A 57,671-nucleotide genomic window follows, 5' to 3' on the forward strand; every position below is an offset into this window, starting at 1 on the left:
ACGGGAACGAATGCGACAACCTGCACGCCTGGAGCGTGGAATTTACACCGGATGTTGGAATCCGTTGAAGCTTTTCCAATGAATATCGGATTTCTCGGCAAAGGCAACAGTTCCTTCCCGGAGCCGCTTGCGGAACAGCTTGAAGCCGGAGCCATCGGCCTGAAGCTCCATGAAGACTGGGGTACGACACCTGCATCAATCGACATGTGTCTGACGGTGGCGGAGCAGTACGACGTACAGGTAGCCATTCATACCGATACGTTGAACGAAGCCGGTTTCGTGGAGGATACGCTCGCCGCCATTAAAGGCCGCACCATTCATACGTACCATACCGAAGGCGCGGGCGGAGGTCATGCCCCCGACATTATTAAGGTGGCGGCCGAGCCTAACGTAATTCCGTCATCCACGAATCCCACGCGTCCCTTCACTGTAAATACGATTGAAGAGCATCTCGATATGTTGATGGTCTGTCATCACTTGGACAGCACCATCCCTGAGGATGTAGCATTCGCAGATTCACGGATTCGACCGGAAACAATCGCAGCCGAAGACATCCTCCATGATCTGGGCGTATTCAGTATCATATCTTCGGATTCACAGGCCATGGGGCGTGTTGGCGAAGTCATTACGCGGACATGGCAAACGGCGGACAAGATGCGAAAGCAGCGGGGCGTTCTGACGGAGTCTGACGAAATGACGAATTTGCCGGAGCATGACAATTTCAGAATCAAGCGCTACGTGGCCAAATATACGATCAATCCGGCGATCGCGCACGGAATTTCCCACATCGTAGGTTCCGTGGAACAAGGCAAGTGGGCCGATCTTGTTATCTGGCAACCGGCATTTTTCGGTGTGAAACCGGAAATTATTCTTAAAGGCGGTATGATTGCCTATGCGCAGATGGGCGATCCCAATGCGTCGATTCCCACACCACAACCGGTTTACGGCCGCCCCATGTTCGGAGCTTTCGGGAAGGCGGTACAGCGCACCTCCATTACGTTCATTTCCAAGTATGCATACGACAACGGAGTCCATGAAGAATTGGGCCTCCAGAAGCGCATTGAGTATGTTAAAGGCTGCCGGTCTGTCGGGAAGAAAGACATGATTCATAACAACGGGACCCCTACCATTGAGGTGAACCCGGAGACGTACGAAGTCCGTGTGGACGGAGAACCCGTTACATGCGAACCTGCTGAAGTCCTGCCCATGGCTCAGCGTTATTATTTATTCTGATCCGTGTCATCCGAAGGAGGAGTTCCAAATGCACAGCGGCTCAAGATTGTTATCGTATGTTCAGTTATTGGATTCGGCCCTTCCCATCGGAGGTTTCTCGCACTCATTCGGGCTGGAAACCTATGTTCAGAATGGTCAAATTCAGAATATGCAACAACTAGAGGAATTCATCCGATCCCAGATTCACAGCAATCTGGTCCGTCTGGACGGGATGGTGATGAAAGGAATTTATACCGCAATCGTTCAGGATGATCTGTGGAAGCTGTGTCTTCTGGATAAAATCATCCACATTCAGCGCACCCCCCGGGAGTCCAGGGAGGGCATGCATAAGATGGGCAAGCGTCTGTTGAAGCTCGCCCGCACCCTGTACCCATGGATGGACTTCAAGCCGCTGGAGAAGTCGTTCGCTCAATACGGCGGCTACGGCAGCCTGCCCACCATCCATGCCTGGATTTCTTATCATCTGGAAGTAGACGCGGATGAAGCGGTTAAAGGCTATTTATACTCCAGTGTTGTAACCATGGTTAACAGCGCTTTACGGTTAATGTCCATCGGACAGACCGACGGCCAGGTGCTTATTCAGAAACTGATATCCGTCATTGATTCCGAATGGGAAGCGGCCTGCAAAGAACCTGTAGACCATCTGCATTCCTTCTCCCTTGCTCATGAAATTCATTCCATGAATCATGAGACGCTGTATTCCCGGTTATTCATGTCCTAATTGCAAGCCGTACCCACTCACATTACATGATCAGGAGGAATTTACAATGTGCCAAGGCGCCAATCATTCACACGAACAATGGGTCTCTCCGACCGTTACTCATGACCGTCCCATCCGAATTGGTATCGGGGGTCCTGTCGGTTCAGGCAAGACCGCGTTGGTTGAAAATTTAAGCAAGCGTATGCGTGATCACTACAGCATCGGTGTGATCACGAACGATATCTATACTAAGGAAGATGCCGAGATTTTAATTCGCGCGGCGGCGCTGCCAACAGAGCGCATTATCGGCGTTGAAACCGGCGGATGTCCGCATACGGCGATTCGCGAGGATGCTTCCATGAACTTTGAAGCCGTGGAAGAATTGGAATCCCGTATTGATGATCTGCAAATCATCTTCATCGAGAGCGGCGGCGATAACCTTGCGGCGGCATTCTCCCCGGAGCTGGTTGATCGTTTCATCTACATTATCGACGTAGCTCAGGGCGAGAAGATTCCCCGCAAAGGCGGTCCCGGCATTATGCGTTCCGACCTGCTGATCATCAACAAGATTGACCTGGCTCCGCATGTCGGGGCTTCCCTGGAAGTGATGAAGAACGACACGGAGCGCATGCGGGGTAACCGGCCGTATGTATTCTCGAACCTGATGTCAGGCGAAGGACTGGACACGATTCTGCACTGGATCGAACACCAGTTGGACGCATCTCCAAGTCATGAGCATAAAGCAACCTCCCACCAGCACGGGTAGACACGCTTTGCTCCGCGGCCGGTTCACGCTCCGCGGCGGCAAGACCGTGCTGACCGAGCGCTTTCATCAAGCGCCGCTGAAGATTTCCAAGACGTTCGAGCTCTCCCCCGGAGGAGAGCTCTTGGTCTATATGATGGATGCGTCACCGGGCATTCTCGACGGGGACCGCTACGAAATTCAGATGCACTTGGGCGAAGGCACGCAAGTATACCTGACGAACCAGTCCTATACGAAGGTGCACCCGACGCCCAAGGAATCGTCTGCAATGGTGCAGACGTTCACGCTAGAACGAGGATCCATGCTTGAATACTTTCCTGAGCCGCTCATCCCCTATGCGGACAGCAAGTTCCGCTCCGATACCGTCTTTCACCTAAGCGAGGATGCGGTCGTGATGTACGGGGATATTGTGACCCCCGGCCGTATCCATCACGGGGAACAATTTCTTTATGAGCGCCTGGACAGTCATATGGAAGCTTACCGCGACGGGAAGTTAATCGCTTGGGATCATTTTCATCTGAAACCGCGAGACCACCGATTCCGCACCCTGGGCGCGTTGGAGCATTACACGCACGCAGGGGCGCTATGGATCTTCGCTCCTGGCGTTAATGAGGAAATCCTTCGTGAGCTTAGAGCCCATTTCCCCGCGGAAGGTTTGTTGATCGGCGCAAGCTTAACCGCTGAACAAGGTTTGCTAGTCCGCATGCTGGGCACACAAGTATGGAAGCTTCAGGAGACCATGCAAACGCTCGCAGGGCTTTGCCGAAAGCTGCTGCTCGATAAAGAACCTCACCGAATAAGAAGATAAATGTATTTGTTGCAGCCGGGACGATTGCCGTTCCGGTTTTTCATTTTGCACAGTCAGAAAAAGGAAATCTCCCGAAGAATGTCGAATAGGTTGGTCTTAAGACCTTAAAGGGAGGTTACAACTATGATGAAAGACCTATTTACCAACTTCTCCATCCTCATTTCCCTGATGTTTCTCAGCTCTCAGTTATTTCACTGGAAACCTGTAGAAAAACTCTCATCCCTGCACAAAAAAATCATTGCGGGCGTTATGGCCGGCGTGCTTGGGAATGTGCTCATGCAGAATACGATTCAAATTCAGGAAGGTGTATTCGTGGACATGCGAATCATACCGATTGCTATTATAGCGTTACACGGCGGGATCGTATCCGGATTTATCGGCTGCTTCCTGATTTCCCTTGGCAGGCTGGCGCTCTTCGATATGAATTCGGCTGCCGTCATCGCCGTGATACACATCTTTCTTCTTATGCTCATCGGAACCCGTCTGGCTAAACTGCGCGCGCATGATTGGCTTAAGTTTTTTTATCTCATGCTGACTTGGGCCGTAACCGGATTTATCTCACTTAGTCTGGCTACACAGAATGTACCTAAAGTATTGAGCTTTTTCGGGCCCTATGTTGCGGCGGTGGCAGGCAGCGCGTTTATGTCCTATTACCTGGTAAGATTTTTGTATCAATCGCACATGGCCATCGAGCGTTTCCGCGAGCATGCTACCCGGGATTTTCTCACGGGGCTCAACAATGTGCGGATGTTCGACGACATGTTTAACAGCTCCATTAACTGGGCTGAACGCAGAGGCGAGAAGCTTTCATTATTATTGCTCGACATCGATTATTTCAAAAAAATCAACGATAATTTCGGTCATATTACCGGGGATGAAGTTCTGCACCAGCTGGGACATTTGTTACCGGGCGTCGCCCGCCCTTTTGACACGATTTCCAGAAACGGCGGCGAGGAATTCACAGTGCTGTTGCCTGATTGTCCTCACGTACAAGCCATTGAAGTGGGGGAACGCATTCGCAAAGCGGTAGAAAACCATATCTTCAAAATCGAGCTCACCGGAGAACAGATTCATGTGACGGTGTCGGTTGGCGTATCGACCTACAAAGATACGGTGTTTCAGCCGGAGATGGTGTATAAGGAAGCGGATGAGGCATTGTATTTGGCCAAAAAAAGCGGACGCAACCGAGTATGTTCTCTGCGCTATCACGGTTTGAGTCCCAATACAATATGAAGAAAGGACGCCGACGGCGTCCTTTCTTTGTATTGCATTGAAGTATGAGTTTTCCTTGTATATCTTAATCCGCTGCAATCCATTCCAGGTCATGCTTGTTCATCAGATCCGCCCATTCCCGGGGAACCGGTTGTTCGCAAATAATTCTGTCGATTTCGTTCAGATCCGCAATTTTGTACAGGGTGCTGTTGCCAATCTTGGAACTGTCCGTAAGCACAATGCTTTCCTTGCTGTTCTGCATAAATTTTCGTGCCAGCATCGCGCGATCGGCGTCATAGCTCGTAATTCCCTGAACCGGCAGCATCCCGTCAATGGAAATAAACGCTTTGTTTACATAGAAGTTCTGCATGATTTGCTCTGCGATCGAGCCGGAAATCCGGTAATGCCTGGAATCCACTCGGCCGCCAACGAAGAAGATATCTCCCGCGAAAATCTCCTTGTTCTGATAATCGATTAACAGATTTAAGCCGGGAATGGAGTTGGTGATGATCGTCAGATTTTTTTTGTAAATGAGATAGGGAATCATCTGCAGCGAGGTCGATCCGTCGTCAATAACGATGACATCATGATCCTGAACCAACCCGGCGGCCACCCGGCCAATCCGCTTCTTCTCATCGGCGCGAAGCACTTCACGCTTCAGATGGGGCAGTTCTTCGCGCTCCAGTGTCATCTTCACGGCACCGCCATAAACCCGCTTCAATCGATTCTCTTCTTCCAGTTCTTCCAAATATCGACGGATCGTCTCCGAAGAAACTTGCAACCGGTCCACCAGATCATTCGTCCGCACTTTGCCTGCGTTGTTGATGAGGTCGAGTATAATGCCTTTTCTTTCTTCCCCCACTAGTGACATCGGGAGCCGCCCCCTTTAATGTATGCGAATAAGTTAGGTGTAAGACAATTGGCCTATTTCTTTCATTTCCTCATGAACGAAGATATTCCTTTTTTTCAGCGCGTCAAAAATCACCTGCGGATCCTCAAAAGCTTCCTCCGGCGTAACCACGCCCGTCTGACGCACAAGCCCCTTGGCTATGAGTTCCGCGGCAATCGCCATCGGAATGCCCACATTGCGGGTATAAGCGCGAAGCTTCTCCCAGCCTTCCACCGAACCGTCCGATGGCGGATGGGTATGGGTTAAGATATTTTGCACCCGTTTGCCGTCTTTGGTTCCCGTTACTTCAATATGCAAGGCGTATCCGTACAATTCCGTTTCCTTACCTTCCTTGGAATTGTAAAGATATTGCGAGATGCAATCCATAATGCCTGCTTCGGCGCCATTGATCCGGATGGAATCATTGCGCAGGAAACCGTAGTCGTATAACGCCTTCACCAGCGCCATATTCTGCGGCGGCCAAGTTCCGCGCACTTCAATCAGTTTCACATTCTTGGAGGCAAGCGCTTTGGCAAGCGTCTTCGTCTCCGCATGAGGGATAATGTATTGTGTCGCGGTTCCGTAAGGCTGCGGTAAGGCAATCTCCCGAGGCCGGGCAAAAGGCGGCACTTGGATGAACTCGCCGTTCTCATACACGACGCGGCCCGGAAGCGCCGGATCATATTCATAAGTAGTTGTTTCGGTTATGGACTTCGAAAAAGCGATTGGACGGTAAGAACCGTGACTCACGCGCACTTCATCCACTTCATCCAACTGATTCGCCGCATGCATCGCCATCATCTGCGTTAATCCTGGCGTCATGCCGAATCCCGGCAGGCAGGTGCGTCCGTTGCGCAGGAACGTATCGTGCGAAGCATCCTCTTCACCAAACCCGTTCAGGTTAATGCCGTGACATCCGGCTTCCGCAATGGCGGCAGTCGACAGACCGTTTAGCGTAATTGTCGTTCCGTCCATCACAATGTCATACCCGCGCATCCGGGCCACAGTGTCCTCATGGTTCCTCACATTCACTTGAACGAAATCCACCCGCGGATCATCCAGCCATGCAACCACTTTGTGCCCTTCTTCTTCGTTAAAATCGCCGATTGTGATCTGTTTGAAATCGGAATGCTGCACGAGATCCAGTACCGCTTCTCTGCAAATGTTGCCTGCGCCGCCTAAACAAAATATTTTCATGAGATTATTGCCTCCTAGGATGGGAATCGAAAGTTGAAGCACTGAGCCTGAGGGATACACAGGCCTTTATCGCCTACCAGAATAGCTGTTCTTCCATGACTTGCAATAATGTACAAATATCTTGTCTGTACACTTCGCCAATGTTGCCGATCCGGAATGTATCCGCTGTGCTGATCTTCCCCGGATAGATGACAAACCCGGCAGATTTCAGACGCGCGTAGAGTTGTTCGAAGGAAAAGCGCTCCGACGCGGGATAATGAAACGCCGTAATGAACGGCGATTGCGATTGCTTCGGGAGGAGCGCGCAGAAGCCGAGCTGCTGCATCCCCTGGGTCAGCAGCTGCTGGTTCTGACTGTAGCGATGATGGCGGGCGGCCGGGCCGCCTTCGAGCTCGAGTTCCCGGAGCGCCTGGTCGAAGGCGCGCACGACATGGGTCGGGGAGGTGAAGCGCCACTTGCCCCCGCCCGCTTCCATCGTCGCCCATTGATCGTACAGATCCAGGGAAAGGGAACGGGCTTGGCCATCGCAGCGCTCCAGCTCCCCGGTTCGGGCGATGACGAAGCCGAAGCCGGGCACGCCCTGGATGCACTTGTTGGCGCTGCTGATCAGGTAATCGATCCCCAGCGCATGCACGTCCAGCGGGATGCCGCCGAAGGAGCTCATCGCGTCGACGATGAGCACTTTGCCGCGCTGCTTGACCGCTGCGGCAGTTTCGGCAACCGGGTTCAGCATCCCGGTTGTGGTTTCGCAGTGCACGACGGCGACATGGGTAATGTCGGGCTCGTCCCGCAGTCGCTGCTCCACCGCTTGCGGCGAAACGGGCGATGTTTCGCCGAAATCCAGCACAGAGAGCGCGATGCCGTACACGCGCGCGATCTGTGCGATGCGGTTCCCGTAAGCGCCGTTGGTCAGCACCAGCAACTTGCCGTCCCGCGGGACGGCCGTGCCGATGACCGACTCGACGCTGAAGGTGCCGCTGCCTTGCATGAGCACCGCCGTATACCCCTCCGGGGTATCGGTGGCGAGTCGCACAAGGCGCGCGCGGATGCTCTGCACGAGGCCGTTGTAGTCGCTGTCCCACGTGCACCAGTCCCGAAGCATCGCTTCCTTGACGGTGCTTGATGTGGTCAGCGGTCCCGGGGTGAGCAACAGGTAAGGTCGGGGCGGAGTTACATTAGCGTCAAGGATGCTAGCCTCATCGGCGATCTCCGAATGATCGGTGAGATCCGGAATACTGCGCCTTAAGGCAGACTTGTGCATATCATTTGTTTCAATTCCAGTTCTGTCCGTCATGGCCGTTCTCCTCTCACCAGGCGATCGTTAATCTGACGGATGACAAGATCCAACTCCCCAATCTCTTCAATTACGTAATGGGCTCCTGCCGAGATCAAACGCTCTTTGGCGGCAGCTTTGCGCCTAGCTAACTCGTCGGAACCACATGCCGATACCTCTGCTTCCGTCATGCCGAGCTCGCTGCTTCCAAGAATAACACCGACGGTCCAACACCCGGCATTCACGCCTTCTTCCATGTCGCTGACCGTATCCCCCGCTTTCACGATGGCTGCCATCGGATAGACGCCAAGCAACTCGGCGTTACGATAAATCATCCATGGATATGGCCTGCCCGCCGCCGCCTCATTCGGTGTAACCAGTGCATCAGGCGCGTACCCTTGCGCTTTCGCCGCTGGAGCTACGATATCCATCATCGCCCGGGTGTAACCTGTTGTGGAGCCGATGGAAATGCCTTGTTCGCGTAACCGCGCGGCGAGTTCCTGCGCTCCGGGAATCGGTGTGGCATAATCTTTGAGAATCCCGAAAAGCATCGGCTCAAAATCCGCATAAATCGCGTCGATATCCTCTTCGGAAGGCAATCGGCCATACTTCTGCTCCCACAGCGCCGCAATGCGTTCCATCCGGCACATCGCCTGAATATGATCCCGCTTCAACATGCCCATGGGCTGTCTTGCTTCCTCCACTGTCACTTCAACGCCTCTGCGGGCGAACACGTCAACAAATACATTCAATGGTGCGAAACAGCCGTAATCGACCATCGTGCCCGCCCAATCCAGCATAACGGCTTTAATCATCTTATATCTCTCCCAACCCTAGTCTTCTCGTGATTGCCAAGCTTGTGTTCTTTTCTTCAGTTGATAGGTCGCTCCCTCATACAGCAAGCGTACCAAGATGTTCGCCATAACAATTAGTACGGACATGGCTGCTGCCGGAGCCACATCCCCCGCATCATCCATATTGACGACCGAGACGGAAGCTAATTTCAGGTCTGCCCCGTACAGGAACATGACAGCGGAGACGGTAACCATGGAGTTAATGAAGAAGTACATCGCCATTTCCAGCACGGCTGGCAAACACATCGGAATCGTGACACGCAGTAAAGTTCGGTACATGGGTACACCCATAGAATCGGATACCATCTCGAACTCCCGATCCAGCTTCTTCAAGGCGCCGGTTGCTGTAATAAAGGCCACAGAATAGAAGTGGGCCAGATTCGCCAGCACGAGAATCCAGATCGTTCCGTACATGCCGTGCAACGGATTATTCCCGTTGTTAAAAAAGAAAATATATGAAAGTCCGATCACCATACCCGGCAGCGCCAGAGGCAGAATGGAGAGGAAATATCCGGTCTGCCGAAGCATGGGAAATGCTTTGGTTTTCTCAATAAGATAGGCCCCCAGGAACGTAACCACAGTTCCGATGACCGCTGTCCAGGCCGACATCTTCAAGCTCGTCCAGAATGGTTTTAGACCCTCTCCCGCCACTTTACTGAAGTCGTAATGCTGGAGAGAGAAGGAAAGATTATACGGCCAGATCTTAATAACGGACGCGGCAAATACCGTAAGGATGAGCATGGCAACAGCTGTGGAAATCAGCAGACAATATGCAAGGAACAGTCCATCCCTTATGCGGTTCGGTTCAATTCGATAAGGCACCGCTCTCGCGCTGATGGAGTTGTTCTGCTTGCGTGTCACGATGCGATCCACCACAAACGCCAGTACCGCGGGGATAATGAGGATCATGCCGACCGTTGCGCCCATACCCATATTTTGCTGGCCAATAACTTGTTTGTAGATATCGGTTGCTAGTACATTATAAGATCCGCCCACGACTTTCGGAGCGCCGAAATCGGTGAAGGCCAGAGTGAAACAGACGAAAACGGAAGAGATGATCCCGTATTTCACATCGGGAATCGTTACGGTCAGGAACGTCCTCCACTTGCTTGCTCCCATCGTCTTCGCCGCTTCATACAGATTGTAGTCCGCAAAGGCGAGCGATACGGCCATAATTAAATAAGCCTGAGGGAACGTATACAACACTTCTGACAAAATAATGCCGACCGGACCATACAGTTCAATGTCCCAATGAAGCGGAATCGCCCCGAAAAAACCTGTCGTAATGAGACCTTGATTGCCGAACAGATAGGTTAGTCCAATCCCGTGCATCATGGTCGGCGCGAACAACGGCAGCAAGGCAACGGTCTTGAACACCATTTTGCCCCGAATGTTCGTACGCGTCAGCGCGTAGGCGAACCCGAAAGCTAAAGTGACCGCAATCATCGATGAGATAACCGAAATGTATAGCGTATTTTGTAATGATTGCAGTAATGCGGGCGTGGAGAAATAGTGTACAAAGTTGTTTAAACCCACGTAATTTCCCTTACTATCCGTAAACGCTTTGCTGAACAGGGAGAACAACGGGAACAGAATGGCGATGCATAAGCCTGCCATCATGAGCAGGATTGCGACCTGCGAGCCATTGAACCTTCTATAGGAATTCGCCGCTTTCATACGACCACCTCAGTCTGAATCTGAGGGATCGGCCCGAACCGAATGATATGCTCTTGAGGCAGCCGGAAGTAAACGCGGCGGTTACGTTCAAGCCCAAGTTGTTTAATGGTTGTGGTGTTCACATCCGTGATGATGCCGTTGTCTGCGTAAAAACCCTCTGTAGTCAGCGGCCTTAAGGTGATCCGATAGAATGCGCCGCGAAATTCCATGTTCTCAATGAAAGCTTCCTGACTTCCCTGCTCCGGCTTCAAATGAATGCGGATATGCTCAGGGCGAATGGCCATACTGTCCGATGATTGTAAAACTCCTGCCCGCGGCGCTTGGCCTCGATGCTCTTCAATAAAATTAACCGCGCCGATGAAATCGGCGACAAACCGGCTGTTCGGCCGTTCATACACTTCCTCGGGTGTACCGATTTGAATCACTTGCGCGTTATTCATGACGACAATGGTGTCCGCCATGGTCAATGCTTCCTCTTGATCGTGCGTCACCATAATGGTTGTCATGCCCAGTTGCTCGTGCAGCCGGCGAATTTCCTGACGCAGCTTCTGCCTCACCTTGGCGTCAAGCGCCGAAAGAGGTTCGTCGAGCAACAGAAAGTCAGGGGACAACGCTACCGCTCTGGCTAAAGCCACACGTTGTTGCTGTCCGCCGGACAACTGGGAAGGATACTTCTGCATCGCGGACTCGAGGTCAACCATGGCAAGCACTTCCTTGACTTTGTCTTGAATCTGACCCTTGGACATCTTCTTCTCTTTCAGACCGTAGGCGACGTTCTGTGCAACCGTTAAATTCGGAAACAAGGCGTACGATTGAAACATCATGCCCGCGTTCCGTTTAGCGGGAGGCAAGGACGTAATGTCCTTGCCTGCTACCGTAACGCGCCCGCCTTCCGGCACTTCCAATCCGGCTATAATTCGGAGCAAAGTCGTTTTGCCGCAACCGCTCGGGCCCAGCAAGCATACGAACTCATTCTTCGGGATCTCGATGTGTATAGGCTCCAGGGCTGTGAACGATCCGAATGACTTGCGGATACCTTCGATGGATAAATAGGTATGAGGCATAGAGCAATGTTCCTCCTTCAACATCGGGCTAATGGTTATTCTTTAGGCTCGCTTTTCGCGTCGTATCGCTTCGTCCATTCCGCGAGTGTAGCTTCACGTGTTTCAGCGGCTTTGTTCAGATCGTTCTTGATCAATTGGCTGACCGGGTCCGCCGTGTACCCTTCTGGGATGGCTGCGGACTCATTTTTGATTGAAATGATGGCGTAGTTTTCGTTATATTTCTTCATAGGCTCTGCGGAAATGGCCCAATCCAGGAACGCTTTGGCTTCAGGCTTGATATTCTCTTTCTTCATCAACGCATTCGCCTCTACGTCCCATCCGGAACCTTCTGTCGGGAACACAACCTCCAGCGGAGCGCCCTTCTGTTTCTCTTGAATGGAACGATATCCGAAGGAAATGCCGATTGGATATTCACCGGTGCCCGCAAGTTTAGCCGGCTTGGATCCGGAATGCGTGTAGCTTGCCATGTTCTCGTTCAGCTTGTCCATGTACTTCCAGGCTTCTTCTTCACCCATCAACTGCAACAATCCTGATACGGTCAGAAAACCGGTTCCGGAGGAAGCGGGGTTCGGCATCACGATCATGCCTTTGTATTCCGGTTTAATCAGGTCTGCATATGATTTAGGAACCGCGACGCCCTTCTTCTCAAGTTCAACTGTATTTACAGCGAAGGCGGTCTCCCACGCATCGATTCCGACCCAGTGTGCAGGCTCTTTGTTATCTTTAAATTCAGGCAGTACTTTCTCTACACCTTTGGGAGAGTAACCTTCCAACATGCCGTTCTGGTCGAGTACAAGTAAACTTGTTGCGGCCGTGCCCCAAACTACGTCGGCTACCGGGTTATCTTTCTCTGCCAATAGCTTCGCTGTGATAATGCCAGTGGAGTCACGAACAATGTTCACTTTTACATCCGGGTAGGCCGTCTTATAAGATTCCAGGTAAGCTTGAATCTGATCATCTTCCAGTGCGGTGTAGACCGTAATCTCCTTGTTCTCGGCAACCGCTGTTTCAGTCGCAGGCTTAGCCCCGTTCGATTCCTTTGTTGCGTTTGTGTTGTTGCCGTTACCGCAAGCAGCCAACATTGAAATGATCCCCACCATCATTACTGCAGTACTCAACCACTTCTTCATGATTTCTCTTCTCCTCCAATGGTTTACCACGAATTTGCGCCCTCTTTCGAAGACAATTTCAGTATAAATAGGTTTTGTTAAAACAATATCAATTACATGTAAAGAAATTGTTTTTATTTGTTTTTAGTTGTTTTTCATTGTGAAAGCTTCGTCTAATATCGATAGAGCAACCTGAAGCTGCCCTTTCGAAGTAATTAACGGCGGATAGAGCGACAGTACATTTCCCTGGGACACTTTAAAGCTAAGTCCGCGTTCCAGACAGTGATACAAGATCTTCTCCGCTTCGTCGACCGCCTTCTCTTTCGTCACCCGGTTCGTCACCAGTTCGATGCCGGCCAACATGCCGATCAGACGGATGTCGCCGATAAGGTTGTGTTTGTGTTGAAGTTGTAGGAGTTCCTTCCGTAGATAGGTTTCCATCTCGAGTACATGTTGAAGAAGTTGGTTCTCCTCGATATAGCGAATGGTAGCAAGGGCTGCAACGGCACCTAAGGGTGATTTTTCATGTGTATAATGACCGAGTGATGTGTATCCCGCAATATCCAAATGTTCCTTTACTATGAGCGCGGCCAGGGGCATAACACCCCCGCCCAAACCTTTCCCGATGACGACCATGTCCGGTTCAACACCATAATGCTCGAATGCGAACATTGTGCCTGTGCGTCCAAGAGCAATGGCGGTTTCGTCCAGAATGAGCAATGCGCCATGCCTGTCGCACAACGCCCGCACCTTCTTGTAGTAGTCCATAGGAGGAATTTGTACATCCGTGTTCCTAACCGTTTCAATGATCACCGCGCCGATTTCTCCCGCTTCTTTCTCCAGCACATATTGGAGGTATCGCAAGGAAAGCTCTTCATCATTGTCTTGTCCAAAAGAAGACCGATAGGAATTGAACGGCGGCACATGTTCCGATCCCGGCATAAGCGGACCCAGCCCGCTGCGGAAAAGGGCTTCACCGCCGACCGATAAAGCGTCCAGGGACGCGCCGTGAAAGGCGTCCCACATGGACAGCGTCTTATGCTTGCCCGTGACCAGGCGAGCCAACTTCAAGGCCATGCCGATGGCTGAAGTTGCTCCGGGTGCAAACAGCACTTTGTTCAGGGAACCCGGGGCAAGTTCGGCCAGTTTGCGCGCGAGCTCGATGGACGGTCTATTGGTGAATCTGCGCGGTGAAAACGGCAGAATGTCCAGTTGCTCTTTAACAGCTTCTATCACATAAGGATTGCGGTAACCCACTTGATGAACGTTATTGCCGTGAAAGTCCATGTATCTTTTACCATCCACATCTTGAATATAGATGCCTTCACATGACTCCAGAACCTGCAAACATGGCGTGGATAAGGATTGATGGAGAAAGTAGCGCTCGTCATCGTCTAAAAGTCGGCGCGCCGCATCACTTTGACGCGCCCTCCATTGATCTCTGCTTGCGGAAAAGTTAATATCCCCTTCACCTTTAAGCGGAGGGTACAAGAATTGTGTCAATTGAATAATCTCCTTCAGCAACAGGTTTGGTTTCCTTGTTACTTTAAAGCGAGATTGTCATGTCAGTATTAATGCAACGTAAAGTCAATGTATTGTTTTGCGTTTAGTTGGTATTTGTTTGTTTTTTTATGCATAATAAAAACCCTTACCACATGAATGCAGTAAGGGTCCGGGTTAATATAAAGTTATGCTTGATCCAACAGCATATAAAGATTGTGTAACGCTTTAATACTTTCCGCTCTGGTTGCAGTTCCTTGAGGATTGAAGTTATTGTTCCCCTGCCCCTGCAGCAGATTCAGTTCCTTGGTCGCCGCAATGGCTTCTTTGGCCCACGCTGGCGTTTGAGAAATGTCATTAAATTCGCTTTTTGCAGAAGGGGAAACTTTAACTGTGGCTGCGTACTCGTAAGCCTTTATCAGCATTAAAGCCATCTCTTGACGAGTCAAAAACGCGTCCGGGCTAAATTGATTAACCCCGGTGCCTGTAACAATACCCGCATGAGCCGCCGCTTTCACTTCATCCGCATACCAAACGTTTCCAGGCACATCCGTGAAGGAAAGGGCTGAGTCTGCCTTAATCCCCAACATGCGCACTACTAATGCGGCGAACTCCGCACGGGTTGTCTTCCGCTTCGGTGCGAACTGATCGGACCCAACGCCTTTGGCAATATGCTTGGATGACATGATGGCAACAGCATGCCCTCCCCAATGATCAGAAGGTAAATCAGCGTATTCCGCAGCATATTCCACAACTCCGTACTTACTGAAGTGATGAACGGATGCTGTCAGCTTACCGTCTCTCAGCTTACCTCCTACATACTCGATAGTTCCGTTATCCGCAAAATAATACATACCCGCCAGATCGGTTTTTCCTTCCGAATTTACCAGAAGTGTAATCTCTATCGGCGTTTTAAATTCTGTTAATGCTTTCTTAGTACCATCTGCGGTAATAATCGATAACGAGAAATCCAGAATATCCCCAGCAAGTTTCAATTTGGCTGAAGTTTGTTGTTCTGCCCGAATCATCATTTGCTGCACTTCGGAACGATCGACAACATCCATATCCAGTGTTATTTTCGCAGAAGCAAGCTGATCAGCAGGGATAAGTTTGAGTAATTCTTTCAAAACATCTGCCGGCACACTTAAGGAATACTGATCATGCTTAATGATTAAAGGTAAATCGTTGAGCAGGTCCAAGCTATTACCGGGGAGAATAAGTTTTCGTATTTCTTTCGTAAGTTCAAGAACGTATGCCTGTCCTTGCCTCGAGTTCTTTAACATTTCGCCGTTTACTTCCCGAATCTCCCGATTTGGAATGACCGGAGGAACAACCGGCTCAGGACCTGGATCCGGGTTCGAATCCGGGTCCGGTTTCGGATTTGGGTCCGGTTTCGGATCCGGTTCGGAAGGTTTCGCCTTAACCTCAATACTCATAGAAGTCCTAAATCCACCATACACGGCGGAGATCACAGATGTTCCTTCGCCAACAGCCAGGATATTCCCGGACTCGTTAACTGTGGCTACGCTTGAGTCACTGCTGGTATATAAGGCTCCGTTATTTACAACAGCGGTTGTGCCGTTGGAATATACACTTTCCAACACAGTGGGTGCAGATTCTCCAATGACATATGAAGCTTTACCGGTCAACGATAATCCGGTAACTTCGGGTGTTACCGAAGGCCCCGGCTCCACGGTAATAAGGCTGTCCGCGTACACATTATGGACGACACTGGCGGCTCTCACCACCGCATTTCCCTCTGCGATTGCAAGCACTGTTCCGTCAGGTTGAACGGAAACTACGGAACCCGTGCTGCCTGCGGCAGGTTGTGAACTGTATACCGACCATGTCACGCTTTGATCAGCGCTATCCGGAGATACCGTCGCTTGAAGCTTCGTTTGCTCTCCCGCCTTTAGCTTAACCTCTGGCTTGTCCAACCGGATCGACTCCGATTCTTCTTGTTTCCCGAGCGTAAACGAGTCAACGACCCGTCCGCCAACCGTCTTCGTGATAAATGTAAGAGTATTTTTAGTGATTTCAATAGACGCGTACATTTGCGTTAATTCCGCATCCGTAACCTTTTGCCATGGACGCTCCGTCAATGAATAGAATTTCGGTCCTGTTGATCCGGCCACAACATAATTTGTGCCTTGTCCGTCCGGAACGATTTTGCCGCCTTTCATCGGATGGGTACGTAAGTAAATATGATCATGTCCGTTCAGAACCAGATCGACTCCGTTCGCTTCCAACACAGGCGCCCATAGGTTCCGCACATCTAACGTATCATAAATACTGCCGTAAGGACCTCTGTGGAACATAGCAATTGTCCATTTGGATTTTGACTGCGCCAGATCCTTCTCCAGCCACTCTTTCTGTGCTTCATAGTCCCGTTCGCTGTTAAGCACGACAAAATGCGCATTTTTATAATTAAACGAGAAGTTCGTGCCCTTCAGATTCTCTAATCCATTGCCTGCCTGATTAAAATGAGCGTTAAAATCACTGTTACCGGTTTTATCCGAATATTCGTGATTACCAATCACCGATACCAATGTGGTTTTGAGCAACTGTTCCTGAGCGGTGCTGTACCACATGTTCCATTCATTCTCCAAGTAGCCTTTATCCACCATGTCTCCGGCATGCATGACGAACTGAGCATCGGGATGTTCGTCCATCGCCTTTTGGACCGTATTTCCCCAAAGCTGATATCCCTTTAAATCACTGGCCTGGGAGTCCGCAAAATAGAGAAACTTCATCGCGCCCTCACTGTTGCTTGCTGTTGAGAATTTACCTTGGGCGCTGTAGTTCCCTTTGCCGTCCCCAACCCGATACACATAAGAAGTACCCTGCTTCAGTTTGTTTGCTTCCGCTTTATGAACCCGCACCGTTCCCAGGTCAAGCGTGTTATACAACGAAGTATTTCCTGTATACTTCTCGACGTTGGAAGCGTTAAAATCGGTGAATTTCTTCTCTTCCACAAGTTCAACAACCGTCTCTTCCGTCAACGGGTGGGTATGCCATATGAATTTTCTTGAAGTTGCCGCGTCGTCACCCATACCCACACTGATATTATGAGGGACCGCGCTGCCGGCCAGCTTGAACACTTTGAACGGCATGACTGCGCTGTATTGATTGTTTTTCTTAGCTTGAAGTTGATATTCTTTGACTGTCTGTGTCAATGTCGATGTCATGAGCTTCCCTTGCGCATCTGTAACGCCTATGCTGGCTCCGTCTGCTAATATAGCAGCTCCCTGCACAGGAAGTCCTTGCTCATCTTTTACAGAGATGGATGTGAAAAAGCCCTGCGCCACCCCATTAGGATCCCATTCCAACTGCAGATGCTGTCTGATTTCGGATGAAATCGGAAGTCCAAAGAAAGGAAATGCGGTATCTCCTGTATCCGTGAACTGAATGATTCCTTTCACGAATCGGAACAGGTTGGCATCCTTCGCCGTTGGTTTCACCTTATATTGAATACTGATAAACTCATCGGTATCGTTTAAATCCGTAAGATGAATATTGTTCATGTTCAATTGAACCGTTCCATAGGTTGAATTAATGACGGAAGAGACGTTAGCCCCGCTTAGTTTAGCTCCGTGCACAATGTGCACATCTTCTATTTTTGAAGGATCGAAGCCCCATTCCACTTGAGCATTCCTTATGCTTTTTACTTTCTCCGCTGTAACTTGTAATGCGTAAATATGACCGGAATACACGGTTGGCGGCGTCGTAAAACTCAGTTTAGCCGAGTCCGTATCCACTTGAAAGGTCCATTCTTTCGTTGTTTGGTTACCTGACAAGTCTTTCACTTGAACCTTCACTTGATGTACGCCGTCCGCCAGCGGAACATTAGGTGTGTAATGAATCTTTCCTTCCGGCGGGTACAGCGCATGAGGAACCAGACTGCCGTCCACGTACATACGTATTTTGTCCGGATCAATTAGTGTCGTCCCAGGATGTGTAGCTTGATTGTATCCGTAATCTTCACCGTAAGCCGTAATCACAGGTGTTGAATCCGCTGTAATACCGCTTTGTGCAGGACTTATTTTCTTGATTATCGGCGGATCCATATCATCCTTGGCCGGACCGTACAGCGCGCGAATATTATCCACGTAGATGGCGCCGGCATCCTTCTTGGCTGCCTGAGTTTCCATATATCTCACCGGCATATCCATCGTCAGCGGCAATGCTCGCCCTTTCGGAACCGCAGCCTCCATGTACTTCCACCCTTTGAAATCCACGCCGATCGTCTGATCTACAAAATCTAACCCGATTGCTCCTTTCGGGTCGCGCAATTGAGCCCGTAGCCAGTGCTTGTTACCGTCGCCATAAACCCACATACTGATTTTCTCAGGGTACCCGGGAATTTGTATATAATTGGCCGCATTCTTGGCTTGCAGGTAAGCACCGGACGTGCCGGGTTTGCCCGTAAAATCATAGGCCAGCTTTAACGCTTTGTTGCCGAAACGAACGAACTCTTCCTCGGACTCGAGGCTAACCGTCGTGGTATTATATTGCGCTCCTGCCGAAGGATAGTAGCGATCCAGGTTTGTTTCAAAGTCCTCCAATATAACCGGCGGCAATCCCACGTTTACATTCAGGGAGGCTTCAATCCCTTTGTATTTCACAATAATCTTACCGGTTTTTTCGGTTTCCGTTGTAGCGGTGAAAACACCGTCAGCGGTAATGGTCCCGATCGGTCCTTCCACGCTCCATTCCATTTGATTGTTGGCTGCTTGAATAACTTGCCCGTTACGAAGCGCGATAACGTTTATTTTCTCCGAAGATCCGGAACCCAGCGTTTTTTCCGCATCCGCAAACTTGAGCTCCGTTAACTGATTTACAACTTCCACATTACCTATGCCTGTCAATCCATCCGCCGCGACATTAATTTCGCTTACACCCGGCACCATGCCCGCTGTAAATTGTCCGGCGTTATCGATGGCGCCTATGGACGGATTTACCGTCCAAACGGGAGTCCCTGTAAAGGAAGCCGGATGTCCTTGCGCATCGATACCCGCTGTACTAAAGGTAAACGATGAGCCCGTCAGTACCCGCTCTGTACTCGGCTTCACCACTAATCTGGACGCGGGGCCTTCGGGCGCCCGATTCACAAGCAATATGCCATTCGCTGTCTTGCGCTCGCTGCCGTCGGAAGGTCGGTTCAACACTTTACGCGCAGTCTCTCCCGGTAAGCGCGCAACGAACGTAGAGGAACCGCCGCCGTCCAGATTCAGCGCGTTGACTACGCCCATATCTTTCATCAACTGTCCGACTTCCTGCAGTTGCATGCCTTCACTGACTCCCGGCTGTCTGCCGTCCATCTCAAGCATGACAACGGATCCGTCCGCTTTAGTCCCGATGGCGGTTCTCGGTGCGAGGGAGGTATCCCCTTGAGGAATGACATTGCCGTCTTGTACAAGCAGTACATTACCCCCGATCGACATGGTAACATTCTGCCAAGCTTGTTCTAATTGAAAGCTGGCGGTCACTTCATCACCCGCCTGTAACCCGTTCAATACGGACCGCTTCGTGCCCGATGCGGACAGCACGACCTGGCCTGGAGCCAACATCGTGTTGCCTTTATTCTTATGTACCTCTTTGACGCGGAGCGTCATCGTACTTCCGGTTTTCAGTTCACCGGAAACGATGTCCAATACCACTTCATCGCCGAGGTCGTTCGTTGTTGTAGAAGTATGAAAATCTGAAGAATACAGGATGAGTGCGTCTGTGCTTCTTAACCGGTTAATGTGCGAAATAGGCGTCGTGGTTCCTTGAATCGTAACCGTACGGGCCAGTTCCGGACTGGGTCCATACAGCGTTGAACCGTCCGGCTTGATGCCGAAGGCGAACCAGTTCGAAGGCGGACTTGTCAGGATCTTGCCTCCGCCCATGAACAAACCGAGCGGAACGCCTGTCGATAAATCATAGAAATCCCCATTGACGGCAGCAATGACCCGGTTGCCCGTCTTGTCGGCATCCGAGGCCATCTTGGTAACGCCTTGCATACCGTAAACCTTGCCGTCTGTCATTCCCGGCTCTAACGCGAGCGCTGGGTTGTTTGCCGGGTTAAATTCCACCGCGTGAACTTTTTGCGGTCCCCTGGACATTTGTAAATCATAGTTCGTATACGTGGCTCCCGGTGCAAGCTCCATGCTGCGTTCGTCCAATACTTGACCTATCGCAGTCGTTTGAGCTGCCGCCAGGGCTTGTCCCATAGGTAAAATGACGGTTAAAACCATGATAAAACTTAATAATGCGCTCAATCGTTTTCTGTACCCTGTTGTACTCATGTTTGTCCTCCTAAGCTGAATGAATTCGAGGACAAGTATAAACGTCATTTGTTAACTAAAGTGGCTTAAAACTTTAATGATATGTAAAGACGAAAGGTAAGCGGTTGCCGAATCCACAAAAGTCCATTGTCCGGTTTGACCCACTCCAATTTTCACCCTTGTACATACCATGGTTAAAACTGTTCCTGAAGGTGCAGCAACTGTGATGGAGACGGAGATGATCGCTTGAAGATTGATGTGTTTATACCTGCAATTGAGAAAGACCTGGGCACCCTGCCCTATGTTATAGACAGTTTGCGTAAATACGTGCGGCACCCCCTCGGCACCATTTACATTGTTTCGCCTGAAAGTTCCAAGATCCGCCGTATGTGCGCGCGTAAAAGCTGCAATTTCGTCCATGAAGGCACCGTGCTGCCCATTTCCAAAAAAGATATCCACTACCGCTCCGCCCGCTGGGATCGTTCCGGCTGGTTACTGCAGCAGTTATTAAAGCTGAGCGGCGACCGGGTGTGCACCGCAAGCCATTACCTGGTTATTGATGCGGACACGATCTTGATCCGTCCCCATACGTTTAAATCGGACGGTAAGACTGTGTTCTACTACCGCAAGTGGAGCCAGCCCGAATATTTCCGCACACATCGCAAATTAATGGGAACTTCCGCTAAAGCGCCTCATTCTTTTGTAGCGCATTACATGCTGTTTGAACGCGCCAAGGTGGCAGCTTTGAAGAAACGAATCGAAGCCAGGCACGGCATGCCTTGGTATCGCGCCATCCTGCGCAGCATTGACCGTACACAGCAATTCGGTTTTTCGGAATTCGAAACCTACGGCAACGTATTTCACGCTCAGGATCCGGGGGGGATCCGATTTCGCAAGTGTCTGAACCTGAGTCTGCACCGCAGCGTCGCCTCCCTGACAGCGTCTCAAAAGAAAGCTTATGCCGGCAAATATCGTTCACTTTCCTTTCATAAACGCAAAGGTTACAGCATCGCGCGCAAAGGTTAGCAAGTCTTAACCGCAAATCCAGGAGGTGTTGAAGTGAGAGTTGTGTTACTGTGCGGAGGTTCGGGCAAGCGATTATGGCCTCTGTCGAATGATGTCCGGTCCAAAATATACCTAAAACAACTCACTGCTCCCGACGGTCAACCGGAATCCATGATTCAACGGGTATGCCGTCAGTTGGAGGCGTCGGGCTTGCTCAGCTCGACGATCATTGTCACGCATGCGTCCCAGGTTGAAATTACCCGCAATCATATCGGGTATTCGGTTCCGATTCTGGCCGAACCGATGAAGAAAGGGACCTTCACGGCGGTTGCCCTTGTGGCTGCCTTCATCCATGCTCAGTTGGGACTTCGTTCCGATGAGGTTCTGATCGTGTTGCCGGCGGATGTATTCGCGGAGGACGGCTATTTCATTGCTTTATCGAAGTTGCCTAAAGTTCTGGATGCAACAAAAGCCGATTTGGCTTTCTTGGGCACCGTGCCTTCGCAACCTTCGGAGCAGTTTGGGTACATCGTGCCGAAGGTGGGCAGCGATATTCGGAGCGGGGATGTGCTACAGGTAGACCGGTTTGTGGAAAAACCTGAAGAAGAGCACGCCATGGGTTTAGTTCGGCAAGGAGCGTTGTGGAATTGCGGCGTATTCGCTTTCCAATTGGGATTCATGCTGGATAAGATGAAAGCCGCCGGTTTTCCTTGGAAGTTTGAAGATATGCTCTTGCAATATCCTGGACTGACGGAGCTTAGCTTCGACAAGGAGATTGCCGAGAAATCGGGTAATGCCGTCGTTGTTCCCTATTGCGGCGCATGGACGGACTTGGGGCAGTGGGGGACGTTAACGGAGCTGTTTGACCGACAAGTATCCGGCTTTGGAACCGTGTCGCCCGACAGCGTTAACACCCATCTGGTTAATGAGCTGTCTGTGCCTGTGCATGTTATCAATATCAGCAACGCGATTATCGCCGCGGGTCCTGACGGCATCCTTGTTGCCGATAAGGAAAGCAGCGCCCGCATAAAAGAGGAACTTCTGCGTGCTCCGTTGCCTGTTGCGATGTATGAGGAGTGGAGCTGGGGTGAGTCCACAGTGTTGGATTTCACGCTGACCGGCAGCCTGGAAACGATCACTCGCAAGCTAAACGTTCGTCCCGGGGAAGTGATTGGAAAACAAGTTTATGCGACAAGCGATCTCGTTTGGGTGGTGCTGACAGGACGCGGGGAAGTCAGTTCAGGGAAGCTTATACGCGAATTGGCACCGGGTGAAAGCGTACAGATCCCGCGAGGTGTTGACCACAGCATTCGCGTTGTCGGGAATGAGGAATTGATGCTTCTGGAAGTAAGGACAGGTCAGGTGCTGGGGAAGAGCGGTAAAGTTTAAAGTTGATAATGGAAACAGCCCTCCCGAGAATCCCAGGGAGGGCTGTTTGCTGAACTCGCTTATTCTACGGCTTGCAAACGCCAAACCGCGCTTTGGTAATCACCATGCAGCTCCGGCAATACCAAGCCCGCATACATCAGCACATCGCCGCCGTACACCTGACCTGTTTCAGCCACCTTGTAGCTGTGGTTCGGATCTAAGCCCTTGAAACGCAGCCGGCGAATGGCATCATTCGGCTCCGCCAGCACGCGGAAGTATGCCGCGAACACATCGCGCTGATCTTCGGAGACGAACATCCAGGCCGTCTCATTGCCTTCAAACGGACTGAGCAATCGGTAGAAATCGCCTTGCTGTACCAGCGACCGCACTTCCTTGTAGAATGCGACCTGCGCCTTCACGGTACTTTTCTCTTCTTCCGTAAATTGCGTTAAATCCAGCTCATAACCGAAGTTGCCGGACATGGCCACATTGCCTCGCATATCGAGGGATGTCATGCGGTGAACCTGATGATTAGGAACCGCGGAGACGTGGGAGCCCATGGAGCTGATCGGGTACACCATGCTTGTACCGTACTGAATTTTCAGACGGCTGATCGCATCGGTGTTATCGCTCGTCCAGGTTTGCGGCATGTAATACAACATCCCCGGATCGAACCGGCCTCCCCCGCCGGAACAGCTTTCGAACAGGATATGCGGGAATTTCGTCGTGATTTCCTCCAATACGCGGTACAATCCAAGCATATAACGGTGCGCGGTCTCGCGTTGACGTTGCGCAGGGAGCAATGCCGAGCCAATCTCCGTCATATTGCGGTTCATATCCCACTTCACGTAAGTTATAGGAGCGCTGGATAGTACATCTGACAGTGACTTGATGATATAGTCACACACATCCTTACGCGAGAAATCAAGGATGAGCTGTTGGCGTCCTTCGGTTCTGCGGCGTCCCGGTACGTGCAGGCACCAGTCGGGATGAGCCCGGTACAGGTCACTGTCGGGTGAAACCATTTCCGGCTCGAACCACAAGCCGAACTGCATCTCCATGTCTCGCACCCTCTTGACGAGATCCTCCAACCCGTTCGGGAGTTTCTTGCGGTCGACGATCCAATCTCCCAGGGAGCTGTTGTCTGAGTCACGCTTGCCGAACCAGCCGTCATCGAGAACAAATAACTCAATGCCCAGCTCTTTGCCGGCTTTGGCGATATCTTCGATCTTCTCAGCATTGAAGTTAAAGTAAGTCGCTTCCCAGTTGTTGACCAGCACCGGACGCACTTCATCGCGGTACAGTCCACGGCAAAGACGGGTACGGTAAAGCTTATGGAAACGGCGCGACATGCCTCCGAGTCCTTCCGGCGAATACACCAACACCGCCTCCGGCGTTTGGAACGATTGCCCCGGCTCGAGCAGCCAGGAGAAATCAAACGGGTTAATTCCCATGGATACGCGGGCTGTATCGTAAGCGTCCACTTCCACGCTTGCAAGGAAATTTCCGCTGTACACTAAACTGAATCCGTATACATCTCCCTGCTCTTCTCCCGCGTCCTTGCTCATTAGAGCCAAGAAGGGGTTGTGTTGGTGCGAGCTGGAGCCGCGGCGGCTTTCAATGGATTGCGTACCGACCGTGAGCGGACGCTTTGCGACATTGCGTTCCTTGGCCCATGCTCCCGCCAAGTGCAGCAGGTCAAAGTCTTTATGCGGGAAATCCACGTTGGCGCTAAGCGCGCGTTGCAATTCTAGATTGTCCGTACCTTCGTTGACGAAGCGGACCGAGCGCGTAATCGCGTCCAACTCGCTGAACACCGTATAGGAAAGAATAACTTTGAGTCCGGTCAGCTTGTCCAGCGTTGTAATTTCCAACGTTTCCGCTTCGCTCTCATCCTCCACGTAAGTTGCGGGAAGTACCTCCAGCTCCGGTTTACCGGCTGAAACCGTATGCGAAACATACAGTAACTCCGTAATGGTAGTGCCGTTGGCCAACTTTACGCCGTAGGCCGGTTGACGGAAATCCGACGTACCGTATACCGGATATTCCTGCGGCAGCGTGTCCAGCGTCATCAGTTTGGACTTATCGGGCGTGGGATGGAAAGAACAGCGCTGGGCGTAAGTCAGAAGCTGTTCCGGTTGGAAGGCTTGCAGTCGTCGGCCCCAATACAGATGCGTCAAGAAGCCCATTTCATGTATTTGCAGAATATAACTGGTGCCGCGCGATTGAAGATGAAACGTCAGTTGTTGTTCATTTATAAGAATACCCATAGGTTGTATATGCCTCCAGTAAACGTTTTACTTAAATCATACACTTTTCCCGACTTTTTGCCTATGGAGCCATAAAGGCTGGATATGGACGGATGTAGTTTTTGTGTGCGATAGTGGGAAGAGACGAACTGAATCCTATGAACTTAAGGAGAAATCAATGTCGAAGGAACTTGAATTGGCGCATACCACGGCTCCGCCCGCCGGGTTGTTTATTTGTGACTATTTTGAGCAAAAAGAAGATTATTTCGCCTATCGTCCGGACGGGACGCGGGATTGGCTGGTCATTGCGACGGTTTCCGGTGAAGGGGTGTTCCGGGTCGGGGAGGAGTCCATTGTGTGCAAAGCCGGTGATCTTGCGTTAATCAAGCCGGGCACCATGCATCATTACACGACCTTTTCAGGGGGCCGGTGGAATTTTTATTGGGCTCACTTTTTGCCTAAAGCGGATTGGCCGCAGTACCTGCTCTGGTCTGAACCACTGAAAGGAATGTTGATGACGCAGATTGATTTAACGGATACGCGGGAGCGAATCTACAGTGCGTTTCGACGAATGATTGAAGACAACCGGCAAGGGGGCAGGTACGGAGAAGCTTTGGCACAGAACAGCTTGCTTGAAGTGCTGATGTTAGCCGCGCGGCAACAAGCCTGGCAGACGGAGAACGGAATGGATCACCGGGTTCAGGACGTGCTCAGGCGGATGGCGGAAAACTTAAAGGACCAGCACCGGGTGACCGCATTGGCCAAAGCCGTGCACTTGTCGCCTTCGAGGCTGTCGCATTTGTTTAAAGAGCAGGTCGGGGATTCCATCATTGAAGTTTTGCTCAAAATGAGGCTGAAACAAGCAGGCCGCCTCCTCCATTACACCGACCGGCAGGTGCAGGAGATTGCGGAGGATGTCGGGTTTGCGAGTCCGTTTTATTTTACGGAACAGTTTACGCGTTTTTATGGGATGAATCCGTCGGAGTATCGAAGGTTGGGGATCGATTAGGAGCTGGGTAACTTGTCTGGGTGTTGCGTGTTTGGCAGGCGCGGTGTGCAGGGTTATCCCTTTCAGTCAGCTCGGCAGCTTACCCAGGAGTTATACTTTGCAAACGCCTAATGCTGGGTTATCCCTTTCAGTCAGCTCGGTAGCTTATCCAGCAGTTGTACTTTGCAAACGCCGAACGCTGGATTATCCCTTTCAGTCAGCTCGGTAGCTTATCCAGGAGTTATACTTTGCAAACGCCGAACGCTGGATTATCCCTTTCAGTCAGCTCGGCAGCTTATCCAGGAGTTATATTTTTCAAACGCCTAATGCTGGGTTATCCCTTTCAGTCAGCTCGGCAGCTTATCCAGCAGTTGTACTTTGCAAACGCCTAATGCTGGATTATCCCTTTCAGTCAGCTCGGCAGCTTATCCAGCTTATCCAGCAGTTGTACTTTGCAAACGCCTAATGCTGGGTTATCCCTTTCAGTCAGCTCGGCAGCTTATCCAGCTGTTGTACTTTGCAAACGCCTAATGCTGGGTTATCCCTTTCAGTCAGCTCGGTGGTTGACGACTGAGTCTGGGGGATAGCCCAGCATTTGGGATTAGCACGAGTTAATGGGATAACCCAGCACTTGAGCTTTCACATACTACCTCGATGCCAATGAACGCGCCACTGAGTCAATGGGATAACCCGGCACTTGAGCGCTCGCATACTTACTGGATACCGATGAACGCGCCACTGAGTCAATGGGATAACCCGGCACTTGAGCGTTCACATACTTACTCGATACCGATGAACGCGCCACTGAGTCAATGGGATAACCCGGCACTTGAGCGTTCACATACTTACTCGATACCGATGAACGCGCCACTGAGTCAATGGGATAACCCGGCACCTGAACGCTCACATACTATCTCGATTCCAATGAACACGCCACTGAGTCAATGGGATAACCCGGCACCTGAACGCTCACATACTTACTCGATACCGATGAACGCTCCACTGAGTTAATGGGATAACCCGGCACTTGAGCGCTCACATACTTACTCGATAGCGATGAACGCGCGCGCCACTGAGTCAATGGGATAACCCAGCACTTGAGCGCTCGCATACTTACTCGATACCGATGAACGCGTCACTGAGTCAATGGGATAACCCCTCATCCCGCCGCCACTGGAAACATCGGTGCAACAACCGCATGCTCCTTCCGCATCGCTTCCACAAACAAAGGCGTAAACACCGGATCCCACTGAACGCCCATCCCTTCTTCCAGAATGGAAATCGCTTTCTCCACCGGCATTCCCCTGCGGTAAGGCCTGTCCGACGTCATGGCGTCAAACGCGTCGGCAATCGCGATAATCCGTCCCAATTGAGGGATGTCACAACCGGCCAAGCCGTCCGGGTATCCTCTTCCGTTATATTGCTCATGATGGGAACGCACTCCCGGCAGAATGACAGCCATGGCTTCCGCGGGCTCAATTTGCTTAAGAATATTTTCGCCTAACACCGGATGAAGCTTAATCAATTCAAACTCGTCGTCTGTCAGTCGACCTTCTTTCAACAGCACGGCGTCTCTTACGCCAATCTTCCCTATATCATGCAACAATGCCGCTTTCCGCAAAATATCCATCTCCGGCTCCGAAAGCCCAGCCAAAGTTCCAATCATGCCGGAGTAACGCGCCACTCTCTCGGAATGGCCAGCCGTGTAAGGGTCTCTCGCATCCAACGCCGCCGCAAGGGTTGTAAAGTAACTTTGGAGCAGTTGGTTGTTCATACCCTCCCGGAACTTGAGCCCGTTCACCATATGGTTAAACCCGGCTACCAACTGGGAGAACTCATCCGTGTAGATGTTACCCGCCTGTGTCTCGAAGTTCCCGTTCCGGACATCGTCCATCGCATTGCGTATACTCTCCATTGGTCCTTGAACATCCCTGGACAACAGCCAAGCGCCCAAAGCGGAAAACCCTACTCCGATGGCCAGTATAAGCGCAGCCCACTTCCAGTAATCCGCCGTATACTCGGAGGGCAGATCGCTTAACCGAACCTGGGAAGCCAGCGAAAACAGAAATACCGGGAACGTGCCGATCAACAATGCGCTTAACTGGAACTTGCTTCGTATAGACACTAACACTTGTCCATCCAGGGCGACATCCACTCCGTATAACAGGATGGCACGTTGACGCAACTCCTTCAACACCGGCCGAATCGCCTGATTATTGAGAAAAAATTCAATCAGCGCATGCATACTGGCAACCAGTACAGCCCCCAACGTCGCAAGCAAAATATAAGTATACGGAAGCATCACCAGCTCAAAGTGGATCGCAGCTGCCAACATGGATGCCGCCGGAATGGACAAACCCAGGAAATGGGGTCCGTAAATACGGCGTACCGCCAGAACCGGAAAGCGATGCGCCTGCACATAAGCCCTTCTCAGTTCCTCCGCTGTTGGCTGCGCAGTAAGATAAGCTTGGCGTATAGGCCGGATATGGCGTGTAAACAACATGAATTCACAACTAAACATGATTAGCAATGAAACAAACAGCAAAAGGAACAAATAGTATGTCTCTCTAACGGATATTTGGAGCGTCGAGAAAATGAGAATACTCCCTACTCCCAATACGGCGGCAGACGAACCAAACAGATAATCCCGGATGAGTTGTTTCATAAACGAACGGTAAACGGACATAAGCGAACCTGCACTCCTTCGGGTAAATCCTCTGCGAACAGCTTATTTACGGTTATACGCAGGAAATGTAGAATTGGATGGGTTGGATGACTTCATTTATGTATTTCGGCTATTCTAAGCGATTTCATTTGCATTCAGCCAAAAAAATTCCCGATTCGAATGTGTTTGGGGTATTATGGGAAGAAAACCAGAGGTGTACGATGACAACGCGGAAAAAAGCCATCATTATTACAGATTATGCAGGTTATGTGCGTGAAAACTTTTATCCGGAGAACGGTGTCAATCTGGAGGTTATGGTCCGAAAACTGCGGGATTACGGCGTTGAAGCCCAGATCACAGGCTATCAGGATTTAGCAAACTCCACCTTTGAAATTAAGGATACGCTCATTCTATACTCCTCCTCCCAACAACCGGATTACAAAGCTTATATTGATGATATTCTATACGAACTCTCCAAACACAATCAGGTTGTGCCCCGGTATGAAATCTTTCGCGCCCACGAGAATAAAGGGTATCAGGAACTATTGAAAGCCGCTCATGGGTTTTCGTCGCTGCATTGTCATTACTTGGCCACAGCGCGTGATTTCCTCAACATCGCAGATCAAATCAATTACCCTGTGGTGATCAAAAAAATGGACGGCAGCATGAGCAAAAACGTCGTTAAAGCTGACACGAGAGAGGAAGCTGTAAGACACGTACACAAGTTCACACAACCCGCACAGCCGATACGTTACTTTTTGAGTAAATGGCTCGATCAGTTTATTTTGAAGAAAAAATATGTGAATTACGAGCGGGAAACGGACTATATCGGAAGGTACGTCGTACAGCAGTTTGTTCCGGGATTGCAGGAGGATTGGCGGGTGCTGGTGTGCGGGGATAAATATTATGTGCTGAAACGCGGTGTGCGCAAGCATGATTTTCGGGCAAGCGGAAGCGGGCTTTTCACTTTCGACCACCCGCCCGAAGGGATGCTGGATTATGCCAAGAGTCTATATACGAAGCTGGATTCTCCGTTCCTCTCTATGGATATTTGTAAGCATGAGGGAGGCTTTGATGTGTTTGAGTTTCAGGGCACTCACTTCGGACCTGCGGCGATCATTAATTCTGAACATTATTACCGTCAACATGCGCAAGGCACATGGGAAAAAGTAGTTGGAAAATCCAACTACTCGGAAGTATATATAGAGGCGATTATCTCCTATCTCGACCATACTACAGGATTCAACCGGGATGCTGCGACATCGCCGGGCTGAAGATCAGGAAACCAGCTCGCCAGATCGTTCTTGCGCGCATTACTGTCAGGCTCGGCGATTCGAACACCGTCCGCCATGTAAATAACGGTCATGACTTTGCGAATATGCTCCGTAGGATTGCCCGGCGCGGAATGTAAAGTCCAGCCCGCATGGAATGTGGCGTCGCCTGCGGCCATGGCGCCATGCGATACTTGCTCAAACCCCTTGCCTTCAATGTACTGCGCGAGGGTTCGGTGGGACTCGTCGGATATGACCATTTTGTTAATATAACCCGCCTCTTGCGAGCCGGATGCGAACGTCATGGAGCCCACTTCCTCCGGCACGTCCACCAGCGGCATCCACATCGTAATCGTCTTGTCCGTATCCAGCGGCCAGTAGATTTGATCCTGATGCCAAGGCGTATGCCCGCCTCCCGGCTCCTTGAACAGGGCCTGGTCATGATAAATGCGCACGCTGTCCACGCCCATCAGCTCCGCCGCCACTTTGGCGAACCTCTCCGCCAGAACGAAGCGCGCAATGATCTCACTGTGCTGCCACAGGTTGCCTACCTGAATGAATGCCTTCCCGTACGTATCCCTTTCGCTCAGGGGCTTATCATTGTAGTTCAGCTCCATCACCTTTTCGGTAATTACAGGTTCATAAGCTGCGATCTCCTCAGGTGCGGCGAGTTGCCGAACAAGGATATGCCCATTGCGGGTATATTGTTCTTTTTGCACATTGGAAATATCATATAAGGTTGAATTCATGACTTCTCCTCCTTGTACTTTTCTGTTATTCTACAGGAAGAATAAGCCGAATTCATTGTCATTATGTATAATATTTTTGTCAAAAACAACAATGTTAGTTAAGGAAGGAACTGCCCATGAAGACCGTCCCTTGCAACGAGATCCGACCCGTGGTTCCCTATATCCGGGAAGGCGATTACGCGTCAAGAAAGCCTTGGTTTTACCCTGAACGCCGCTTGCTGGATTATTTGCTGGTATATGTGCAGGAGGGCTCCTGTTGTTTTCGGGTGGATGAGGAAGATTATCTGTTACATGCGGGGGAATTCTGCCTGGTGCAGCCCAACAGCCTCGTTCGTTTGGAAGGTTTGACGGATACCGTAACCCCTTTCGTGCATATGGACATCTTCTATCATCCTGACCGTGCGCAGAGTTTTCCTACCCGTCCCGGCCAAATTCATCTATCCGACTATGGGGATTTGTTACAACCGCGTTTGGCGGAGGTGTTTGGTGTCCATGTACCTGTGCGTTTCCGTGTTCGGGAGCCTCGTTCCTTCAAGGAGAAGCTGCTCCGGATTATCGATCTCTTTCATGAACACAATCCGTTGATGCAGCTCAAAGTACAGACTTTGGCCACCGAGCTCGTGACAGAAATTCTGGAGTTGTACAGCCAGCCCGGCGACTCTCTTGGTACAGCAACGCACACCTTGAACTGGGTTCCGTCTTACATGTCCTTTCATCTCAGGGAGTCGATTTCTGTCGCAGACCTGGCCCGCCGCGCGCATCTGTCGGTTTCACGCTTCAACACGTTGTTTAAGGAACGGTTTCATACGCCGCCCCATCAATACTTGCTCCGCATGCGCATTCAACATGCCCAAGAGCTGCTGCAACGCACCTTGCTTACACAAGAGCAGATTGCCGAATATTGCGGATTTGCCGACGTTCACCATTTCTCCAAAGCGTTCAAGAAACGGACCGGTACACAGCCCGGGGAATGGACCAAGACGCGGAAACAGGATCGTGATATTTAATCCTTCCACACAAACGTGTTACCGTAATCCTGACCCCAGTCATACATCATGCGCAAAATAGGCATCAAGCTCTCTCCATGCGGCGTCAGCGTATATTCCACCCGCGGAGGAACTTCGGCATACACTTTACGCTCCACCAGCCGGTCCTCCTCCAGTTCCCGAAGCTGGTTGGTCAACATCTTTTGGGTAATGGACGGAATTAACCGCTTGAGTTCGCTGAACCGCTTCGTCCCCTCTAATCCCAAGTGCCATAGTATAATTAATTTCCATTTCCCCCCGATGACAGCCAAAGTTAATTCCTTCTCGCAATTGATTTCTTTCAGGTTAATCCGCTCTTTCAATTCACTTGCCATTCGCTTTCATCCCTTTCCCCGCACAATAGTATCTTCCAGGTAACTACACCACTTCAAAGTGCGTACTTCCTGAATGGATCGTTCCTCTTTAGAATAAGTGTTGTTAAAGATAATAACAACTTTCTAGAATAAAAAGGAGCGGATCTCATTATGGAACTGCAATTGGCATTGGATTTGGTTAACATTACGGAAGCTAAGGAATTGGTTAAAGAGGTAGAAGCTTACATAGATATCGTAGAAATCGGGACGCCTGTCGTGATCAATGAAGGACTGCATGCCGTTAAAGCGATTAAAGACGCATTCCCGAATCTGAAGGTCCTCGCTGACTTAAAAATTATGGATGCCGGCGGCTATGAAGTGATGAAAGCTTCGGAAGCCGGAGCGGACATCATTACCGTATTGGGTGTGTCCGATAATTCCACGATCTCGGGCGCAGTCGCTGAAGCGCGCAAAAGCAACAAAAAAATCATGGTCGACATGATTAACGTTCAGAACCTGGAGCAACGCGCCATCGAAATCGATGCTCTGGGCGTGGATTACATCTGCGTACATTCCGGCTACGATCATCAGGCGGCGGGACGCAACTCCTTTGAAGAGCTTAGCGCCATCAAGCGGGTCGTGAAGAACGCCAAAACCGCCATCGCGGGAGGCATCAAGCTGGAGACGCTTCCGGAAGTGATTAAAGCGAATCCGGACCTCGTCATTGTGGGCGGCGGCATTACCGGACAAGCGGACAAGAAGAAGGTAGCCGCGGAGATGCAGCAACTGGTTAAAGCAGGTGCCTAACATAGACTCGTCGGCTACCGAGCGCGCGGCCGCTGAGGCCACTGCGGGCCCGGCAGCCAGCGGCTCCTATACGTCCGCGATCCTGCTGGAGCTGCAGCGTACGCTGAGCCTCGTTGACCCGGCGGCCATCGACGCCCTCGCGGACCGCATCCGCGGCGCCGGCCAGATCATGGTCGCCGGGGCCGGGCGATCCGGGCTCATGATGCGCGCGTTCGCGATGCGCCTCATGCACATGGGCTTCCGCGCCTACGTCGTCGGCGAAACGGTAACGCCGGGCATCGGCCCCGGCGACCTGCTCCTGATCGGCTCCGGCTCGGGTGAAACCCGCAGCCTGGCCGGCATGGCGGAGCAGGCCGCGAAGCACGGCGCCGATGTGGCAGCCGTGACGATCCGGCCGGACTCGGCCATCGGACGCCAGTCGGCGGCGGTGGTGACGGTGCCGGCACAGCCGAAGGACGGCGCGGCGGGTGACACCGCCGAAGCCGCCGGAGCCGTTACAGCGCAGCCGATGGGCACGCTGTTCGAGCAGAGCCTGCTCATCGTGCTGGACGCGGTCGTGCTTAACCTCATGCGGCAGCTGGAAGCGAGCGGCGCCGCCATGTACACGAAGCACGCCAACCTGGAATAGCCGTCATCGTACACAACAAAAAACCGGACCCGCATGGATTCCATTGCAGGGTCCGGTTTTTCGTTATTATTGATCCGCTTTCTTCAGCGCGCTTGTCCAAAATCCGCCATGAAACTGCTTCGGTTCAATCACGATGACGAATGCCTTCGGGTCAATGCCCAGGATGGCTTTATATAGCTTTTGCTGATTTTTGCGTTTGGACAAAATCTCCATAACAAGCCGGTCGCCGTCCCGTCCATGCCCGATCCAGGAAGTAACCCCGTAGCCCTGTTCCCGCAGACGATGCGCCATATCCCGGTTCGTGTGATCACTGATGACTTTCAGCGTGATGTAACCGAGAGCGATTTTTTCCTCAAGCCAAGCCCCGACCAAGATGCCCAAAGCGTAACCCAGCGCATAGACAACCAAGCTTAAGAACTGATCCAGATATTGAAGCACCAGATTCAGACCCAGCACATAAATTGTAATTTCGACTGTACTGATGGCCGCGGCAATATACTTTTGACCCTTTAAAGTCAGAATCATTCTCAAGGTAAAGGCGGAGACGTATATCACCTGGATGACGAAGATCGATAGCAGAATTTCTCCCATGTGCAGCACCTCCTAAGTTAGCATATTACCCTGTATGGCAGATTCTAAACTTCGATCCGGTTCTTATCCTTTCGAGGATGAGCTTACCGCGTCTACGCAAAAAAAGACCACCCCGCCTATGCAAGGGTGATCTCGCTCCTTACTGATATGCTGTTGTTACACTCGAACTTCAAGACGTCTGGCCAAGACAGATAGCGTGTAGTTTATGGCAAAATAAAGCGCGGCAACCAAGATCAGAATCGGGAACACGATATCCGGATCTTGCCCCATAACGATATTCGCATTGTGCATAAGCTCCGCAATCGAGATAATCACGACCAGCGACGTGTCCTTGAGCAGTGAGATGAATTGCGACACCATCGGTGGCACCATCCGTCTCAGTCCAATCGGCAGAACGATATGCTTCAACGTCTGCACATACGTCAAACCGGATGAACGGCCGGCTTCCAGCAAGCCCTTATCTACCGAGTTCAGGCCGCTTCGCACAATCTCGGAAATCAGCGCAGCCTCGAAGACCGTTAAAGCCACGATGGCTGCCCAGAACGGGGTGAAACTGATTCCGAGCTCCGGCAAGCCGAAACGGGCGAACAGGATAAGCAACAGCAAGGGCAGGTTGCGAACCGTTTCTACGAAGATGGTGAGGATCGGCGAAACGACAGGCACTTTGGCATACCGGACAATACCGAGCACGCATCCTAACAGGAAGCTGAAGATGATGGCCAGGAAAGCCAGCCATAACGTCAGGCCAAACCCTTGAAACAAGAAGCTTAAATGATCCGGGGTATATGCGCTTTGAAAATCCATGGCTCCCCCTCCTATCCGCTATGTGCCAGCCTGCGCTCAAGACTTCGCGAAGCGAAGCTGAGCGGGAAGGTCAGAAGTAAGTAGAATAAAGCAACGAATACATAGCTGCTCACCGCATCATAGGTGTCCGCGTTAACAATGTCACCGAAATACATCAGGTCTAGTCCGGCAACAACACCCAAGATCGATGAGTTCTTCACAAGATTTAGAAACTGATTGCTGATAGGCGGAATAACGATCTTAATAGCCTGCGGCAGCACCACATACCGCATCGTCTGATTGTAGGTTAAGCCGGAAGAGCGCGCGGCTTCGGTCTGTCCGGAAGGGACGGACCGGATACCGGCGCGGATCGCTTCCGCAATGTAAGATGACGTATAAATCATGAGTCCCAATGTGCCTGAAATAAATCCGTTCAAGGTTAATCCCAGCGCCGGCAGTCCCAGGAAGAACAAATAAACGACCAGCAACAGAGGAATGTTCCGGAAAAACTCGACATACACCGCGCCCAACGTGTTTAACACCTTGGAAGGAGCGATGCGGAATACGGCAACAATCACACCGAGGATAAAGCTGCCGATCAGTGCCAGCAAACTTGCTATAATCGTATTCCGAAAGCCTTCAAGATAGGAGCTCCAATTGTCTGTCAACACACTTAAATCAATCATGCAGCGTCTCCTTTCCCTTGATGCGTGTCAGTTACTCCGCGGCTGGCTTCTCGCCGATCCACTTCTCATAAATCTTGTCATATTCACCGCTGGACTTTAGCTCAGCCAGAAATTCATTAACGTAAGTAACCCATTCGGTTTCGCCTTTCTTCATCGCCATACCGTAAGGCTCGTCAGTAAAGATGTCGCCGGCCAACTCATAGTTTGGATCTTGCTGCGTCATACCGAACAGAATGGCGTTGTCCGTAGTCAACACTTCACCTTGACCGGCTTTTAGCGCCGTAAAGGCCTCTTGGTAATTCTGATACTGTTGAACTTTCAGTCCGGCTACCTTCTCTTCAATGTTCTTAATGGAAGTCGCGCCCTTTACGCCAAGCACCTTCGTGTCTTTCGTAACATCGTCAAGTCCTTTAATCGCGCTGCCCTTCTTCACAAGCAGGGATTGACCGGCTTTAAAGTACACTTCGGAGAAATCCACTTCTTCTTTACGCTTCTCGGTAATAGTCATAGTCGCAACGATCAGATCAATCTCTCCGTTGTTTAACATCGGAATCCGGGTTTGGGAAGTCACTTCCTTCAACTCCAGCTTGCTCTCGTCGCCGAATAATTTCTTAGCCAACGCCTTGGCAATATCGATGTCAAACCCTTCCACGTTGCCTGTTCCCGGATCTTTCAAACCGAACAGTTTCGTATCGAATTTCACACCCGCTACCAGCTTGCCGCGTTCTTTAATGTCCGCAACAAGGCCGCTTTCCGCAGCACCGTTTCCTCCGTTTGTGCCGTTTCCTTCGGGTGCGTTTCCGTTACCGCCGTTCGCGCCGTTATTGTTACCGTTGCCGCATGCCGCCAATAATACAAGTACCATAACCATTAACAAACTGACAATCCATCCTCTGTTACGAGCTCCGTTACGCATGAACATCTCTCCCTTTATATGTAAGAATGTGATACACCAGGTAAGTTAATGATGAAGCAACCGGCTCAGAAACAGCCGCGCCCGTTCCTCTTCCGGCCGGGCAAAGAACGCATCCGGCTTGGCTTGCTCCACAATCCGGCCCTCGTCCATAAAAATGACACGGTTAGCCACTTCTTTGGCGAAGCCCATCTCATGCGTCACGACAACCATGGTCATGCCTTCTCGCGTAAGTGTCTTCATGACGTCCAGCACTTCTCCGATGACTTCAGGGTCCAATGCGGAGGTCGGCTCGTCGAACAACATAATCTTCGGCTTCATCGCAAGTCCTCGCGCAATGGCTACCCGTTGTTGTTGACCACCGGACAATTGAGAAGGAAACGAATCCGCTTTCTCGGGAATGCCCACCTTTTCTAAATAGAGCATAGCCGTTTCTTTCGCTTCCTTGGCGGAGACCCCCCGAACCTTCATGGGAGCAAGTGTGATATTATCGATTACCTTCATATGCGGGTAGAGGTTGAAATGTTGAAATACCATCCCGATTTCCTGCCGCACCTGATTGATATCCGTACCCTTGGCATGAAGCTCCACATCGTTTACCGTGAGTTCGCCCTCGCTAATGGATTCCAGACGATTCATACAACGCAACAAAGTGCTCTTGCCTGAACCTGAGGGTCCGATGACCACGACTACTTCTCCGGATTCAATCTGCAAATGAATGTCCTTTAACACATGAAACTGACCAAAATACTTATGTACGTTACGAAAAGTAATCAACGAGCCGCCTCCCCCTTAAGCTAATGTGATCCCTGTCCTGGATTTGGTTAGGAAGACAGATGAATTGCATATCATTACCCAATATACATCCAAAATTAACATAATAGTTCCATTATTTATTAAATCGGTTCTTAGGACCCATTAAAAACGACCGCTATACCTATCCGTAAAGCCAAAAAAAGACCGGGCAGCCCTGTCGGACTGCCCGGTACGGCTTAACGGCCGTTGCTGATATTTACAATTTTCACACTGTCGGTTCCCAGAAACTTTACTCCGCTATGCGTTCCGCTTAAATATCCTGTGATATCGCCCGCATCAAAACCTGTTCCTTGAAACGGAAACACATAAATCTTATCTGCAAATCCGTCATAATTAATATCTGTTGTATAAGACCAGAGCTTCGCTGACCCGGCATTGGGCTTGTCTCCGAAACGAACGGTGCTGTCATTCACATTGCGGACCGAGAAGGTCTGTGATCCAAGCAAGGCGACAGGAATCAACCAGTTCGGATGATTAAGGATGCAGTTAGGGGAGAACCAGGGTTTAATATCAATTTTCGCAGGTTTGGCGCACAGATAGTTGATCTCCAGCTTGGAGAAATCAATGGCAAAGCTGTCCTGCGGAGCTCCTTCGGCGTTAGTTACCAACACCTGAATATTGCCGTCCACCAGCAGGTTGAAGATGGATGGCTCCAGTTGAAAGACCGTAACTGTATCGGTCTGATTGTAAACACTGTCGAAGGCGTTCGCAATCTCGGCGCCGTCCACATACAGCTTCACATCAAAGGCGTTGTTCGCATCCTGCACATTAAATGACTTTATGGTCAGAACCGCGTCTGTAATCGTGCTGCCTGTCGGGATAGACACCGTATGCGTCCACATTTTTGGAGCCGGATTCCATGCATCGAATACACCGTCATCGGGTTCATGCGTGACATCCCAACAGCAGGTTTGCCTTCCGAAATTATCATCATCGCCCACAATGCTTACACAGGAGCAGCTGCCTCCTGTCGGAGCCGTACCTCCAGGCGGCACGGCAGCTCCTGAAGTTGCTTGGCCTACAGATACAGGCAGAAGTAATAACAAGGCCATCATAAGTACGATCATTTTTTTCATCATCTTTATATTCGTCCCCTCTAATATAAGCTTATTTTGATTCAATCCTGAATCCTCAACGTTCCACAGCTCTTAACTCCAGAACAGCCTTTACCAGAACATTGTCCGAGATTTCATATGATGATGCCCCGATCCCGGCGTCCACCGTGGAAATCCCCTTAGCTCTGATGTTGGTCTTGATTTGATTCCCCCGAATGATCGCAGAAGACACATCCGAAACTGAGCCTCGCGCTCCATAGTTGTTTAACTTAATCAGCGCAACTTCGGGATCTTTTAACTTCAGTGCTTGAATACGGTTACGGGTAATCCAAACTTGATTAGCCGATTCAACATAGATTGCGGCGTGTCCCTTCTTAAGCGCACTCTCAATATGGAATTCGGACTGGTCGATGACAGCTTCCGTTTCCGGATTGGCAATAATCAACCCGCTTCCGTGCGACTTAAAGGAGCACTTGTTAAATTCGTATCTCCCTGGCTTGTTAGCCACGGGTCCCGAATGCCCGGAGTCATTGGAGTCATCGAAGTGATCGGGGTCATCGGGATTTCCGGCCACGAATACACAACGATTGTACATGCCTAACGGCAAATCCAGACCATAATATCCGTTATAATCCGATATGGTTAATCGTTCAAATACAGTTCCCTTCGCGCCTGTTCCAGCAATACTTCTCAATATTGTAGGCCCGGTAATGGTCACATCCTTGATCTGAACTGCCTTGCCATTGACTACGAGAGCATAATCCTGCTTTCGGTTATTGACCATCCGAATGTCGGATAAGGTGACGCCGTTTGCCGCATTACTTTCAACGGTAAGGGTCGAGTCCTTCATATCCAGGTTCTGTACGACGGTTCGAGGACCTGTAAACTTCGCCCAACCCTCTTCCATCGCATTATTCTTGAAGCTGACCTCCTGACTCATCAGCACGTTTGAACCCTTGAATATATTATTTGTAATCAAAGCCTGTCGAAAGGAGTCCGTGGAAACCAAGCCAAACGCTCCTGCGGAGCCAAAGGTATTCCCGTCCACAACAGCATGCCTGCCGTCATAAAGAATGACATCATACGCTTTATTGTTATAGAACGTATTACGGACAATACGAATCCGGCTGTTGGGGAAATAGCCGCCTTCTAAATCAACGCCCGATTGGGGGGCCGTGCCGGCTATGTCATGAATCTTATTGTTTTCAATGAGTACCTTATCCGCGCCGCCCACTGTAATTCCCTGCCTGCGATTGAATGATATTTCGGAGTTGCGCACAATAATATCCTTAGATTTCGCCTGAGCGTAAACACCCACTTGAACGCCCTTCAGACCGGCTTGACGGAATACAACACGGAAATAAGCCGCATGGGGCGGAATGATTAGATCGCTGTAAGCAAATTGCTGTTGTGTAAGTTTGCCGGCCAGGACACCGGTATTCGTATAGAAGTACAGATTAAACATGGCCGTGACACTTAAATTCTTCGGTCTCGCTAATTGTAAAGCCGAGCGATTTAATAAATTCAAAGATTTCAACTTGGTTTTTGACAAAATTCGCGATCGGATTTCAATCTGGGAATCAATAGCTTTTCCCTCATGATTAATACTTCCTTTCTCGAAATCCTCCGGGTACAGGGAAACTACATAATGATCCGCGGCTCCGATACAGATGCCGTCCCCAGTGAAATTCTCCGCTTTTACACCGTCAATGACGACATTTGTGGCCCCTTCCACAAGGATCCCGTAACCGGATTCATGTGTCCCTCCTCCCTTGTACTCATGGGTATCCTTATCCCCTCTGTAAGTTCCGCCCCGGAGAGTGACGTTGCTGACACCAGGACCGATGTAAAGCGTTTCATAGCGTTCCATACTGTTCGTTTCCTTCTGAATTACGGCCTTGGGATCCAATTCGAATTCCATATCGCTTACCATATTGATCCGGCTGTCTCTATCAATGAGGTACATTCCGGCAGGCAGCACAACCTTCTTCCAGCCGTTCTGACCCGCCCATACCAAGGCTTTGTTGATTCCTTCTGTAGTGGTCTTGGCTTGCTCTCCATTATTGGATACATTCCATTGTTTCAAGTCCAAGGTGTATCCTTTATCCACCGCCAGCGCCACTTGATTTCCAGGTGCTGCGGCCTCGGTTGTCCGAATGGGGGCCGCCGGAGCTGCTGCGAGCAGGATGGTCAGGACCAGAAGTGCCGTGAACCTTGTTTTCATCGTAATATTCTCACCTTTGCTTTCCGCATCATGATTTTGTACTAAACGAACAACCTTTCCTTCGCCACACTCTTTCGTCCAATGGAATGATACTCCACACCCGCGGCTGCCGCTTGTCCAAGCGAAAAACAGTTTCGCCCGTCGAACAACACGGCTTCCCTCATCCACAAGCTGACCTGATGCAAATCCAAAGCACAGATCTCGGCCCATTCTGTCAAAATAAAGCCGACATCCGCTTGCCACAAAGCTTCCTGCAACGTCTCGGCATACCTTACCTGAACCGGTAAGACATGCTCCGCGTGACCGTTAGCCACAGGGTCATATCCGATGACTTCAGCCCCCAAATTAATCAGGTGACGGGCGATCGCAATGGAAGGAGCTTCCCGCATGTCATCCGTATTCGGTTTAAATGCCAGTCCCAGCAAAGCAATTCGCTTGCCCCTGACGGTTCCGAACCGTTCCAGCGCTTTGCCGATCAAGATGGTTTGCTGATCCGCATTCACTTCAATGACCGATTTCAACAACTTAAAATCATAGTGAACGTTGCCCGCGATTTGCATTAACGCCTTCGTATCTTTAGGAAAACAGGAACCGCCGTAGCCGATCCCCGCCTTGAGAAACTGATTTCCGATGCGCTTATCCAATCCCATGCCGATCGCGACACTTTCCACGTCCGCACCGAGTTTTTCGCAAACATTCGATATTTCGTTCATGAAACTGATTTTTGTCGCCAGAAAGGCATTCGAGGCATATTTAATCATTTCGGAGGAGCGAATGTCAGTCGTATAAACAGGAATTTGAAGGTGGCTGTAAAGTTTCTCCATGATGCTCGCGCTTTCTTCATCCTCTGTACCGATGATAATACGGTCGCCATGAAAGGTATCCTGCACGGCTGAACCTTCTCTGAGAAACTCCGGATTGGATACCATGCGAATGCGAACAGGATTTGCGAGCATGCCCTCTATTCTGTTTTTGACATATTCATTGGTACCCACCGGGACTGTGCTTTTAATTACGATAACCGCTTCCTTCTGCAAATGAGCGGCGATCTCATCCGCCACCTGACTGATGTGGGATAAATCAGCTGAACCGTCCTCTCTCGGAGGGGTTCCGACGGTAATATAGATGATCTCCGCGCTTGAGAGTCCTTCTTCCATGCTAGTCGTGAAATCAAGTCTCCCGGCATCCATATTGTCAATCATTAGCGGTTCCAGTCCGGGTTCATAAATGGGGGAAATACCGTCCCTGAGAATCGAGATCTTATCCGGATTCTGATCGATGCAAATGACCCGGTGACCTAACTCGGATAAACAAACGCCCGTCACCAAGCCAACGTAACCTGTACCGATAACCGCTATATTCATACTTTTCCTCCTGGACATTGTAAAATAAACGCTAATCAAGCCGCTCGGCATGAGCGAAACGTAAAAATGGACTCTATGCCAGCTCAATACTAAACTCTTGGGTAACTAAAGACCGGATGCGGTCTGTAACTCTGATCTGGTCATCAAGAGTTAAATTCGATCCCGATGGCAGGCATAATCCTGTCCGAAACAGTTCTTCAGATACGCTGTAATTCGGCCGGTGCGCATGGAAACGGCAACCGCGAAACAGCGGCTGGAGATGAAGGGGCTTCCAAACCGGCCTTGATTCCACGTTCGCTTCCGTTAATGCTGCAATGATGGAAGTCGGGGTCAAACCGGTTTTTGAGGGATCCACAGTTAAAGCCGTTAACCAGCGGTTCGTCGCGGTCTGCTTCAGTTCGGGCATCCAGTGCAAACCTTGTATGTCTTCCAGAAGCAGACGGTATCGCTCATACACTTGCCTTCGGGCTATCACTCGTTCTTCCAGGACCTGCAGCTGAGCTCGGCCGATTCCCGCCAGAATGTTGCTCATCCGGTAATTGTAGCCGAGTTGGCTATGCTGGTAGTGAAGTGCCGGATCGCGAGATTGCTGTGCCAGAAACCGGGCCTTCTCCAGGGCTCTCAAATTATCCGAGACGAGCATACCGCCTCCCGAGGTCGTTATGATTTTGTTTCCGTTAAATGAATAAAACCCGAACGCGCCCATGGTCCCGCTCGCTCTCCCTTTATAACTCGAACCGAGGGATTCCGCGGCGTCCTCTATAACCGGAACCTCATAACGGTTGCAGATTTCCATAATCTCATCCATTCGGGCCGATTGACCGTACAAATGCACGACAACAACCGCTTTCGGGAGCCGGCCTTCGGCCTCGGCCGCAGAGAATGCGTCCTGCAGAGCATCCGGAGACATGTTCCAGGTTTGCGGTTCGGAATCAATAAATACCGGCTCCGCGCCGGTGTAAACGATAGGATTGGCGCTGGCCACGAACGTTAAAGCAGAGCAGAACACACGGTCACCGCTGCCGATTTCAAGTAAGCTCAGGGCGATATGCAGCGCGGCCGTACCGGAGCTTAGCGCGACCGCTCCCCTTGCGCCCACATGTGCGGCGCATTCCTGCTCGAACGCATCCAGGTTAGGACCTAACGGTGCTACCCAATTGGTGCGGAAAGCTTCTTCTATGTACACTTGTTCGTTCCCGCTCATATGCGGAGCAGATAAATAGATCCTTGACGGTACCGTATGATCCAACATCTCTGCACTTCCTTATCCTTAAGAATGAACTTTATAAAGGCGTTCCTTGTCCAAATCCGACATCACCGATCTTGGATCCACGATGACTTCATCCTTCAACAGCACGTTTCGAACCGTCAGCATGAGAATTCGCGCATCCAACAGAAGAGACTGCCTTTCCACATACTGAACATCCAGCTCCAGTCTGTCGTTCCAGTTCAGCAAGTTCCTGCCCGAAACCTGGGCAAGTCCGGTCAACCCGGGTCGGACGTGATGCCTTTGACGTTCGCGCTCATTATAATAAGGCAAATATTTCTCCAGGAGCGGCCGCGGTCCGATGAAGCTCATATCCCCTTTCAGAATGTTCACCAATTGGGGCAGTTCGTCAATGCTGGTTCTCCGCAGTACCTTTCCGAGATGGGTTAATCTTAAGTAATCTGAAAGCGGCATGCCGTCCCCGTCCAACTCGTCCCGCATCGTGCGGAACTTATACATGGTGAACCCTTTGCCGTGTAATCCCGGGCGTACCTGTCTGAACAATATCGGGCTGCCCATATGGCGGCGGATCAATATGGCTGAAATGAGAAGCAATGGCCATAACACGAGCAGACCGACCGCCGCAAACACTACATCCAAACCTCTCTTGATCAAAGCGCATTCTCCTTCTCCCACAAGTTTCGGCGCGGCTGAGTCCTTTGAAAGCTGCCGGTCAGTCGTTGAAGCCTCCAGAGCACATAATTCCGTTTGGCGTAATAATGTCCGTCCACCGCGATCATCCAATCTCCCTCGTCGAGCTGTAACTGATCAATATGGTGCATCCCGTCCTTACGCCAATCCCGGGGATTTCGGGATCCGTGCAGAACCAGACTCGCCTCTTCCTCCCGATAAACGGTTTCCGTCAACGTATGGACGCGAATAATGCGGGTTGAGCTTCCGTAGAATGGCTGACCGTCTTGCGTATATCTGTAGATGCTTTCACCATCCGCCAGAACCCTCCCCGCAGGTCTGCTGATGGTGGTATTGTCCTTAACCACAGGACTTGCCGGATGTTCCGTCCAAGGACCCGTCAACTGATCCGCACCGAACAAATGCAGTTGTTTCCCCTTGGCTCCCGCGTACATCCACCATTTTCCTTCATGGGTAAAGACACTGGGATCGGTGTACCTGCCCTTAAGTAAATCACCCGCCTCCTCCCAGAGATCAGGAAAGCGGGCGGCTTTAAATAAGATTACGCGGGAGGCCTCCACAGTTTCGGGAAGCATGTATATGCAGCCGTCCAATAGAAACACTTGCGGATAAGATAGATGAAAGTTCTCCCGAAGGATAACCTGACCATACTTCCACTTGTTTCCGTCGTCGCTTACAGAGTACGCGATTTCACCTTTGCCGGTTGCTTGGTTCAGCACCTCGTAAAACAGGTAGAACCGCCCCCCATGCCTTAAAAGAAACGGATCCGCCACAAAGACCGCTTTCACATCGGTAACGTGTTTGGCCTGAATCGTAGGGGTAAGCAGGTCGCTGCTGTCCGGTTCATCGAATATGGGCCCGGCTGAACGAAAGATCTTAATTGACCAGACAGGTGTCGTGATTCTTATGACTGTTACCAAGACCAGCACCGCTATGGCCGAGATCAACACGAAGACGAACATATCAAGCCCCCTCTCTTGACACTTGCCCTCTGACAACGCCAAGAATTTGCGTGCTAATCTCGTGAATCATGTCCGATGCTTCCGTGATTTCGGATCGAATGCCTTTGAAATACACGTCCACAATGACCTCCAGCAGCTGTTGCTGTGTTAACTTCTCTGAAATTTGCATGTTTCTCTCCTTACATGGTGATGAGATGAGAAAAATCCCCGTTGCTTCCAGTACCAAGAAGCCTACGAGGATCTACATGTACCGGATAACCGGCAGGATTGGAATGTTGCCAACGCCACGCGTCCGCGGCCATTTCTTGTATTCCTTTCTCCGCCTGCCAGCCAAGCTCCGTTCTGGCCTTGTTCGGATTGGCGTAGCATACCGCGATATCTCCCGGCCGCCTGGCCTCGATCGTATATGCAATATCACGACCGGTGACTTGTTCAAATACGCGGATCATCTCCAGAACGCTGTAACCTTGCCCCGTGCCCAGATTATAGGCATCGATCCCGAATGAACCCAACACCTGCTTCAAGGCGCTGAGATGTCCGCGGGCCAGGTCGCTCACATGGATGTAATCACGAATGCCTGTCCCGTCAGGTGTCGAATAATCGTTGCCAAACACCTTTAAGGAGGCGAGCTTGCCGGACGCAACTTGGGTAATATACGGAACCAGATTGTTAGGTATACCGTTCGGATCTTCCCCAAGCCGACCGCTTGGGTGTGCTCCAATAGGGTTGAAATACCGCAGCAATGCGATGCTCCAGCGCGAATCCGAATTGGCGAGGTCCTGAAGCATTTCCTCAAGCATCAGCTTCGTGCGGCCGTACGGATTCGTGGCCGATAACGGGAATGACTCCGTAATGGGCACCCTTTCCGGTAATCCGTACACCGTGGCGGAAGAACTGAACACCAGATTGCGTACGCCGTACTTCTGCATGGTTTCGCATAAGATTAATGTCCCCATCACATTATTACGATAATAAGATAGCGGCCTATGAACGGACTCCCCAACCGCCTTCAAGCCGGCAAAGTGGATCACAGCCTCCACTTCATGCTTCTCGAATACGGCTTGAAGGCCGTCCCGGTCCAGTAAATCTGTTCCGTAGAAAGTTACCTTGTGACCGCTGATTTCTTCTACTCGCCGAATCGCCTCATATTTGCTGTTGACCAGATTATCCGTAACGACAACTTCATGCCCCTCCGCTAACAGCTCGATGCAGGTGTGGCTTCCGATGTATCCGGCTCCCCCGGTGACAAGTATGGCCATATCGCGTTCCTCCTCTTGATTTAAGCCTGTTCCGGAATCGCGCGCGCAGGTCTCAGGCTTTGTCTTATTTGGCTGATAATCGCTTTCTCGGAAGCATTGGCGCCCCAATACCAGACAAGAGCAGCGTAACTCGCGGCGAATAAAATACATTTCATGCAAAAAGCTCCCCAGCCTATGCCCGGGATGAGATGAATCAGAAAGCCTGCCGCGTAAGCTGCAGCCATCGAAGGCAGCAGCTTCGAGAGTTGCATGACAAAGAAGACCAGGTCATAACCTAGCCTTGAAGCATAATGAACATTAACTACAATCCAGTTCAGCGCAACGATTGCCAAGGCCAGACCCGCTGTCATGCCGATTACACCGTATGCATCAACCAGAAGTACGCCCAGCACAGCCCCTACAACCATAAGAATAAGCTGATACATCGTGCGTGTTCCGTCCATCTTCTTCGCCCGCAGCATCATCACACAAGGATATTGGAGCGCTTGAACGAGCATCACCCCCATGAGAATCATGCCGATCCACCACGAGAGCGCATACTCCGGACCAATCCAGAGATGAATGAATTGTTGTCCGTACAATTGGAAGCCCATAAGGATGCAGCCTAACAACATCAACTGAACTCGCCCGACTCTGCTGCTGAACACGGTCAGTGCCCGGCTGTCAGCGCCTTCAACGACCATTTGAGTGACACGAGGAAACAGCTTGCCGTTTATGACGCCGGAAATATATTGAAAATAGCTGATTAAGGTAATGCCGACGGCATAAACAGCAACCGCTTTAGCACCGGAAACCGCCCCCAGAACCAGCAATCCGATTCGCCAGAACATCAGATCCGCGATACTGCCGATAAATACGATGAACGAATAACGGGTAACTTCTCGTAACAGTTTAGAATCCCATTGTGAAAGTTTAATCCTCATGTCTAGCTTTGATCTGGCGTAAAGAACATACACAAACCCGGTCGCTACATTTAGAACGGTGTCTATCGCGGCCACCGTAATGGATTTAAACCCCCAGGAGAGCAACAACGACAAGAGCGATATTCGAAGCAGTAATCGAACTATCGTAATCCCGTTCAGCATCGAGAATTTCTCATATGCTTGAATGTACGCGTTAAAGGCTCCAATAAAGAAGGACACTGTGATGTTTCCCAACAACATCAAGTAGATTGCTTTGGCAATACGCAACTCCTCCGCAGTGAGCCCGCTCCCGTATACTTGATCGAGAAAGAAATAGAACACACCGCCGACCACGAACGAGATACACGCAATGAAGCCGTAGAGCACCAGACACATGGCGATGAAATTGGATTCTTGCTCCTTGCGTTTCTCCGTTCTGTATTGAGCGACGTAACGGGTTATGGCATTCCCGAAACCAAAGTCCAGGATCGCCAGACTGGCGATAAAGGCCCCCATCAGGGAAAACACGCCGTATTCCGATTGCCCCAAAGAACGAATCAGAAAGGGGGTAAACAGAATTCCGGCCAGGATATCAACCGTAAAGGTGCCGTACGAGGTCAAAATTCCTTTTTTTATATCCGATGTTGCCATGCGCGTATTCCCTCCACCTATGCTTGCGGCGTTACGCTCCGTTTGACGACAGAGATGCTTCTTTTCAAGGAACGTCCCGTGCTCATTAACCTGTTATAGATCATGGACACGATCATGACCATCGTCGTGTTCCCCGTGCGAATACCGTACAACAACGTGTCTTCGAATGTATTTCTTCCGGTGGAGGTAAAGGTAAGCGCCTGTTGCAAAGCCTCACTTGCCATCATTCGCCTTATTCTTGTTTTGCGTTCTCCATAAGATAAGTGGTTGGTCTTCCCGTATTCCATACCGATAACCTTTAACGTTTGCCGAATAAACCATTCATTGACCGCCAGCCGGGAACTTTGCGATAAACTTAGTCGATCCAAAATCAGCTCTTTCTCTTTCATGAGCCGCAGTAAGGCCTCAAATATATCCGGGCGGAACTTCATCGTGTTTGAAGTAGAATGACGCCGAAAATAATACAGGGGCTCATCAACATAGACGACACAGCTCATATAGGACACTGCGTTCTGATTGAATACAATGTCTTGCATTAAAGGCATGTCTTCGGGAGATTGAATGTCATGTGATTTCAGGATGGATGTCTTGTATATTTTGTTCCAGGTGAAGGCATGCAACTGACCCGAAAGAAGGGGTAACAATACTCCCTCCTGAACGGCTGTTTCTCCCTCCGCTGCCGGCTTCAGAAAGGGGTAATCCACCTTGATCTGCTGCCCGGAATCCTCGTACCATTCATAAAAGGCGCAGATGGCGGCATCCGCTTGGCTATGAATCGCGGCTTCATATAACTTGGAGAACATCTGAGGTCTGATCCAGTCATCCGGATCGACAAATCCGATGTATTCTCCGCTTGCGGCACGGATTCCGACATTCCTCGCGGTGCTGATACCCCCGTTGGGTTTATGAATGACCGTAATACGTTGATCTTCCTTCGCGTAACGCTCCGCAATTTCTCCGCACCGGTCGGGCGACCCGTCGTTGACCAGAATAATTTCGAGCTCATGCAGCGTCTGCGCCGTGATGGTTTCCAGACATGCGATTAAATAACGCTCAACGTTGTACATCGGAACAATAATACTGACTTTGGGCACAGGTTTCATAAAAGGCACCTCTTTTCTTCATCAAGCATCAAGCATCAAACTTAAGCTTCAAGCAGGGCATAAAATTTATCCATCTCTTCCGGGTATCGGTTACCCGCCGCCTGGAGGTGTTCCGTAAGCTGTGACCGCAAGGCTTCTGACTTACAAAGATGTGATATCCCCTCCGCAATGGCCTCCGCGTTTGCTTGCACCCGATAACCTGATTCCCCGTGGACCACTTGTCTTTGAAACGAGGGGATGTCCGTTACCACTACCGGGCGGTGCAATGCTAAAGCTTCCTCTACCGCGATACAATGCGCTTCGGTATACGATGGCTGCACATAAATGTCACACTCGGCCATATAGGGATACGGATTGGACTTCTCGCCCATCAGCACGAAATGCTCCTCAATTCCATACCGGGCCGCTTGCCTGCTCAATTCATCACGAAGCAGTCCGTTTCCGATCAGGTACCATCGAACAGACCTACCTTGTTCCACGAGAATGCGGCAGGCTTCCAAAGCAAGCCGGACACCCTTCTCTTCCCCCAACCGGGCAACCGTCGCGATTCGAATGCCGTCAAAGCCGTCGGTGTAGCCTTCCTCCCGCGCAAGCCGCATCACAGTACTGGTGGAAATTCGGTTGTGAATGACACGCATTTTGTCCGTAAACTCGGGGTAATAAGATTCCAGCGTCGCCCGGGCCGGTTCCGCGACCGATACAATGTAATCTCCAATCAGAAAGCTGCTTCTCTCCAGCGGCGGACATGGCCACCCTTGAAGCTCGCTGAACGCATAGTCCATATGGTTGTACAGAATTTTGCGCTTGGCGCGAACTTTCTCCGCTACGTAATAGTTACTGAAGAAATCCAGATAGCTGATCGCGGCATCGTAGGGAAAGGCTGTACTTCTCAGAGAATGGCGATAAACCGCCCAACGCAGGCCCACTCCCTTGCCTTTAGCGAACTTGGCAAGCGCGGGAGCAAGTAACTTTCCGGCCAGAACACGGATGTTGCCTGTACGCAGCAATCGAGGTACCGCGACGGACAGAGGAACCGTAAACGTATCGAATAAAGGCGGAAGAATCCGGACTTGCGGCGGAACCATGGGGAACAGAACCCCGCTATGGTCAAACAACAGCAGATCCGCGTCATATCGGTCATAGTCCAAATCAGACAGCAAGGTCAACAGACTTTTCTCGGCTCCGCCGGTATGCAGATATTGCGTAACAAACAGCAGCTTTTTCTTCATTTGGAATTGACCAGAGCGCGTAACTTAGAAATCCAACCGGGTCCCAGATAACGACTGACCACCCTTTTGATATCCCCGCGGACCCGGACATGAAGGGGCAGCCAGGATTTGGCGAAATGATGAATGGCATAGCTTTGTTCCGTTATAAAATTGGCGCCGTTAATGTAATCATAGGGACAGAAGTACGTTCGAGGATAAAAGGTAACCCCGTTCGTCAGTACCTGATATACTCCATTTTCTTTAAATCCGTGCTTGGCGCAGCTTCTTGTAATAATGGCCGTATTCGTGGTCATGTCATAGGCACCGTCCGCTAGATGGAACGGTCTGTCCCCATAATACTCCATCAGTTCGGCGATCCATGGATGTCCCGCGGCAGCTCCCATTAAACTGGACGAAGCGAATTGCTCGTCCTCGAACCCTGAAAAGGCTTCATGCGTCAGAAAGCGGTCTAATGGCTGCAGCACCTCCACGTCGGTATCCATATAGATGCCTCCGTGGGTATAAAGCGCATGCAGTCTTACATAATCACTGACAAATGCGTATTTGCGGGCTTCATAAGCTTCCTTAACGTACCTGTTCGTGTTCAGATCGAAATTATCTTCATTCCACTCCATCAGTGTGTAATCGCCCAAATGCTTTTGCCAGCTCTTCATGCATCGCGCAATTTTACCCGTCTTCTCCCCGCGACCGAACCAACAATAATGTATGACGCGAGGAATGTGCTTTTCATGCAACATCCGTTTTCCCCCCTTTTGTGTACCCTATCCAAAATCATTCTCTGGTCTCAGCCCAACATCAGCAAATCGCTCTTATACTCAATTCCCAAACTAATGACACATTCATAGAAATAGTAAATGAAATAGCAGATTATGATGCCGTAATACACCACTTTGCGGTCCTTGTCCCTGAACACTTGAAAAATCCAGGAGATCAGGATGAGTTGATACAGCCCAAAGTAGATCGAGAACCGGGCAAAAATCCAATTTTGTGTCGAAATCAGCATGAACACAAAGCCCAGCAAAGCCATGTTGACAATGATATCGCTATGGACGTAAGCTTTGGCCAATGTATCCCTGCCCCAGAACGCAATGAGCAAAGGAACGGCATTCACGAGAACACGAATCAGATTCGCCCCGCCTTCCTGGAACGTGCTGTATCCGCCGTACTGGGTATCCTCAATGACCGCAAACAGAATGGATGAAAATTGATTGAAACCGGCAACAATGACGATCGCCGCAATCAGCAGCACCAGCGTTTGCCAAGTCCAGGCTTTCCTACGGACCATAAAGTAAATGGGAATGAGGATCAGCGCTGTTTTATGCACGGTTGCCGCCAACAGAACGACGAACATGTACTTCTTGAAGCTTCCTTCCAAAAGGAATTTCGTCGCGGCGAACAGAATGGCCGCGGCCATAAACTGGCGGATTCCGTTCATGGAGGTGAGGAACATGCCGCCCGTTATGTACACGAAGATGCTGATTTCAAACCATCGGGTGTAGTAATACAGAACAAGAACAATGATTACGTTGGTGATTAACGCGGTGGTGAAAACAAGGAGCTGCGGATCCTTGGACAATTGCTGGAGCAGCATCTGAAAGAGATTGAACCCGAAATCACCGGTGTAGTCGATATTTTGCCATGTAAAAAAGTGCTGTTTGTAAGAATGCATATAGAAGAAGGTGTCCCCGATGTTGTTACGCAAGCCCGCAATGATGACCAAGGACGCCATTACGCAAAATACCAGTAACGGTTGAGGCTTTACATAAGGCACGACGGCTGACGGTCTGGAGAAATACCTGGCTACCACGGAGAAACCGTAAGCCAAGGATAAATTAAGCCAGAGCATCGTCATGCGGATGTTCCTCTGGAGGGAAGTTTCATTAGCGCCGTCCGCTGCGTACTCAGGATATACACAAACAATACGATCCCAAGCGGGAGGGCGAGCAAGGTCGTACCCTTACAAGGCGACTCGTGCAGGAAGCGAGCATTCCGGATAAGCAAATTGCTGGACACGTAATGCATGGATTCCCGCAAGCGCTCCTTAAAGGACGGCGCATGGATCATCGCCACTTTCCGGAAGAAGGAAAATCCTCTGGGATTGCGCTTATATTGTTTCAGCATATTCAGGCTTGAGCCGTCTTCCATATATTCCACATAGCACAGCACTTCGTTCATAACGAGTAACGGCGCCTGTTGATCAATGAGAATATATTTGTAGCTCAGCGGACAATACTTCTCGCCGGGGAACAGGGGATAAGGTGGGATTTGCCGCGTCAGCTCTGAGCGGTAGACCAGCTTCTTGTCGCCTTTCACTTTGTGTTTCGCGTACAGCGCCGTCAGCGTAGATGATTTCAGATGGTCCGGCATGGCCGTGCCTACGAGCTGACCGTCCGGCTTCGCATCCAGTCCCACAATCCCGGCAACACCGTTATGACCATTTAGACTCCAATAGGAAGTAACCTTCTCCACCGCGTCATCCGCCAGATAATCATCCGAATCAATGCACATATTTAATTCGGTCGATATGAGAGCATAGGCTGTGTTGTGCGCGCCGTGCATCCCCTGATTGTCCTGATAGACGTAACGAATCGGAACAGTATCCTCCGCGATCCACTCTTCCACAAGCGCTCGGGTGTTATCTTCGGAACCGTCATCAATAATAAGCCATGTAAAGTTCCTTGAAGACTGGCGTTTCAGACTCTCATAGCACTTGGATAACGTGTAGGCCCGGTTATACGTGGGTGTAAATACAGTCAATAGGGGGATCATCTTCTATACCTCCGCAATTCAACTATGTACGGGTTCACGCGACTCCTCCAGATAAACATTTCCTAACCATGCCGCCATCGTAGCCGTGTCATAACCGCGGGAACTCAGCAAGGCGGATGTATCCGCGTATTCGGTTGACATGTTGCTCAGCAAGCTTGCCCAATGCCTGGCAGGTTGTTTCAGGTCAGCGAAAGTCACGCGCCCCGTAATATTACATTCCTGTGTGATCGTATCGGAAATGAGGCAATTCAATCCCGCGGCCTGCGCCTCGATTAAGACAACTGGAAGACCTTCGAATAAGGACGGGAACAAGAACAAGTCAAAGCTTTGAAGCAATCTCGGTATATCTTCGCGCATCCCCAGAAAACGGACATGATCACCGATTCCCAGGTTCGACACTTTGTCTTCGATGCTCTGTCGAAGGTGGCCTTCACCAACCAGGAGCAGGATGACATTCGGGTCCTGCTTCACCGCCGCATTCATGATTTCTATTAGGAATTCGTGGTTCTTCTGTTTATTGAATCGGCCGATATGTCCGATGACGCGCTTCCCCACAAGTCCCAGCTCTTCTCGCACGGCGCTTCTTACCGCTTCGTCCCGCTTAAACTCCTTCGCGTCAACCGCGTTGTTAAGCACAGTCACTTCCCGCTCCTTGCCGAACAGCCAAGTACCCGCATTGCGGGAGCATGCGAAATATCGGGTAGGATGGTCCTTCATGGCCATCCTGGCGTAAAGGCGGAAAGGCAGCTTGATGTCGATGCCAAGGTCGCTTAAGTGACTGTGCGCAATCCGGCAAGGAATTCCCGCACGATGAGCGGCTCCCAACACAAAGCTGCTGTTTTCATTGATGTGGGCATGCACAACCCTATATTCGGGATGGGCCTTAAAGAAATCATCAAGCTTGCCGAAGTAGCTGCGATAATGACCAGGTCGAATGTGCGGCATACGGTAGATGCGGCCGCCCAGAGCTTCAATTTCATCGTCGTAATGCCCCCGCTCCATACGATGCACCATAAAGTCAAACTGAATCTGCCCGCGGTCCGTTTGACGGTAATAATTCATCAGCATCGTCTCCAACCCGCCCCGGTTCATGACGGTAACTACTTGCAGTACACGTATCGGCACCAAGTCAATCCTCCTATCTGGCCCGGGTCCTTAGCCGGTCCGCGGCCGTCAGCATGAAGTATAATCCAAACGCGAATTTATGCTTGGCAAACCAAAAAAACGTCTTCCAAACAACCGGGCAATGCGCCAGTTCGAATTGTTGGAGAGACCTTTTCATTTGGGCATCCTTCAGCAGAGCGCCGAGATCTTTTATTTTGGCCAAGCTGGAAGCATGATTTCCTCTGTTGACGGTGTTCAGTCCCAAACCCAGTGTGTTCATCCCGATTCGGTTATGAAGAGCCAGAACATATTCCTGTCCCAGTTCCTTTTCCCCCAAGAAATTTTCAATGGCCTGGTACAACGATTTGAATTGCTTGCTTAGCTGCGGATTATAAGATGAGGTAACAGAACTGGTATTGGCGCGCCAGTAGTGATATAAAGGCTTGTTGAGAAAGATGAATGACCGGGAATAATACACGGCCTGGATATTAAACAACGTATCTTCATTGCTGCCGATGAGCTGTAAATCCGTGAATTGCAGCCGGTGCCTGCGGAGGAGGTCCCCCCGATACAGCTTCGTCCATACCGTTCCCCAGGCATCCAGCATCTCCGGCTGAGCCACTTCAGGTCCCGCCGGCCCTACCAGCCGCCTAAGCACATGCTCATGCACTTCTTCGTTGCGGTAAGCGACTCGTTCCGGTAGCGGGAACGGCTTCGCTTTAGCATGGCTGCCGAATTCGCGTATGTACGTACACATGACGATATCGGCTTCCTCGCTGTCAGCGGTATGAACCAACTCCTCATACATGTGAAGATTGACCCAATCATCCGGATCCACAAATCCGATGAATTCGCCCCGGGCCATTGCCAAGCCGGCATTTCTCGCGGAGGAAACGCCTCCGTTGTCCCGGTTGCACAGGATGAGTCTGGCGTCTTTCGCCGCATACGCATCAAGAATGCTGCCGCTGCTGTCGGTTGAGCCGTCATTCACAGCTATAATTTCAAAGTCCGTGAAGCTTTGTTCGAGCAGGCTGTCCAAGCTCCGCCTGAGATAAGCCTCCATATTATAGATAGGCATGATGATACTCAGCTTCGGATGCATGTGTTTCCTCCTCAATGTACACGTTGTAGATCTCACTGAGTTGCTGCCGAACCTGGAGGGAGGAGTAGGTCTGAACACGTCGCAAACTCTCCGCGGCCATTCGCTTCCGCAACGGCTCCGCATGATTCAGCCGGATCATCCGAACCGCGAAGTTCCAAGGATCATTCAACGGAACAATGAAGCCGTTCGCTTCGTCCGCAACCAACTCGGTATGCCCCCGGTTCGCGGTGGCAATGACCGGCAACCCGCACGCCATCGCCTCCATGATATTAACGGGAAGGCCTTCCCTGTAGCTCGCGCCGACAGCAACATCGCACATTTGCAATAGCGATGCTATATCCTGGCGATAGCCGAGAAAGTGCACTCGATCCGCGATCTGCATTTCCGCGGCTAAGGCACGGCAATGCTCCAGCAACGGCCCTTCCCCTGCCAGCAGCAATCTGCCCCCCGGCACTTTCTGCTTAATATAGGCAAGTGCCTGTATAAGAAGCTGCTGATTCTTGTTGGCGTTAAATTCCGCCGCATAAAAAAACAAGAAATCGTCCGGCGCGAAGCCGTGCTGATTTCTTAATTCCTGCTTGTAGCTGTCCTCTGCCGGTTTAAACCTTTCGGTATCCACCCCCACACCATGCACATGTACCACTCTTCCGGCGCCTAACTTACGATCCAGTGCCAGTTGATAATCCTCTGAATTAATCGTAATCAGGCAGTCGGTACGGTGAGCCAGCATTCGTTCGATCGGATAATAAAGCAACCAGTTCAGCTTCGGCGCACCTTTGTAGAAATGAAACCCGTGCGCGGTGTAAATGACTTTGGCGCCTTTCTTTCTCGCCTTCCCGGCAGCCAGTCTTGCCAGCATCCCGCCCATCGGCGTATGACAATGGATGATATCATATTCATGCTGGTTAATCAGCTTAAGGAGTTCGTGATAGGCCGATACATTTTCCAGTCGGAACGGAGAACGTTGTACTGGAATTTCAAACACCTGATCCGTATACGGAAGCTCCAACTTCCCGTTGGCCGCGGCGTGAACTTCCCACCCCTGCTCTTGAAACCATTGGAAGACCGGCAGATGAAAGCCTTTAAAGTGCAAATGGATATTGGCGCAAAATAATACTTTCTTCTTCACACGTTCACCTAACCTTCGTGGACTCAGATTAAACAGATAGGGCGACACGCGCTTCCATCACACGGTCGTTGGCTAATTCCAACAGTTTCTGCCGAAGCTCCGCTTTGTCATAGAGTTCGTAATGTTGGACTAGGTCCAGAATGTCGTTTGCGGGGACCGCCATCTTCTTGCCTACATAAATCTTGGGGTGAACCTGCATTTCGTGGGCTTCGTCATCCTTGAGCAGTTCCTCGAACAACTTCTCCCCGGGACGGATTCCGGTGAAATCGATCCCGATCTCTTCCACCGAATTGCCGGACAGACGAATCAGATTGCGAGCCAGATCCACAATCTTCATCGGTTCTCCCATGTCCAGTACGAAGATCTCGCCGCCTTGCGCGAACGCGCCGGCCTGGATGACCAGCTTGGAAGCTTCCGGAATGGTCATGAAGTACCGGATCATATCCGGGTGGGTCACGGTAACGGGCCCGCCTGCCTCGATCTGCTGTTTAAACAGAGGAATAACACTTCCCCGACTCCCTAACACATTGCCAAAGCGAACCGCCACAAATTTCGTCGCGCTGCCTTCGTCCAGATGCTGGATCATCATTTCCGCCAAACGTTTCGTCGCGCCCATCACGCTTGTGGGATTAACCGCTTTGTCTGTAGAGATCATCACAAACGTCTGCACACCGCTTATACTCGCCGCGCGTCCCACGTTCAACGTGCCCTGGATATTATTCTTAAGGGCTTCCTCGGGGTTTCGTTCCATGAGGGGAACATGTTTATGCGCGGCGGCATGATAGACCACATCGGGACGATATTTATGCATCACCGAAATCATCTTCGCGGCATCCTGGATGTCGGCGATTTCCGTGATAAATTCTATAGATGCATGCCGGAACTGCTTTAACAGATCCAGTTCAATCGCATAAATTGAATTCTCGCCGTGTCCGAGCAGAATCAATTGCCGCGGATTAAACCGGGAAATCTGCCGGCAGATTTCAGATCCGATGGAGCCGCCGGCCCCAGTTACCAGTACGGTCCGGTCTGTGAGATAATCGGTAATGCTGCCCATATCCAGTTCCACAGGCTCTCTGCCCAACAGATCTTCCACACGCACATCCTGAAATTGATTAACCGATATTCTTCCCATGGCCAAATCTTCAAGCATAGGAATAATCTGCGTCTTGGCCTTCGTCTTGGCGCACTCCTGATAAATGGTGTAAATCTCCTTTCGGCGAAGCGAAGGGATGGCAATAACGATATTATCGATAAACAGTTCCGCTGCGATCCGTTCAATCTGGCTCACGCCTCCGACGACCGGTATGCCCAGAATATCGAGCTTATGCTTTTTGACATTGTCATCAATAAAGGCGACCGGTAGCAGCTCGGATTCGTTGTTGTTGATCAGTTGTCTTGCAACCATCGTTCCGGCCGATCCGGCTCCGATTACCAACGTTCGTTTCTTGTTGGGCATCATCGGCGCTTTTGGCGCCTGCGCATCCCCGAACA

The 57,671-nt window shown here is 50.7% G+C and carries 47 protein-coding genes and 1 pseudogene (2 of these 48 cut by a window edge); 12 read left to right on the forward strand and 36 right to left on the reverse strand.

Annotated elements, in window-relative coordinates; genetic code table 11:
* From ureC to SY83_RS07985, 5 genes are all read left to right on the forward strand, one after another.
* A protein-coding gene (ureC, locus tag SY83_RS07965) for an urease subunit alpha (RefSeq protein WP_231891438.1) crosses the window boundary here: on the forward strand, positions 1–1,233 show its 3' portion. The gene continues 489 nt to the left of window position 1, outside the view; the window shows 1,233 of its 1,722 coding nt (coding positions 490–1,722); its start codon lies beyond the left edge, outside the window; the stop codon is at positions 1,231–1,233.
* A gap of 28 nt (positions 1,234–1,261) precedes the next feature.
* Positions 1,262–1,954 carry an urease accessory protein UreF gene (locus tag SY83_RS07970; protein WP_068605757.1) on the forward strand — a complete coding sequence of 231 codons (693 nt, stop codon included), beginning with the start codon at positions 1,262–1,264 and terminating at the stop codon, positions 1,952–1,954.
* A 46-nt stretch (positions 1,955–2,000) separates the two neighbouring features.
* Entirely contained in the window at positions 2,001–2,699 is a 699-nt protein-coding gene (gene ureG, locus SY83_RS07975) for an urease accessory protein UreG (RefSeq protein WP_068605758.1), read from the forward strand.
* A complete protein-coding gene (locus SY83_RS07980; protein ID WP_082882391.1) occupies positions 2,665–3,504 on the forward strand; it encodes an urease accessory protein UreD in 840 nt (279 codons plus the stop codon). Before ureG ends, SY83_RS07980 begins: the two co-directional genes overlap by 35 nt.
* 123 nt (positions 3,505–3,627) lie before the next feature.
* Positions 3,628–4,737, forward strand: coding sequence for a GGDEF domain-containing protein (locus SY83_RS07985; protein ID WP_068605760.1), 1,110 nt, complete (start codon positions 3,628–3,630; stop codon positions 4,735–4,737).
* Positions 4,738–4,801: 64 nt separating this feature from the next.
* Here SY83_RS07985 and SY83_RS07990 read toward each other — a convergent pair whose 3' ends face one another.
* From SY83_RS07990 to SY83_RS08030, 9 genes are all read right to left on the reverse strand, one after another.
* Positions 4,802–5,587, reverse strand: a complete 786-nt coding sequence (locus SY83_RS07990; protein ID WP_068605761.1) for a DeoR/GlpR family DNA-binding transcription regulator — start codon at positions 5,585–5,587, stop codon at positions 4,802–4,804.
* Positions 5,588–5,620: 33 nt separating this feature from the next.
* Positions 5,621–6,802, reverse strand: a complete 1,182-nt coding sequence (locus tag SY83_RS07995) for a saccharopine dehydrogenase family protein (RefSeq protein ID WP_068605762.1) — start codon at positions 6,800–6,802, stop codon at positions 5,621–5,623.
* A 73-nt stretch (positions 6,803–6,875) separates the two neighbouring features.
* The gene (gene phnW, locus SY83_RS08000; RefSeq protein ID WP_231891396.1) at positions 6,876–8,096 is read right to left on the reverse strand and encodes a 2-aminoethylphosphonate--pyruvate transaminase; all 1,221 of its coding nucleotides are present in this window, start codon (positions 8,094–8,096) and stop codon (positions 6,876–6,878) included.
* Positions 8,093–8,890 (reverse strand): phosphonoacetaldehyde hydrolase, encoded by a 798-nt coding sequence (gene phnX / locus SY83_RS08005; RefSeq protein WP_082882392.1) that lies wholly within the window; start codon positions 8,888–8,890, stop codon positions 8,093–8,095. Before phnX ends, phnW begins: the two co-directional genes overlap by 4 nt.
* An 18-nt stretch (positions 8,891–8,908) precedes the next feature.
* Positions 8,909–10,606, reverse strand: a complete 1,698-nt coding sequence (locus tag SY83_RS08010; RefSeq protein ID WP_068605763.1) for a putative 2-aminoethylphosphonate ABC transporter permease subunit — start codon at positions 10,604–10,606, stop codon at positions 8,909–8,911.
* Complete coding sequence (locus tag SY83_RS08015) at positions 10,603–11,670, reverse strand: putative 2-aminoethylphosphonate ABC transporter ATP-binding protein (RefSeq protein ID WP_068605764.1); 1,068 nt, start codon at positions 11,668–11,670, stop codon at positions 10,603–10,605. Before SY83_RS08015 ends, SY83_RS08010 begins: the two co-directional genes overlap by 4 nt.
* 35 nt (positions 11,671–11,705) lie before the next feature.
* Positions 11,706–12,800, reverse strand: a complete 1,095-nt coding sequence (locus SY83_RS08020; RefSeq protein WP_068605765.1) for a putative 2-aminoethylphosphonate ABC transporter substrate-binding protein — start codon at positions 12,798–12,800, stop codon at positions 11,706–11,708.
* A 123-nt stretch (positions 12,801–12,923) separates the two neighbouring features.
* Positions 12,924–14,282 (reverse strand): (R)-1-hydroxy-2-aminoethylphosphonate ammonia-lyase, encoded by a 1,359-nt coding sequence (pbfA, locus tag SY83_RS08025; RefSeq protein WP_231891397.1) that lies wholly within the window; start codon positions 14,280–14,282, stop codon positions 12,924–12,926.
* Between the two features lie 185 nt (positions 14,283–14,467).
* Positions 14,468–20,569, reverse strand: a complete 6,102-nt coding sequence (locus SY83_RS08030; protein WP_068605766.1) for a phosphodiester glycosidase family protein — start codon at positions 20,567–20,569, stop codon at positions 14,468–14,470.
* A gap of 225 nt (positions 20,570–20,794) precedes the next feature.
* On the opposite strand from SY83_RS08030, the gene SY83_RS08035 reads away from it, so the two are divergent.
* Positions 20,795–21,574, forward strand: a complete 780-nt coding sequence (locus SY83_RS08035; protein WP_068605767.1) for a DUF6492 family protein — start codon at positions 20,795–20,797, stop codon at positions 21,572–21,574.
* A 33-nt stretch (positions 21,575–21,607) separates the two neighbouring features.
* The gene (locus SY83_RS08040; protein WP_068605768.1) at positions 21,608–22,942 is read left to right on the forward strand and encodes a sugar phosphate nucleotidyltransferase; all 1,335 of its coding nucleotides are present in this window, start codon (positions 21,608–21,610) and stop codon (positions 22,940–22,942) included.
* A gap of 59 nt (positions 22,943–23,001) precedes the next feature.
* On the opposite strand, the gene SY83_RS08045 is transcribed toward SY83_RS08040, so the two are convergent.
* Positions 23,002–25,191 carry an alpha-galactosidase gene (locus SY83_RS08045; RefSeq protein WP_068605769.1) on the reverse strand — a complete coding sequence of 730 codons (2,190 nt, stop codon included), beginning with the start codon at positions 25,189–25,191 and terminating at the stop codon, positions 23,002–23,004.
* Positions 25,192–25,348: 157 nt separating this feature from the next.
* Between SY83_RS08045 and SY83_RS08050 the strand changes: the two genes are divergently transcribed.
* The gene (locus SY83_RS08050) at positions 25,349–26,179 is read left to right on the forward strand and encodes a helix-turn-helix domain-containing protein (RefSeq protein WP_068605770.1); all 831 of its coding nucleotides are present in this window, start codon (positions 25,349–25,351) and stop codon (positions 26,177–26,179) included.
* Between the two features lie 1,138 nt (positions 26,180–27,317).
* Here SY83_RS08050 and SY83_RS08055 read toward each other — a convergent pair.
* Positions 27,318–28,844 carry an HD domain-containing phosphohydrolase gene (locus SY83_RS08055; RefSeq protein WP_068605771.1) on the reverse strand — a complete coding sequence of 509 codons (1,527 nt, stop codon included), beginning with the start codon at positions 28,842–28,844 and terminating at the stop codon, positions 27,318–27,320.
* A gap of 200 nt (positions 28,845–29,044) precedes the next feature.
* On the opposite strand from SY83_RS08055, the gene SY83_RS08060 reads away from it, so the two are divergent.
* Positions 29,045–30,097, forward strand: coding sequence for an ATP-grasp domain-containing protein (locus tag SY83_RS08060; protein ID WP_157279820.1), 1,053 nt, complete (start codon positions 29,045–29,047; stop codon positions 30,095–30,097).
* Here the strand turns inward: SY83_RS08060 and SY83_RS08065 are convergent.
* A complete protein-coding gene (locus tag SY83_RS08065; RefSeq protein ID WP_068605773.1) occupies positions 30,043–30,843 on the reverse strand; it encodes a phytanoyl-CoA dioxygenase family protein in 801 nt (266 codons plus the stop codon). The genes SY83_RS08060 and SY83_RS08065 overlap by 55 nt on opposite strands.
* Positions 30,844–30,959: 116 nt before the next feature.
* On the opposite strand from SY83_RS08065, the gene SY83_RS08070 reads away from it, so the two are divergent.
* Positions 30,960–31,850 (forward strand): AraC family transcriptional regulator, encoded by an 891-nt coding sequence (locus tag SY83_RS08070; RefSeq protein WP_231891398.1) that lies wholly within the window; start codon positions 30,960–30,962, stop codon positions 31,848–31,850.
* Here SY83_RS08070 and SY83_RS08075 read toward each other — a convergent pair.
* Positions 31,847–32,203, reverse strand: coding sequence for a winged helix-turn-helix transcriptional regulator (locus SY83_RS08075; protein ID WP_068605774.1), 357 nt, complete (start codon positions 32,201–32,203; stop codon positions 31,847–31,849). The genes SY83_RS08070 and SY83_RS08075 overlap by 4 nt on opposite strands.
* Before the next feature lie 150 nt (positions 32,204–32,353).
* Between SY83_RS08075 and hxlA the strand changes: the two genes are divergently transcribed.
* Both hxlA and hxlB read left to right on the forward strand, forming a co-directional pair.
* The gene (hxlA, locus tag SY83_RS08080) at positions 32,354–32,989 is read left to right on the forward strand and encodes a 3-hexulose-6-phosphate synthase (RefSeq protein ID WP_068605775.1); all 636 of its coding nucleotides are present in this window, start codon (positions 32,354–32,356) and stop codon (positions 32,987–32,989) included.
* 79 nt (positions 32,990–33,068) lie between these two features.
* Positions 33,069–33,617 (forward strand): 6-phospho-3-hexuloisomerase, encoded by a 549-nt coding sequence (gene hxlB / locus SY83_RS08085; protein ID WP_068610988.1) that lies wholly within the window; start codon positions 33,069–33,071, stop codon positions 33,615–33,617.
* Between the two features lie 66 nt (positions 33,618–33,683).
* On the opposite strand, the gene SY83_RS08090 is transcribed toward hxlB, so the two are convergent.
* The 23 genes and pseudogenes from SY83_RS08090 to SY83_RS08195 all read right to left on the reverse strand — a co-directional run.
* On the reverse strand, positions 33,684–34,208 hold the full coding sequence (locus tag SY83_RS08090) for a DUF2179 domain-containing protein (protein ID WP_068605776.1): 525 nt from the start codon (positions 34,206–34,208) through the stop codon (positions 33,684–33,686).
* A gap of 156 nt (positions 34,209–34,364) precedes the next feature.
* Complete coding sequence (locus SY83_RS08095; RefSeq protein WP_068605777.1) at positions 34,365–35,012, reverse strand: amino acid ABC transporter permease; 648 nt, start codon at positions 35,010–35,012, stop codon at positions 34,365–34,367.
* Positions 35,013–35,023: 11 nt separating this feature from the next.
* Positions 35,024–35,677, reverse strand: coding sequence for an amino acid ABC transporter permease (locus SY83_RS08100; protein ID WP_068605778.1), 654 nt, complete (start codon positions 35,675–35,677; stop codon positions 35,024–35,026).
* 31 nt (positions 35,678–35,708) lie between these two features.
* Positions 35,709–36,593 carry a transporter substrate-binding domain-containing protein gene (locus SY83_RS08105; protein ID WP_068605779.1) on the reverse strand — a complete coding sequence of 295 codons (885 nt, stop codon included), beginning with the start codon at positions 36,591–36,593 and terminating at the stop codon, positions 35,709–35,711.
* Between the two features lie 45 nt (positions 36,594–36,638).
* Positions 36,639–37,367, reverse strand: coding sequence for an amino acid ABC transporter ATP-binding protein (locus SY83_RS08110; protein WP_068605780.1), 729 nt, complete (start codon positions 37,365–37,367; stop codon positions 36,639–36,641).
* 215 nt (positions 37,368–37,582) lie between these two features.
* Positions 37,583–38,485 (reverse strand): hypothetical protein, encoded by a 903-nt coding sequence (locus tag SY83_RS08115; protein WP_068605781.1) that lies wholly within the window; start codon positions 38,483–38,485, stop codon positions 37,583–37,585.
* A gap of 52 nt (positions 38,486–38,537) precedes the next feature.
* The gene (locus SY83_RS08120; RefSeq protein ID WP_068605782.1) at positions 38,538–40,685 is read right to left on the reverse strand and encodes a right-handed parallel beta-helix repeat-containing protein; all 2,148 of its coding nucleotides are present in this window, start codon (positions 40,683–40,685) and stop codon (positions 38,538–38,540) included.
* Between the two features lie 41 nt (positions 40,686–40,726).
* The gene (locus SY83_RS08125) at positions 40,727–42,049 is read right to left on the reverse strand and encodes a UDP-glucose dehydrogenase family protein (protein WP_068605783.1); all 1,323 of its coding nucleotides are present in this window, start codon (positions 42,047–42,049) and stop codon (positions 40,727–40,729) included.
* A 73-nt stretch (positions 42,050–42,122) separates the two neighbouring features.
* Positions 42,123–43,301, reverse strand: coding sequence for a DegT/DnrJ/EryC1/StrS family aminotransferase (locus tag SY83_RS08130; protein ID WP_068605784.1), 1,179 nt, complete (start codon positions 43,299–43,301; stop codon positions 42,123–42,125).
* 18 nt (positions 43,302–43,319) lie between these two features.
* Positions 43,320–43,931: a sugar transferase gene (locus tag SY83_RS08135; protein WP_068605785.1), complete on the reverse strand. Its 612-nt coding sequence runs from the start codon at positions 43,929–43,931 to the stop codon at positions 43,320–43,322.
* A complete protein-coding gene (locus SY83_RS08140; RefSeq protein WP_068605786.1) occupies positions 43,928–44,929 on the reverse strand; it encodes a glucosamine inositolphosphorylceramide transferase family protein in 1,002 nt (333 codons plus the stop codon). The genes SY83_RS08135 and SY83_RS08140 overlap by 4 nt, the downstream gene beginning before the upstream one ends.
* 1 nt (position 44,930) lies before the next feature.
* Complete coding sequence (locus SY83_RS23055; RefSeq protein WP_157279821.1) at positions 44,931–45,098, reverse strand: YwzD family small protein; 168 nt, start codon at positions 45,096–45,098, stop codon at positions 44,931–44,933.
* Positions 45,099–45,183: 85 nt separating this feature from the next.
* Positions 45,184–46,188, reverse strand: a pseudogene (galE, locus tag SY83_RS08145) (UDP-glucose 4-epimerase GalE); the annotation flags it as partial.
* A gap of 20 nt (positions 46,189–46,208) precedes the next feature.
* Complete coding sequence (locus tag SY83_RS08150) at positions 46,209–47,741, reverse strand: oligosaccharide flippase family protein (RefSeq protein ID WP_068605788.1); 1,533 nt, start codon at positions 47,739–47,741, stop codon at positions 46,209–46,211.
* A 17-nt stretch (positions 47,742–47,758) separates the two neighbouring features.
* Positions 47,759–48,844, reverse strand: coding sequence for a glycosyltransferase (locus SY83_RS08155; RefSeq protein WP_068605789.1), 1,086 nt, complete (start codon positions 48,842–48,844; stop codon positions 47,759–47,761).
* Between the two features lie 41 nt (positions 48,845–48,885).
* Entirely contained in the window at positions 48,886–50,073 is a 1,188-nt protein-coding gene (locus SY83_RS08160) for a glycosyltransferase (protein WP_068605790.1), read from the reverse strand.
* Positions 50,070–50,810, reverse strand: coding sequence for a glycosyltransferase family 32 protein (locus tag SY83_RS08165; protein WP_068605791.1), 741 nt, complete (start codon positions 50,808–50,810; stop codon positions 50,070–50,072). The genes SY83_RS08160 and SY83_RS08165 overlap by 4 nt, the downstream gene beginning before the upstream one ends.
* Positions 50,811–50,857: 47 nt before the next feature.
* Positions 50,858–51,925: an EpsG family protein gene (locus SY83_RS08170; protein WP_068605792.1), complete on the reverse strand. Its 1,068-nt coding sequence runs from the start codon at positions 51,923–51,925 to the stop codon at positions 50,858–50,860.
* Positions 51,922–52,842 carry a glycosyltransferase family A protein gene (locus tag SY83_RS08175; protein WP_068605793.1) on the reverse strand — a complete coding sequence of 307 codons (921 nt, stop codon included), beginning with the start codon at positions 52,840–52,842 and terminating at the stop codon, positions 51,922–51,924. Before SY83_RS08175 ends, SY83_RS08170 begins: the two co-directional genes overlap by 4 nt.
* A gap of 18 nt (positions 52,843–52,860) precedes the next feature.
* Complete coding sequence (locus tag SY83_RS08180; RefSeq protein ID WP_231891399.1) at positions 52,861–53,967, reverse strand: glycosyltransferase family 1 protein; 1,107 nt, start codon at positions 53,965–53,967, stop codon at positions 52,861–52,863.
* A gap of 13 nt (positions 53,968–53,980) precedes the next feature.
* A complete protein-coding gene (locus SY83_RS08185; protein ID WP_068605795.1) occupies positions 53,981–55,048 on the reverse strand; it encodes a glycosyltransferase family 2 protein in 1,068 nt (355 codons plus the stop codon).
* Positions 55,011–56,177, reverse strand: coding sequence for a glycosyltransferase family 4 protein (locus SY83_RS08190; protein WP_068605796.1), 1,167 nt, complete (start codon positions 56,175–56,177; stop codon positions 55,011–55,013). Before SY83_RS08190 ends, SY83_RS08185 begins: the two co-directional genes overlap by 38 nt.
* A 28-nt stretch (positions 56,178–56,205) precedes the next feature.
* Positions 56,206–57,671 carry the 3' portion of a polysaccharide biosynthesis protein gene (locus SY83_RS08195; protein ID WP_068610989.1) on the reverse strand. Its footprint extends 367 nt past the window's final position, so only the last 1,466 of its 1,833 coding nucleotides appear in the window; its start codon lies beyond the right edge, outside the window; the stop codon is at positions 56,206–56,208.

The organism is Paenibacillus swuensis (genome assembly GCF_001644605.1).
GTDB classification, from domain to species: domain Bacteria; phylum Bacillota; class Bacilli; order Paenibacillales; family DY6; genus Paenibacillus_N; species Paenibacillus_N swuensis.

Excerpts from the sequence above, each read along its gene's own strand:
- SY83_RS08120 (WP_068605782.1), bottom strand. The coding sequence starts at position 40,685 with ATGAAAACAAGGTTCACGGCACTTCTGGTCCTGACCATCCTGCTCGCA.
- SY83_RS08015 (WP_068605764.1), bottom strand. The coding sequence starts at position 11,670 with ATGCCTCATACCTATTTATCCATCGAAGGTATCCGCAAGTCATTCGGA.
- SY83_RS08160 (WP_068605790.1), bottom strand. The coding sequence starts at position 50,073 with ATGAAGAAAAAGCTGCTGTTTGTTACGCAATATCTGCATACCGGCGGA.
- SY83_RS07985 (WP_068605760.1), top strand. The coding sequence starts at position 3,628 with ATGATGAAAGACCTATTTACCAACTTCTCCATCCTCATTTCCCTGATG.
- SY83_RS07980 (WP_082882391.1), top strand. The coding sequence starts at position 2,665 with ATGAGCATAAAGCAACCTCCCACCAGCACGGGTAGACACGCTTTGCTC.
- SY83_RS08115 (WP_068605781.1), bottom strand. The coding sequence starts at position 38,485 with ATGATGAAAAAAATGATCGTACTTATGATGGCCTTGTTATTACTTCTG.
- SY83_RS08060 (WP_157279820.1), top strand. The coding sequence starts at position 29,045 with ATGACAACGCGGAAAAAAGCCATCATTATTACAGATTATGCAGGTTAT.
- SY83_RS08100 (WP_068605778.1), bottom strand. The coding sequence starts at position 35,677 with ATGATTGATTTAAGTGTGTTGACAGACAATTGGAGCTCCTATCTTGAA.
- SY83_RS08045 (WP_068605769.1), bottom strand. The coding sequence starts at position 25,191 with ATGGGTATTCTTATAAATGAACAACAACTGACGTTTCATCTTCAATCG.
- ureG (WP_068605758.1), top strand. The coding sequence starts at position 2,001 with ATGTGCCAAGGCGCCAATCATTCACACGAACAATGGGTCTCTCCGACC.
- SY83_RS08175 (WP_068605793.1), bottom strand. The coding sequence starts at position 52,842 with ATGATCCCCCTATTGACTGTATTTACACCCACGTATAACCGGGCCTAC.
- SY83_RS08170 (WP_068605792.1), bottom strand. The coding sequence starts at position 51,925 with ATGACGATGCTCTGGCTTAATTTATCCTTGGCTTACGGTTTCTCCGTG.
- SY83_RS08095 (WP_068605777.1), bottom strand. The coding sequence starts at position 35,012 with ATGGATTTTCAAAGCGCATATACCCCGGATCATTTAAGCTTCTTGTTT.
- SY83_RS08155 (WP_068605789.1), bottom strand. The coding sequence starts at position 48,844 with ATGAAACCTGTGCCCAAAGTCAGTATTATTGTTCCGATGTACAACGTT.
- SY83_RS08150 (WP_068605788.1), bottom strand. The coding sequence starts at position 47,741 with ATGGCAACATCGGATATAAAAAAAGGAATTTTGACCTCGTACGGCACC.
- SY83_RS08185 (WP_068605795.1), bottom strand. The coding sequence starts at position 55,048 with ATGCATCCGAAGCTGAGTATCATCATGCCTATCTATAATATGGAGGCT.
- SY83_RS07970 (WP_068605757.1), top strand. The coding sequence starts at position 1,262 with ATGCACAGCGGCTCAAGATTGTTATCGTATGTTCAGTTATTGGATTCG.
- hxlA (WP_068605775.1), top strand. The coding sequence starts at position 32,354 with ATGGAACTGCAATTGGCATTGGATTTGGTTAACATTACGGAAGCTAAG.
- SY83_RS08130 (WP_068605784.1), bottom strand. The coding sequence starts at position 43,301 with ATGTTGGATCATACGGTACCGTCAAGGATCTATTTATCTGCTCCGCAT.
- SY83_RS08070 (WP_231891398.1), top strand. The coding sequence starts at position 30,960 with ATGAAGACCGTCCCTTGCAACGAGATCCGACCCGTGGTTCCCTATATC.
- phnX (WP_082882392.1), bottom strand. The coding sequence starts at position 8,890 with ATGATTAAAGCCGTTATGCTGGATTGGGCGGGCACGATGGTCGATTAC.
- SY83_RS08090 (WP_068605776.1), bottom strand. The coding sequence starts at position 34,208 with ATGGGAGAAATTCTGCTATCGATCTTCGTCATCCAGGTGATATACGTC.
- SY83_RS08125 (WP_068605783.1), bottom strand. The coding sequence starts at position 42,049 with ATGAATATAGCGGTTATCGGTACAGGTTACGTTGGCTTGGTGACGGGC.
- SY83_RS08030 (WP_068605766.1), bottom strand. The coding sequence starts at position 20,569 with ATGAGTACAACAGGGTACAGAAAACGATTGAGCGCATTATTAAGTTTT.
- phnW (WP_231891396.1), bottom strand. The coding sequence starts at position 8,096 with ATGACGGACAGAACTGGAATTGAAACAAATGATATGCACAAGTCTGCC.
- SY83_RS07990 (WP_068605761.1), bottom strand. The coding sequence starts at position 5,587 with ATGTCACTAGTGGGGGAAGAAAGAAAAGGCATTATACTCGACCTCATC.
- SY83_RS08105 (WP_068605779.1), bottom strand. The coding sequence starts at position 36,593 with ATGCGTAACGGAGCTCGTAACAGAGGATGGATTGTCAGTTTGTTAATG.
- SY83_RS08165 (WP_068605791.1), bottom strand. The coding sequence starts at position 50,810 with ATGTTGCATGAAAAGCACATTCCTCGCGTCATACATTATTGTTGGTTC.
- SY83_RS23055 (WP_157279821.1), bottom strand. The coding sequence starts at position 45,098 with ATGCAAATTTCAGAGAAGTTAACACAGCAACAGCTGCTGGAGGTCATT.
- SY83_RS08010 (WP_068605763.1), bottom strand. The coding sequence starts at position 10,606 with ATGAAAGCGGCGAATTCCTATAGAAGGTTCAATGGCTCGCAGGTCGCA.
- SY83_RS08055 (WP_068605771.1), bottom strand. The coding sequence starts at position 28,844 with ATGTCCGTTTACCGTTCGTTTATGAAACAACTCATCCGGGATTATCTG.
- SY83_RS08075 (WP_068605774.1), bottom strand. The coding sequence starts at position 32,203 with ATGGCAAGTGAATTGAAAGAGCGGATTAACCTGAAAGAAATCAATTGC.
- SY83_RS07995 (WP_068605762.1), bottom strand. The coding sequence starts at position 6,802 with ATGAAAATATTTTGTTTAGGCGGCGCAGGCAACATTTGCAGAGAAGCG.
- SY83_RS08140 (WP_068605786.1), bottom strand. The coding sequence starts at position 44,929 with ATGTTCGTCTTCGTGTTGATCTCGGCCATAGCGGTGCTGGTCTTGGTA.
- SY83_RS08020 (WP_068605765.1), bottom strand. The coding sequence starts at position 12,800 with ATGAAGAAGTGGTTGAGTACTGCAGTAATGATGGTGGGGATCATTTCA.
- SY83_RS08050 (WP_068605770.1), top strand. The coding sequence starts at position 25,349 with ATGTCGAAGGAACTTGAATTGGCGCATACCACGGCTCCGCCCGCCGGG.
- SY83_RS08065 (WP_068605773.1), bottom strand. The coding sequence starts at position 30,843 with ATGAATTCAACCTTATATGATATTTCCAATGTGCAAAAAGAACAATAT.